At 64.9% G+C, this 55237-nt stretch carries 57 protein-coding genes and 2 pseudogenes (2 of these 59 only partly in view); 39 read left to right on the forward strand and 20 right to left on the reverse strand.

Annotated features, from left to right (window positions below):
• Window positions 1-293, forward strand: the final stretch of a protein-coding gene (locus IEC33019_RS08235) for an SCO family protein (protein ID WP_070092966.1). The gene continues 688 nt to the left of window position 1, outside the view; the window shows 293 of its 981 coding nt (coding positions 689-981); its start codon lies beyond the left edge, outside the window; its stop codon occupies window positions 291-293.
• Between the two features lie 6 nt (window positions 294-299).
• Here IEC33019_RS08235 and IEC33019_RS08240 read toward each other — a convergent pair whose 3' ends face one another.
• Window positions 300-1205 carry a helix-turn-helix domain-containing protein gene (locus IEC33019_RS08240; protein ID WP_070092965.1) on the reverse strand — a complete coding sequence of 302 codons (906 nt, stop codon included), beginning with the start codon at window positions 1203-1205 and terminating at the stop codon, window positions 300-302.
• Between the two features lie 151 nt (window positions 1206-1356).
• On the opposite strand from IEC33019_RS08240, the gene IEC33019_RS08245 reads away from it, so the two are divergent.
• The 4 genes from IEC33019_RS08245 to IEC33019_RS08260 all read left to right on the forward strand — a co-directional run bounded on the left by IEC33019_RS08245 (window position 1357) and on the right by IEC33019_RS08260 (window position 7023).
• Entirely contained in the window at window positions 1357-2715 is a 1359-nt protein-coding gene (locus tag IEC33019_RS08245) for a glutamine synthetase family protein (protein ID WP_099593306.1), read from the forward strand.
• 161 nt (window positions 2716-2876) lie between these two features.
• Entirely contained in the window at window positions 2877-3965 is a 1089-nt protein-coding gene (locus tag IEC33019_RS08250) for a polyamine ABC transporter substrate-binding protein (RefSeq protein ID WP_070092983.1), read from the forward strand.
• A gap of 14 nt (window positions 3966-3979) precedes the next feature.
• Entirely contained in the window at window positions 3980-5272 is a 1293-nt protein-coding gene (locus IEC33019_RS08255; protein WP_070092963.1) for an NAD(P)/FAD-dependent oxidoreductase, read from the forward strand.
• A 95-nt stretch (window positions 5273-5367) separates the two neighbouring features.
• Window positions 5368-7023: an alkaline phosphatase D family protein gene (locus tag IEC33019_RS08260; RefSeq protein ID WP_070092962.1), complete on the forward strand. Its 1656-nt coding sequence runs from the start codon at window positions 5368-5370 to the stop codon at window positions 7021-7023.
• Window positions 7024-7258: 235 nt separating this feature from the next.
• On the opposite strand, the gene IEC33019_RS08265 is transcribed toward IEC33019_RS08260, so the two are convergent.
• On the reverse strand, window positions 7259-8635 hold the full coding sequence (locus IEC33019_RS08265) for an L-serine ammonia-lyase (protein WP_070092961.1): 1377 nt from the start codon (window positions 8633-8635) through the stop codon (window positions 7259-7261).
• 146 nt (window positions 8636-8781) lie between these two features.
• Between IEC33019_RS08265 and IEC33019_RS08270 the strand changes: the two genes are divergently transcribed.
• From IEC33019_RS08270 to IEC33019_RS08295, 6 genes are all read left to right on the forward strand, one after another.
• Window positions 8782-9720 carry a LysR substrate-binding domain-containing protein gene (locus IEC33019_RS08270; protein ID WP_070092960.1) on the forward strand — a complete coding sequence of 313 codons (939 nt, stop codon included), beginning with the start codon at window positions 8782-8784 and terminating at the stop codon, window positions 9718-9720.
• Window positions 9721-9829: 109 nt separating this feature from the next.
• Window positions 9830-10747 carry a DUF72 domain-containing protein gene (locus IEC33019_RS08275; RefSeq protein WP_070092959.1) on the forward strand — a complete coding sequence of 306 codons (918 nt, stop codon included), beginning with the start codon at window positions 9830-9832 and terminating at the stop codon, window positions 10745-10747.
• Window positions 10744-11517, forward strand: a complete 774-nt coding sequence (locus tag IEC33019_RS08280; RefSeq protein WP_070092958.1) for an endonuclease/exonuclease/phosphatase family protein — start codon at window positions 10744-10746, stop codon at window positions 11515-11517. The genes IEC33019_RS08275 and IEC33019_RS08280 overlap by 4 nt, the downstream gene beginning before the upstream one ends.
• Window positions 11514-12716, forward strand: coding sequence for a cardiolipin synthase ClsB (gene clsB / locus IEC33019_RS08285; protein ID WP_070092957.1), 1203 nt, complete (start codon window positions 11514-11516; stop codon window positions 12714-12716). The genes IEC33019_RS08280 and clsB overlap by 4 nt, the downstream gene beginning before the upstream one ends.
• On the forward strand, window positions 12716-13675 hold the full coding sequence (locus tag IEC33019_RS08290) for a lysylphosphatidylglycerol synthase domain-containing protein (RefSeq protein WP_070092956.1): 960 nt from the start codon (window positions 12716-12718) through the stop codon (window positions 13673-13675). Before clsB ends, IEC33019_RS08290 begins: the two co-directional genes overlap by 1 nt.
• A 242-nt stretch (window positions 13676-13917) precedes the next feature.
• Complete coding sequence (locus tag IEC33019_RS08295) at window positions 13918-14295, forward strand: Rho termination factor N-terminal domain-containing protein (protein WP_070092955.1); 378 nt, start codon at window positions 13918-13920, stop codon at window positions 14293-14295.
• 32 nt (window positions 14296-14327) lie between these two features.
• Here IEC33019_RS08295 and IEC33019_RS08300 read toward each other — a convergent pair whose 3' ends face one another.
• Window positions 14328-14558 (reverse strand): metallothionein, encoded by a 231-nt coding sequence (locus IEC33019_RS08300; protein WP_070092954.1) that lies wholly within the window; start codon window positions 14556-14558, stop codon window positions 14328-14330.
• A gap of 2 nt (window positions 14559-14560) precedes the next feature.
• Window positions 14561-15031: a phosphotransferase system, HPr-related protein gene (locus IEC33019_RS08305; protein WP_070092953.1), complete on the reverse strand. Its 471-nt coding sequence runs from the start codon at window positions 15029-15031 to the stop codon at window positions 14561-14563.
• A gap of 159 nt (window positions 15032-15190) precedes the next feature.
• On the opposite strand from IEC33019_RS08305, the gene ligD reads away from it, so the two are divergent.
• Genes ligD through IEC33019_RS08335 form a run of 6 tightly spaced genes read left to right on the forward strand, consistent with a single transcriptional unit; the run spans window position 15191 to window position 21014 of the window.
• Window positions 15191-17695 (forward strand): DNA ligase D, encoded by a 2505-nt coding sequence (ligD, locus tag IEC33019_RS08310; RefSeq protein WP_099593309.1) that lies wholly within the window; start codon window positions 15191-15193, stop codon window positions 17693-17695.
• A gap of 35 nt (window positions 17696-17730) precedes the next feature.
• Window positions 17731-17943 (forward strand): hypothetical protein, encoded by a 213-nt coding sequence (locus IEC33019_RS08315; RefSeq protein WP_372340668.1) that lies wholly within the window; start codon window positions 17731-17733, stop codon window positions 17941-17943.
• Complete coding sequence (locus IEC33019_RS08320) at window positions 17940-18983, forward strand: acyl-CoA dehydrogenase family protein (RefSeq protein ID WP_070092950.1); 1044 nt, start codon at window positions 17940-17942, stop codon at window positions 18981-18983. Before IEC33019_RS08315 ends, IEC33019_RS08320 begins: the two co-directional genes overlap by 4 nt.
• The gene (locus IEC33019_RS08325) at window positions 18980-19735 is read left to right on the forward strand and encodes a PIG-L deacetylase family protein (protein WP_070092949.1); all 756 of its coding nucleotides are present in this window, start codon (window positions 18980-18982) and stop codon (window positions 19733-19735) included. The genes IEC33019_RS08320 and IEC33019_RS08325 overlap by 4 nt, the downstream gene beginning before the upstream one ends.
• Before the next feature lie 17 nt (window positions 19736-19752).
• Window positions 19753-20352: a class I SAM-dependent methyltransferase gene (locus tag IEC33019_RS08330; RefSeq protein ID WP_070092948.1), complete on the forward strand. Its 600-nt coding sequence runs from the start codon at window positions 19753-19755 to the stop codon at window positions 20350-20352.
• A complete protein-coding gene (locus IEC33019_RS08335) occupies window positions 20349-21014 on the forward strand; it encodes a glycosyltransferase (RefSeq protein WP_099593312.1) in 666 nt (221 codons plus the stop codon). The genes IEC33019_RS08330 and IEC33019_RS08335 overlap by 4 nt, the downstream gene beginning before the upstream one ends.
• Window positions 21015-21039: 25 nt before the next feature.
• Here IEC33019_RS08335 and IEC33019_RS08340 read toward each other — a convergent pair whose 3' ends face one another.
• The 3 genes from IEC33019_RS08340 to IEC33019_RS08345 form a co-directional block, all read right to left on the reverse strand.
• A complete protein-coding gene (locus IEC33019_RS08340; RefSeq protein ID WP_070092946.1) occupies window positions 21040-21882 on the reverse strand; it encodes a Ku protein in 843 nt (280 codons plus the stop codon).
• Between the two features lie 10 nt (window positions 21883-21892).
• Window positions 21893-22036 carry a PSPA7_2676 family Cys-rich small protein gene (locus IEC33019_RS27540; RefSeq protein WP_170831785.1) on the reverse strand — a complete coding sequence of 48 codons (144 nt, stop codon included), beginning with the start codon at window positions 22034-22036 and terminating at the stop codon, window positions 21893-21895.
• Between the two features lie 82 nt (window positions 22037-22118).
• On the reverse strand, window positions 22119-23024 hold the full coding sequence (locus IEC33019_RS08345) for an SDR family oxidoreductase (RefSeq protein ID WP_070092945.1): 906 nt from the start codon (window positions 23022-23024) through the stop codon (window positions 22119-22121).
• Window positions 23025-23194: 170 nt separating this feature from the next.
• Between IEC33019_RS08345 and IEC33019_RS08350 the strand changes: the two genes are divergently transcribed.
• Together IEC33019_RS08350 and IEC33019_RS28160 are read left to right on the forward strand one after the other, a co-directional pair.
• A complete protein-coding gene (locus IEC33019_RS08350; RefSeq protein ID WP_070092944.1) occupies window positions 23195-23698 on the forward strand; it encodes a CinA family protein in 504 nt (167 codons plus the stop codon).
• A 17-nt stretch (window positions 23699-23715) separates the two neighbouring features.
• Window positions 23716-23802 (forward strand): annotated as a pseudogene (locus IEC33019_RS28160) (DUF421 domain-containing protein); the annotation flags it as partial.
• A gap of 103 nt (window positions 23803-23905) precedes the next feature.
• On the opposite strand, the gene IEC33019_RS08360 reads toward IEC33019_RS28160, so the two are convergent.
• The 5 genes and pseudogenes from IEC33019_RS08360 to IEC33019_RS08380 all read right to left on the reverse strand — a co-directional run.
• Window positions 23906-25033: a carboxylate-amine ligase gene (locus IEC33019_RS08360; RefSeq protein WP_099594150.1), complete on the reverse strand. Its 1128-nt coding sequence runs from the start codon at window positions 25031-25033 to the stop codon at window positions 23906-23908.
• Window positions 25034-25037: 4 nt separating this feature from the next.
• The gene (locus IEC33019_RS08365; protein WP_070092942.1) at window positions 25038-25991 is read right to left on the reverse strand and encodes a methyltransferase; all 954 of its coding nucleotides are present in this window, start codon (window positions 25989-25991) and stop codon (window positions 25038-25040) included.
• Window positions 25991-27313 (reverse strand): iron-containing redox enzyme family protein, encoded by a 1323-nt coding sequence (locus IEC33019_RS08370; RefSeq protein WP_372340667.1) that lies wholly within the window; start codon window positions 27311-27313, stop codon window positions 25991-25993. The genes IEC33019_RS08365 and IEC33019_RS08370 overlap by 1 nt, the downstream gene beginning before the upstream one ends.
• 27 nt (window positions 27314-27340) lie before the next feature.
• Window positions 27341-27535, reverse strand: a complete 195-nt coding sequence (locus IEC33019_RS08375; protein ID WP_070092940.1) for a hypothetical protein — start codon at window positions 27533-27535, stop codon at window positions 27341-27343.
• 63 nt (window positions 27536-27598) lie between these two features.
• A pseudogene (locus tag IEC33019_RS08380) lies at window positions 27599-27718 on the reverse strand (KGG domain-containing protein); the annotation flags it as partial.
• A gap of 258 nt (window positions 27719-27976) precedes the next feature.
• Between IEC33019_RS08380 and IEC33019_RS08385 the strand changes: the two are divergent.
• Window positions 27977-28573: a TetR/AcrR family transcriptional regulator gene (locus IEC33019_RS08385; protein WP_244509766.1), complete on the forward strand. Its 597-nt coding sequence runs from the start codon at window positions 27977-27979 to the stop codon at window positions 28571-28573.
• Window positions 28574-28584: 11 nt separating this feature from the next.
• Here the strand turns inward: IEC33019_RS08385 and hpaR are convergent, their stop codons facing one another.
• Complete coding sequence (gene hpaR, locus IEC33019_RS08390; protein ID WP_070092981.1) at window positions 28585-29007, reverse strand: homoprotocatechuate degradation operon regulator HpaR; 423 nt, start codon at window positions 29005-29007, stop codon at window positions 28585-28587.
• A gap of 136 nt (window positions 29008-29143) precedes the next feature.
• On the reverse strand, window positions 29144-30040 hold the full coding sequence (gene hpaA, locus IEC33019_RS08395; RefSeq protein WP_070092938.1) for a 4-hydroxyphenylacetate catabolism regulatory protein HpaA: 897 nt from the start codon (window positions 30038-30040) through the stop codon (window positions 29144-29146).
• A 177-nt stretch (window positions 30041-30217) separates the two neighbouring features.
• Between hpaA and IEC33019_RS08400 the strand changes: the two genes are divergently transcribed.
• From IEC33019_RS08400 to IEC33019_RS08465, 13 genes are all read left to right on the forward strand, one after another.
• Window positions 30218-30877, forward strand: coding sequence for a fumarylacetoacetate hydrolase family protein (locus IEC33019_RS08400; protein ID WP_070092937.1), 660 nt, complete (start codon window positions 30218-30220; stop codon window positions 30875-30877).
• A 10-nt stretch (window positions 30878-30887) separates the two neighbouring features.
• Complete coding sequence (locus tag IEC33019_RS08405; protein WP_099593315.1) at window positions 30888-31661, forward strand: fumarylacetoacetate hydrolase family protein; 774 nt, start codon at window positions 30888-30890, stop codon at window positions 31659-31661.
• 2 nt (window positions 31662-31663) lie between these two features.
• Entirely contained in the window at window positions 31664-33124 is a 1461-nt protein-coding gene (gene hpaE, locus IEC33019_RS08410) for a 5-carboxymethyl-2-hydroxymuconate semialdehyde dehydrogenase (RefSeq protein WP_070092935.1), read from the forward strand.
• Window positions 33125-33208: 84 nt separating this feature from the next.
• A complete protein-coding gene (hpaD, locus tag IEC33019_RS08415; RefSeq protein WP_070092934.1) occupies window positions 33209-34132 on the forward strand; it encodes a 3,4-dihydroxyphenylacetate 2,3-dioxygenase in 924 nt (307 codons plus the stop codon).
• Window positions 34133-34143: 11 nt separating this feature from the next.
• Window positions 34144-34551: a 5-carboxymethyl-2-hydroxymuconate Delta-isomerase gene (locus IEC33019_RS08420; RefSeq protein ID WP_070092933.1), complete on the forward strand. Its 408-nt coding sequence runs from the start codon at window positions 34144-34146 to the stop codon at window positions 34549-34551.
• A gap of 7 nt (window positions 34552-34558) precedes the next feature.
• The gene (gene hpaH / locus IEC33019_RS08425; RefSeq protein ID WP_070092932.1) at window positions 34559-35362 is read left to right on the forward strand and encodes a 2-oxo-hept-4-ene-1,7-dioate hydratase; all 804 of its coding nucleotides are present in this window, start codon (window positions 34559-34561) and stop codon (window positions 35360-35362) included.
• 9 nt (window positions 35363-35371) lie between these two features.
• Entirely contained in the window at window positions 35372-36172 is an 801-nt protein-coding gene (gene hpaI, locus IEC33019_RS08430) for a 4-hydroxy-2-oxoheptanedioate aldolase (protein ID WP_070092931.1), read from the forward strand.
• 146 nt (window positions 36173-36318) lie between these two features.
• The gene (locus IEC33019_RS08435) at window positions 36319-37617 is read left to right on the forward strand and encodes an NAD(P)/FAD-dependent oxidoreductase (protein WP_070092930.1); all 1299 of its coding nucleotides are present in this window, start codon (window positions 36319-36321) and stop codon (window positions 37615-37617) included.
• Window positions 37618-37648: 31 nt separating this feature from the next.
• The gene (locus IEC33019_RS08440) at window positions 37649-38014 is read left to right on the forward strand and encodes a cupin domain-containing protein (protein WP_070092929.1); all 366 of its coding nucleotides are present in this window, start codon (window positions 37649-37651) and stop codon (window positions 38012-38014) included.
• Window positions 38015-38397: 383 nt separating this feature from the next.
• Window positions 38398-39381, forward strand: a complete 984-nt coding sequence (locus IEC33019_RS08450; protein ID WP_099593319.1) for a helix-turn-helix transcriptional regulator — start codon at window positions 38398-38400, stop codon at window positions 39379-39381.
• 96 nt (window positions 39382-39477) lie between these two features.
• A complete protein-coding gene (locus IEC33019_RS08455; protein ID WP_070092927.1) occupies window positions 39478-40347 on the forward strand; it encodes a transporter in 870 nt (289 codons plus the stop codon).
• Between the two features lie 10 nt (window positions 40348-40357).
• Window positions 40358-41527 (forward strand): MFS transporter, encoded by a 1170-nt coding sequence (locus IEC33019_RS08460; RefSeq protein ID WP_070092926.1) that lies wholly within the window; start codon window positions 40358-40360, stop codon window positions 41525-41527.
• Entirely contained in the window at window positions 41524-42633 is a 1110-nt protein-coding gene (locus tag IEC33019_RS08465) for a class II histone deacetylase (RefSeq protein ID WP_070092925.1), read from the forward strand. The genes IEC33019_RS08460 and IEC33019_RS08465 overlap by 4 nt, the downstream gene beginning before the upstream one ends.
• An 83-nt stretch (window positions 42634-42716) precedes the next feature.
• Here the strand turns inward: IEC33019_RS08465 and feaR are convergent, their stop codons facing one another.
• The 5 genes from feaR to IEC33019_RS08490 form a co-directional block, all read right to left on the reverse strand.
• A complete protein-coding gene (gene feaR / locus IEC33019_RS08470; RefSeq protein WP_099593322.1) occupies window positions 42717-43682 on the reverse strand; it encodes a transcriptional regulator FeaR in 966 nt (321 codons plus the stop codon).
• Window positions 43683-43798: 116 nt separating this feature from the next.
• Window positions 43799-44383: a DUF3156 family protein gene (locus IEC33019_RS08475; RefSeq protein WP_070092924.1), complete on the reverse strand. Its 585-nt coding sequence runs from the start codon at window positions 44381-44383 to the stop codon at window positions 43799-43801.
• Window positions 44364-45863, reverse strand: a complete 1500-nt coding sequence (locus tag IEC33019_RS08480) for an APC family permease (RefSeq protein ID WP_070092923.1) — start codon at window positions 45861-45863, stop codon at window positions 44364-44366. The genes IEC33019_RS08475 and IEC33019_RS08480 overlap by 20 nt, the downstream gene beginning before the upstream one ends.
• Before the next feature lie 180 nt (window positions 45864-46043).
• On the reverse strand, window positions 46044-46970 hold the full coding sequence (locus tag IEC33019_RS08485) for a p-hydroxyphenylacetate 3-hydroxylase reductase component (protein ID WP_070092922.1): 927 nt from the start codon (window positions 46968-46970) through the stop codon (window positions 46044-46046).
• Window positions 46971-47108: 138 nt separating this feature from the next.
• Entirely contained in the window at window positions 47109-48278 is a 1170-nt protein-coding gene (locus tag IEC33019_RS08490) for a p-hydroxyphenylacetate 3-hydroxylase oxygenase component (RefSeq protein WP_070092921.1), read from the reverse strand.
• Window positions 48279-48596: 318 nt separating this feature from the next.
• On the opposite strand from IEC33019_RS08490, the gene IEC33019_RS08495 reads away from it, so the two are divergent.
• The 6 genes from IEC33019_RS08495 (at window position 48597) to IEC33019_RS08520 (ending at window position 54679) form a co-directional block, all read left to right on the forward strand.
• On the forward strand, window positions 48597-50084 hold the full coding sequence (locus IEC33019_RS08495; RefSeq protein ID WP_070092920.1) for an aldehyde dehydrogenase family protein: 1488 nt from the start codon (window positions 48597-48599) through the stop codon (window positions 50082-50084).
• Between the two features lie 11 nt (window positions 50085-50095).
• Window positions 50096-50773 carry a helix-turn-helix transcriptional regulator gene (locus IEC33019_RS08500; protein ID WP_070092919.1) on the forward strand — a complete coding sequence of 226 codons (678 nt, stop codon included), beginning with the start codon at window positions 50096-50098 and terminating at the stop codon, window positions 50771-50773.
• Between the two features lie 76 nt (window positions 50774-50849).
• The gene (locus IEC33019_RS08505; protein WP_070092918.1) at window positions 50850-51668 is read left to right on the forward strand and encodes a molybdenum cofactor biosynthesis F family protein; all 819 of its coding nucleotides are present in this window, start codon (window positions 50850-50852) and stop codon (window positions 51666-51668) included.
• Window positions 51665-52456, forward strand: coding sequence for an SDR family NAD(P)-dependent oxidoreductase (locus tag IEC33019_RS08510; protein WP_070092917.1), 792 nt, complete (start codon window positions 51665-51667; stop codon window positions 52454-52456). Before IEC33019_RS08505 ends, IEC33019_RS08510 begins: the two co-directional genes overlap by 4 nt.
• On the forward strand, window positions 52453-53211 hold the full coding sequence (locus IEC33019_RS08515; protein WP_099593324.1) for an SDR family oxidoreductase: 759 nt from the start codon (window positions 52453-52455) through the stop codon (window positions 53209-53211). Before IEC33019_RS08510 ends, IEC33019_RS08515 begins: the two co-directional genes overlap by 4 nt.
• Before the next feature lie 145 nt (window positions 53212-53356).
• A complete protein-coding gene (locus IEC33019_RS08520; protein ID WP_070092915.1) occupies window positions 53357-54679 on the forward strand; it encodes a hypothetical protein in 1323 nt (440 codons plus the stop codon).
• A 46-nt stretch (window positions 54680-54725) separates the two neighbouring features.
• Here the strand turns inward: IEC33019_RS08520 and IEC33019_RS08525 are convergent, their stop codons facing one another.
• Window positions 54726-55237, reverse strand: the 3' portion of a protein-coding gene (locus tag IEC33019_RS08525) for a Dyp-type peroxidase (protein ID WP_070092914.1). It continues 367 nt past the right edge of the window; 512 of the gene's 879 nt are visible here — the last part of the coding sequence; its start codon lies off the right edge, out of view; its stop codon occupies window positions 54726-54728.

The raw sequence follows: 55237 nt of genomic DNA on the forward strand, positions 1-55237 counted from the left end.
CTTCTTGCCACAGCCTTGGCGATGCCGGCCCCAACGGCGCGGGCGGAATCGGCCCGGACCTGCTGGGCGTGACCCGCCAACGCGACCCTCGCTGGTTGGTGCGCTGGTTGAAAGAGCCCGACCAGATGCTGGCCGAGAAAGACCCGCTGGCCATGCTGCTGTACACGCAATACAACGGCCTGGCGATGCCCAACCTGCGCCTGGGCGACACCGAAGTCACCGCGTTGCTGACCTACATCGAAGAGGAAACCCGCCGGCTGCAGACGCCTGCCACGGCCAAGAAGGGCGACTGAAGGAAACTACCCGCGTCCGCGCTTGAGCGTCTCGCTCGGCAACTCCTTGAACAACTGCCGATAGCTCTCGGAAAACCGCCCCAAGTGCCAGAACGACCAGCGCATCGCCACCTCGGCCACGGTGATACTCCCTGCCCCATGGCGCAGCAGGTCGCGCCGCGCGCCATTGAGCCTGCGCAGGCGCAGCCACTGCCCTGGCGGCATGTCGGTAAACGCCTTGAAAGCCTGCTGCAGTTGGCGCAGGGACACCCCGGCCACTTCGGCCAACTCCATCAGGTTGAGGGTTTCCTCCGGGCAGTCGGCGGCCCATTCGCTGACCCGGCGCATGATCGCACGCTCCTCGTCGCGCCGCCCCAAGGCATCGCCTTGCAGGCGTTGGCAGGCATTGTCGAGGATGAACAGGCAGTCTTCGAGCAGTTGCTCGGCCAGGGCCTGGCCTTCGAGTGGGCTATCGGCATCGGCCAGCCGCGTGAGAGTGGCGCTCAGCCAACTGCCGAACAGCGCGTTCTGGCCGCTGCCCAGCGGCACCATGAACAGCCCTTCCAGACGCGTCACGTCCAGGCCATGACGGGCCATGAACGCCTGGTCGAACACCACGGCCACTTCCTGGTAGTTCTCCGGCGTGATCCAAATGTTGCGACTGTCCTCGTTGAGCAAGTAGAGGCTGTTCTCGCTGCGGTCGAAACAAAACGCCAGCGACCCGCTCGGTGCGCGGAAGAACTGCTCCACCCGGGTATTGAGCCGTTCTTCGTAGACCTCCACGCCATCGAGCCCCAGGCAGCGCAACTGACCATTGAAATGCCCAGGGGACATTTGCCGGTATTGCTGCTGCCAGCCAGGGGTGGCGCGCACCTGTTCGGTCACGTCGGTGGTGTGGAAAGCCTGGACCTGCAAGGCGTTGGGCGTTGTCACGCTTGAGTCCCTTATGCACTCTTTTGGTGCATTTGTTGCCGAAGAAAATGGATAGATCGCCCCGGGGGGCAGCGACCAAGATAGTCCTCAGCGCGTCGCCTGGGAAGATTCCAACGCGGACTCGCCCATAAAACCCAACTAAGAGGTCTGTATGAACGCCCCCTTCGATCAGCTGTCCACCTGGCTGAAAGAACACCGGATCACCGAAGTCGAATGTGTGATCAGCGACCTGACCGGCATTGCCCGCGGCAAGATCGCACCGACTGCCAAGTTCCTCCACGAGCGCGGCATGCGCCTGCCGGAGAGCGTGCTGTTGCAGACGGTCACTGGCGACTACGTCGACGACGACATCTACTACGACCTGCTCGATGCGGCCGACATCGACATGGTCTGCCGCCCTGACCCTGCGGCGGTCTACCAGATTCCATGGGCCATCGAACCTACCGCCATCGTCATCCACGATACCTTCGACAAGCACGGCAATCCGATCGAGCTGTCGCCGCGCAACGTGCTCAAGAAGGTCCTCAAGCTCTATGCCGACAAAGGCTGGCAGCCGATCGTGGCGCCTGAGATGGAGTTCTACCTGACCCAGCGCTGCGAAGACCCGGACCTGCCGCTGCAGGTCCCGCTGGGGCGTTCGGGCCGTGCCGAAAGCGGCCGCCAGTCGTTCTCCATCGATGCGGCCAACGAATTCGACCCGCTGTTCGAAGACGTCTATGACTGGTGCGAGGTCCAGGGCCTGGACCTGGACACGCTGATCCACGAAGACGGCCCGGCGCAGATGGAAATCAACTTCCGTCACGGCGACGCCCTGGATCTGGCGGACCAGATCACCGTGTTCAAGCGCACCATGCGTGAGGCCGCGCTCAAGCACAATGTCACCGCTACCTTCATGGCCAAGCCGATCACCGACGAGCCGGGCAGTGCCATGCACCTGCACCAGAGCGTGGTCGACATCGCCACCGGCAAGCCGATCTTCGCCAATGAAGACGGCAGCATGAGCGAGCTGTTCCTGCACCACATCGGTGGCCTGCAGAAGTACATCCCCAAAGTGCTGCCGATGTTCGCGCCGAACGTCAACTCATTCCGCCGTTTCCTGCCGGACACCTCGGCACCGGTGAACGTCGAATGGGGTGAGGAGAACCGCACCGCGGGCCTGCGCGTACCGACCTCAAGCCCCAAGGCCATGCGCGTGGAAAACCGCCTGCCGGGCGCCGACGCCAACCCGTACCTGGCGATCGCCGCGAGCCTGCTGTGCGGCTACCTGGGCATGGTCGAGAAGATCGAGCCGAGTGCGCCGGTCCAGGGCCGCGCCTACGAGCGCCGCAACCTGCGCCTGCCGATCACCATCGAAGACGCCCTGCAGCACATGGAAGACTGCCAGACCCTGCATGAATACCTGGGGCGCCAGTTCGTTCAGGGCTACGTGGCGGTCAAACGCGCCGAGCACGAGAACTTCAAGCGGGTGATCAGTTCCTGGGAGCGTGAGTTCCTGCTGCTGAGCGTCTGATCCCCGAGACGCCTGAGGGCGCGGGTACACCCGCGAAGGCATCGGTGAATGCGCCATCGCATTCGCGGATGAACCCGCTCCCACAGGGCAACGCGCTGCCCATGGGCCAGTGCAACCTTTGTTACACCGAACTCGAAGAACAAGACCAACGAGGTGTCGACATGCGTCATTTGCAAACCCTGATTCCCGCTGCATTCACCCTGTTGTTCGGCGCCGCCGCCCAGGCCCAGCCGAGCGTCAGCGTGTACAACTGGACCGACTACATCGGTGACACCACCCTGGCCGACTTCCAGGCCAGCAGTGGGATCAAGGTGGTCTATGACGTGTTCGACTCCAACGAAACCCTGGAAGGCAAGCTGTTGGCCGGACGCACCGGCTATGACGTGGTCGTGCCGTCCAACCACTTCCTGGCACGCCAGGCCCAGGCTGGCGCCTTCATGCCGCTGGACCGCGACAAGCTGCCCAACTGGAAACACCTGGACCCGGTGCTGCTCAAGCAACTGGAGCAGAACGATCCCGGTAACCGGTATGCGGTGCCCTACCTGTGGGGCACCAACGGCATCGGCTACAACGTCGAGAAGGTCAAGGCGGTGCTGGGCATCGACAAGGTCGATTCCTGGGCGGTGCTGTTCGAGCCGGAGAACCTCAAGAAGCTCAAGCAGTGCGGCGTGGCCTTCATGGATTCGCCTGACGAACTGTTCCCGGCGGTACTCAACTACCTGGGGATGGACCCACGCAGCGAAAGCGCCGCCGACTATGCCAAGGCCGAGGCACGCCTGATGGAGCTGCGCCCCTATGTCACCTACTTCCATTCCTCCAAGTACGTGTCGGATCTGGCCAATGGCGATGTCTGCGTGGCCTTCGGCTACTCCGGCGACGTGTTCCAGGCCGCCAACCGTGCGGTGGAGGCCAACAACGGCGTGAAGATCGCCTACAGCATTCCCAAAGAAGGCAGCAACCTGTGGTTCGACCTGCTGGCCATTCCCAAGGACAGCAGCAACCCGGAGCAGGCCCTGGCCTTCATCAACTACCTGCTCGACCCACAGGTGATCGCCAAGGTCAGCGCCACCGTGGGTTACGCCAACGCCAACCCCGACGCCAAGGCCTACATGGATGAGTCCCTGGTGCACAACCCCGAGATCTATCCGTCCCAGGCGGTGCTGGACAAGCTATATGTCTCCAACACCCCGAGCCCCAAGATCATGCGCGTCATGACCCGCTCCTGGAGCAAGATCAAGTCCAACCGCTGAGCCGAGCACCAGCCATGCCTATTACCCAACACACCGCGTCCTACTACGCCGCCACGGCGCGCAGTTCGACGCCCTACCCCTCGCTGGAAGGCGAGCTGACCGCCGATGTCTGTGTGGTCGGCGGCGGCCTGACCGGGGTCAATACCGCTCTGGAACTCGCCGAGCGCGGCCTGTCGGTGATACTGCTCGAAGCCCGGCGCATCGGCTGGGGTGCCAGCGGACGCAACGGCGGGCAATTGATCCGCGGCATCGGCCATGACGTCAGCGGCTTCGCCCGCTACGTTGGCCAGGATGGCGTGCGCTACCTCAAGCAGGCCGGCATCGACTCGGTGGAACTGGTGGCCGAGCGCATCGCCCGCTACGGCATCGAGTGCGACCTGCGCTGGGGCTTCTGCGAACTGGCCAACACCCCCGCGCAGTTCGCCGCCTTCAAGGACGAGCAAGACGAGCTGGCCGCGCTGGGCTACCGCCACGAAACCCGCCTGGTCGGCCCCGAGCGGATTCGCGATGTGGTCGCCAGCGACCAGTACGCCGGGGGGCTGGTGGACATGGGCTCGGGCCACCTGCACCCGCTCGACCTGGTCCAGGGCGAAGCCCGCGCGGCGCAGCAGCTGGGCGTGCGGATTTTCGAGCAGAGCCCGGTGCAACGCATCGAGCACGGCCCCACCGTGACCCTGCACTGTGCGCGCGGCAAGGTCCGGGCCAAGAGCCTGGTACTTGGCTGCAACGCCCATTTGGACGAGCTGGAGCCGCGTCTGAGCGGCAAGGTGCTGCCGGCCGGCAGCTATGTGGTGGCCACCGAGCCCCTGCCCGAGCACGTCGCCAAGGCGCTGATCCCGCAGAACATGGCCCTGTGCGACCAGAAAGTCGGCCTGGACTACTACCGCCTTACGGCAGACCGCCGCCTGTTGTTCGGCGGCGCCTGCCACTACTCCGGGCGTGACCCCAAGGACATCGCCGCCTACATGCGGCCTAAAGTCCTCAAGGTGTTCCCACAGCTGAGCGATGTGCGCATCGACTACCAGTGGGGTGGCATGATCGGCATCACCGCCAACCGCTTCCCCCAGGTGGGCCGGTTAAGCCAGCACCCCAACGTCTACTACGCCCAGGGATACTCCGGCCATGGCCTGAACGTCACCCACTGGACTGCCAAACTGCTGGCCGAATCCATCGCGGTGGGCCACAGCCAGGGGCTGGACGTGTTCAGCGCCGTGCCGCACCTGACCTTCCCCGGCGGCAAGGCCCTACGCTCGCCGCTGCTGGCACTGGGGATGCTGTGGTACCGGGTGCGAGAAGTGCTGGGCTGATAAATCCCTGCAGGGCATGGGGCATCTGAGCAAGCGAAACGGCTAAACCCGGTCTTTACTGGCCGATATCACCGTGACGCACCAAGGATGACCCCATGCCACTGCTCGACCCTACCTCCAACGAAAGCAAATACCCCAAACTCTCCAGCGCCGCCGTGATTGGCGCCACCACGCCCAATAGCACCCGGCTGTGGGTGCGTCTCTACCGGCCAGGCACCTGGTACCTGGCGGTCACCACCGAGCCGCTGCGCGGCGACATGGTCCGCCTCGGTGAGCTGCCCGTCAGCCAATACTTCCAAGGCCAAGGCATCAAGCCTGTGTACCTGCAGGCCAAGACGCTGGACTTCGACACCGATGTCACTGGCGTCTTCGATGTCACAGGCCTGAAGCCTGCCACCACCTATTACTACGCGCTGATCAGCGACGAAACCGACGCCGGCAAGGTGGGTCGGCGCACCGAGATCGGTGGCGATCGCCCGCGCTTCTTCGTGACTCCGCCCAAGGCCTCCAGCACCCTCACCTTCGGCTTCTACAGCTGTCACGACCCGATCAGCGCCGACGGCAGTGCCGGTGCCTGGCCGTTGATGCACCAGCAGTTGGCCGACCAACGCGCCACTTTCGTCATCGGCGGTGGCGACCAGGTGTACGTGGACACCAATAAGAAGAACGGTTTTCTGGATATCTGGGAGTGGCTCAAGGACAACAAGGACGAGCTGCTGCAGACCTACAGCAAAGGCAAGGGCTACGACAAAGCGGGGATCGAGCGCTACCTGTGCAACCTCTACCGCTGGTTCTACCGGGTCTACTGGAACGTGCCGGCCCAGCGGGAGATCTATGAACGCCTGCCCCAGTACATGATCTGGGACGACCACGAAATCATGGACGGTTGGGGCTCACTGACCAAAGTCGAGCGGCGCAAGCGCATCTCCCTGTTGTTCGAACGCAGCAACAACACCACGACCAACCAGATGCTGGTGGATCTCATGTGGCGCGCCGCCTGCCGGGTGTACTACGAGTACGAGCACAGCCACAACCCGCCCACGCCGATCGATCTGGACAACCCCGATGCCTGCCAATGGGACTATGCCTTCGAACAAGGCAATTCGGCGTTCTACGTACTGGACATGCGCGGCCACCACGACATCGAGGCCAAAGACCCCTGCAAGTTGCTTGGCAGCGAGCAGATGGCGCGTTTTGCCGCCTGGCTCAAGAGCGCGCCGGTACAGAAGGCCGAGGCGGTGTTCGTGGTGTCGCCGGTGCCGGTCATGCACTGGCGCAACGCCGTGACCAATTACGCCGACATCGGATCGTTCAAGGACGATTGCATGGACGAATGGGACCACGAGAGCAACCAGGCCGAACGCAAACGCCTGCTGGATCTGGTGTTCGATGCCTTGGGCAACAGCGCCAAGCCAGTGGTGTTTCTCAGTGGCGACGTGCACTGTGCGGCGGTGTTCCGCTTGCTGCACAAGCGGTATCCGGCTGCCAAGGTATTTCAGGTCACCTCCAGTGCCATCTCCCGCATGCCGGCACCCGGCGTGCTTAAGCTCGCGATCAGCGCGGGCGGGAGCATGCCGGGCGTCAAGGATGTTGTCTGCGAACGCTGGTACGCCATGGCCGGCTCGAAGAACTTCGCCATGCTCCAGGTGCGTCCATCATTGGACGGCACCCAGACCGAGGTCCTGGTCGAACTGCACTGGCCGGGCGGAGATGACGGGGAGCTGACCAAGCGTCGCGTGCTGCTCAAGTAAGCCCTTGGGGAGCGAACGGTCGCAGGTAAATCCACGCCACAGGGTTTGCGCTGACCTCTCTGTGGGAGCGGCGGTTCGGCGCTCCGATTCACCCGCGAACACCGGCAGAGCCGGTGCCAGGCACTGCGTCGCCTGCTTCGCGGCTAAAGCCACACAAAGACCGCAACACCGTTCGGCCTCCCTCTACAGCCCTATCCTCGGAAATGGGGGGCTATAGCCAGCGGCTACATCTGCCTCAGCACTCGACAAACGCCACGGCCAGCCCGCCGCGAGAGGTTTCCTTGTAGTTGGCATGCATATCGGCGCCGGTGTCACGCAGGGTGCGGATCACCCGATCCAGGGAGATGAAGTGTTCGCCATCGCCGCGCAGGGCCATCTGTACCGCGTTGATCGCCTTGACCGCGGCAATGGCATTGCGCTCGATGCATGGCACCTGTACCAGACCACCCACCGGGTCGCAGGTCAGCCCCAGATTGTGCTCCAAGGCAATTTCGGCGGCGTTCTCCAATTGAGCGGGCGTTGCACCCAGCACTTCGGCGAGCCCCGCCGCGGCCATGGAGCAGGCTGAACCGACTTCACCCTGGCAGCCGACTTCCGCGCCCGAGATCGATGCGTTCTTCTTGCACAGAATGCCTACCGCCGCAGCGGCCAGCAGGAAGGCGACCACATCGTCATCGCAGGCGCCGGGGTTGAACTTCATGTAGTAGTGCAGCACCGCCGGGATGATCCCCGCCGCGCCGTTGGTGGGCGCGGTGACCATGCGCCCGCCGGCGGCGTTTTCTTCGTTGACCGCCAGGGCATACAGATTGACCCACTCCATGGCGCTCAGGGTCGAGCCGATGACATTGGGCTTGCCCAGCTCCTGCAGGCTACGGTGCAGCTTGGCGGCACGGCGCTTGACCTGCAGGCCACCTGGCAAGATCCCTTCGTTGCGCAGGCCGTTGTTCACGCACTCGCCCATGGCCGCCCAGATCTTCAGCAGCCCCTCACGGACTTCGGCTTCGGGTCGCCAGGCGCACTCGTTGGCCATCATCAGTTGGCCGACGCTCATCTGATGAGTCTTGCACAGGGCCAGCAGCTCGGCTGCACTGTCGAATTCATAGGGCAGCTTGACCTGGTCGGCATCGGACTGTGGCGCATCGATTTCGGCCTGCTCGACGATGAAACCACCGCCAACCGAGTAATAGGTCTGGGAGAACAGGCTGCCCTGCGCGGTGAACGCCTCAAGGCTCATGGCATTGGGGTGGTAAGGCAGGCTCTCGTCGAGCAGCAGCATGTCGCGGTCATACTCGAATGCCACTGGTTGGCTGCCATCGAGGATCAGGCATTGCTCCTGCATCACCTGTGCGATGCGCGGCTCGATGCTCTGCGGGTCGATGCGATCTGGCCATTGGCCCATCAACCCGAGCAGGCAGGCGCGGTCAGTGGCATGGCCGACGCCGGTCGCCGACAGCGAGCCGTACAGGCGCACCTCCACCCGCGTCACCTGCGTCAACACCCCCTGCTCGCGAAGCGCCTGGGCGAAGGTCGCCGCCGCGCGCATCGGCCCTACGGTATGGGAACTGGATGGGCCGATGCCGATTTTGAAGAGGTCGAAAACACTGATAGCCATGCTAATACCTGGGCGAGACAGCCTGTGTAGCCGTCGACCGCCTCTCCGAGAAAATTGAACGGGACTGCGATATTGCGTGATACTGACTCGCCCTCCGGGTAATGACCAACGAAAGTTCCTAAGCAAGGCTTTAGCAAGGCTAAACGATGAAGCGACAACTCAATGGCCAGACCTTCGTCTGGCTGCACGTGTTCTCCTGTGCGGCGCGGCACCTGTCGTTCACCCGCTGTGCGCAGGAGCTGCACATTACCCCCGGCGCCGTGAGCCAGCAGATGCGCCAACTGGAAGAGCGCCTGGGCTATCGGTTGTTCCTGCGTCGTGCGCGGGGCGTTGAGCTGAGTGCCGAAGGCCAGCGTCTGGCACAGACGGTCGCCGAGGCCTATGGCAGCATCGAGGCGGAGCTGCTTCGCCTGGACGCCGGCGAGATCCGCGGCACCCTGCGCCTGCGTTCGATCCCCTCGTTCCTGGCCAAATGGCTGACCCCTCGCCTGCCCCGCTTCCAGCAGCGCTATCCAGACATCGAACTGCGCCTGGTGGCCGAGGACAGCAACCAAGCCCTGCACCCGGAGGACTTCGACCTGGCCATCGACCTCAACGATGGCAGCTACCCGGGCATGCTCTCCACGCCCTTGCTGGACGAGCAGATCTTCCCGGTCTGCTCCCCCGCCCTGCTTCGCGGCCGCCCGCCGCTGCATGGCCCGGCAGACCTGGTGCATTATCCGCTGCTGCACGACATCACCGCCTGGCGCGGCAGCTCGGAATACGCCGAATGGGAGTTCTACCTCGACGGTATCGGCGCCGGCAGCCTGGATGTGCGCCGTGGACACACCTTCAACCGCAACCACCTGACCATCGAGGCCGCCATCGCGGGGGTTGGTGTGGCCATTGCCCGACGCACCTTGCTCAACGACGAGCTTGAACGCGGCGCGCTGATCGTGCCTTTCGGCGTGCCGATCGCCAACCACAAACGCTACATGCTGCATTACCCGCCCGGCGGGCTGAACCAGCCGGGCGCACGCGCGGTGCATGACTGGCTGGTCGAAGAGGCCGAGGGGTTCCGCGCCTTGCATCCTTTGCTGAGCTAGCCTGCGCCACTCGTCAAACATCCTGAACCCTCGCCATAGCTTGCCGGTCGCACATCAAGAGTGAGGCGACACATGTCGCGCAAAACCACCCTGAGCGAAGGAAGGCACCGTGAGCGATATCCGTATCGGTATTTCCGGCTGGCGCTATGGCCCGTGGCGCAAGGACTTCTACCCAAAAGGTCTGCGCCAGGACGACGAACTGGCGTTCGCCTCGCGTGCAGTCAACAGCATCGAGATCAACGGCTCGTTCTACGCCCTGCAAACGCCCCAACGCTATTGCACCTGGCGCGACCAGACACCCGAAGGCTTCATCTTCTCGGTCAAGGCGCCGCGTTACATCACCCATGTGCGCAGGCTCAAGGAGATCGAAGAGCCGCTGGCCAACTTCTTTGCCTCAGGCCCTCTGCTGCTGGGCGACAAGCTCGGCCCGGTGCTGTGGCAGTTTCCGCCCAGCATGCAGTACGACCAAGCGCGCTTTGCCCAGTTTCTCGAACAACTGCCTCATGACCGCGCTGGCGCCCGGGACTGCGCCAAACACTGCGCCGAACGCCTGCGCGACAACGGCGGCACCGAGATCGACGGCAATGCACCGCTGCGCCATGCGGTGGAGATCCGTCATCCCAGTTTCGTCTGCGAAGGCTTCGTCAAATTGCTGCGCGCCCACAACGTGGCGCTGGTGGTGGCAGACAGTGCCGGCAAGTGGCCCTACGTCGAAGACGTCACCGCCGACTTTATCTACATGCGCCTGCACGGCGACGTGGAGCTCTACAGCAGCGGCTACACCGCCCGCGCCTTGCGGCGGTGGAAGACACGCATACAGGCCTGGAGCCAGGGCAGCCAGCCCGACGACGCCGAGCTGATCATCCAACGTGCGCCGCGCAAGCGGGCCGCGCGAGATATCTACTGCTATTTCGACAATGACCAGAAAGTCCATGCCCCCTACGACGCACGGCGTCTGCTGGAAAAGCTCGGCCTTGCCGGCGAACTGGTGACCGAGCCTGGGGTGGAACCGGAGGTCGAACTGTGAACAAGACCATGCCTGCTCCCCGCTGCGTTATCGACAAGGTCACCGCCGTGCGTCAGCTGAACGTGCTGACGATCAACGTGCACAAAGGTTTCACCCTGTTCAACCGGCGCTTCATCCTGCCTGAACTGCGCGAAGCGGTGCGCGCTACCGGTGCCGACCTGGTATTCCTCCAGGAAGTCCATGGCAGCCATCTTCATCACGCCCAGCGACACCCCGCCTGGCCGGTGACGCCGCAGTATGAATTTCTCGCCGACAGCATGTGGCCGCAGTTCGCCTATGGTCGCAATGCGGTGTACCCCCATGGCGATCACGGCAACGCGCTGCTGTCCAAGTTCCCCATCACCCGCTATCACAACCTGGACGTCTCGGTCGCCGGCAATGAACAACGCGGCCTGCTGCATTGCCAGCTGGAGGTGCCCGGGCACGAAGAGGTGCACGCGATCTGCGTGCACCTGGGGCTGCGTGAGGCCCACCGGCAGAACCAGGTGCGCCTGCTGCTCGAACTGCTCGACAGCCTGCCGCCCGAGGCGCCGGTGATCGTCGCCGGAGACTTCAACGACTGGCGGCGCAAGGCCGATGCGGTGCTCTCGGCGCACTTGGTGGAGGCGTTCGGCACCCCGGCACGCAGCTTCCCGGCGCGCCTGCCGCTGCTGCGCCTGGACCGCATCTACCTGCGCAATGCCACCTCGGGCAAAGCCCAAGTGCTGTCCAACTACCCGTGGTCGCACCTCTCCGACCACGCGCCCCTGGCCGCGCAGATCAGCCTATGAACCGGCCTTGGGTGGACGGCAATCAGGTCGAGCTGCTGATCAACGGCGAGGCCTACTACGAGCGGGTGTTCCAGGCCATGGCCGAGGCCCGGGAAGAGATCCTGCTGGAAACCTTCATCATCTACGACGACAAGGTCGGCCAACAGCTTCAGCAGGTGCTGATCGATGCCGCCCAACGCGGTGTCCGTGTGGAGGTGGCGGCCGATGGCTACGGCACGGCCGATCTGCCGGATGCCTTCATCTCGGCGATGACCCAAGCCGGTATCCGCTTCCATGCCTTCGACCCTCAACCACGCCTGGCGGGCATGCGCACCAACCTGTTCCGCCGCCTGCACCGCAAGATCGTGGTAATCGACGGTGAGCGGGCGTTCATTGGCGGCATCAACTACAGCGCCGACCACTTGGGCGACTTCGGCCCCATGGCCAAGCAGGACTATGCCGTGGAGGTAACCGGTCCGGTGGTGGCCCAGGTGCACGCCGCGAGCCGGCGCTTGCTGGCCCCGGTGCTGGAGCCGCCCAGCCAGGTGCGCCCGCTCATCGCGCCCAGTGGCCCCGCCAGCGCCGTGCTGGTTGAACGCGACAACGGCCGCCACCGCAACGACATCGAAGCTTACTACCTTGAGGGCTTTCGCCTGGCGCGCCAACGCATCGTGGTGGCCAATGCGTATTTCTTCCCCGGCTATCGGTTGATGCGCGAACTGCGCAATGCCGCACGGCGTGGCGTGGAGGTCAGGCTGATCCTGCAAGGCCAGCCCGACATGCGCTGGGTTCGGGCCCTGTCGCGCTTGCTGTACAACTACCTGCTGCGCGATGGCGTGCACATCCATGAATACTGCGAGCGCCCGCTGCACGGCAAGGTCGCGCTGGTAGACGAGCAATGGGCCACGGTGGGGTCGAGCAACCTCGATCCACTGAGCCTGTCGTTCAACCTGGAGGCGAACCTGCTGATTCGCGACCGCGATTTCAACCAGCGGCTTTACCAGCACCTGGACGAACTGGCCCACCAGCAATGCAAGGCGGTGACCCTGGAGCGCATGGTGCGCGGCTATTGGTGGCGCGCTCCGCTGATCTTCCTGTGTTTCCACGTGATCCGGCGTTTCCCGCAGATCGCCGGGTGGTTCCCTGCCCACCGCCAGAAACTGCAATCGCTGACGCCGGCTGCGCAGGACTCAGGTACCTACCACGAGGGCAATACCTGATGGAACGCAAAGCCTGGCAAACCTGGGGCAAACACCTGCTGACGCTGTTGTTCGTGATCCTGATACCGGTGCTGCTCTACAGCCTTGCGCGCAATCTGGACTGGAACGAAGTGCGTCAGTCGCTGCTGGCCTACAAACCCGGCGCCCTGGCCGTGGGCTTGCTACTGGCGTTCACCAGCTACCTGGTGTTTGCCAGCTACGACCTGCTGGGGCGTGCCTATACCGGCCACCAACTGCCGGCACGCCAGGTGCTGCCGGTGGCGTTCGTCTGCTACGCCTTCAACCTCAATTTCACCACCTGGGTTGGCGGTGTGGCGCTGCGCTATCGCCTGTACAGCCGGCTGGGTCTGGACACGCCGACCATCACCCGCATCCTCACCCTGAGCCTTCTGACCAACTGGGTCGGCTACATGCTGCTGGCCGGCACCGTGTTCACTTTGCGCCTGGTCAAGCTCCCGGAAAGCTGGGCCGTGGGCGCGACCGGCCTGCAATTGATCGGCATCGCGTTGCTGGCCCTGGCGCTGGGCTATCTGCTGGCCTGCGGCTTCGCCAAGCGCCGCACCTGGCGCCTGCGCGGGCACGAACTGACCCTGCCCTCGCTGCGCCTGGCGCTGTGCCAAGTGGTCTTGGGCATGAGCAACTGGGCCTTGATGGCGGCGTTGATTCACTGGCTGCTACCCCATGACCTGTTCTATCCGTCGATCCTCGGCATTCTGCTGATCAGTTGCGTTGCCGGCGTGGTCGCGCACATTCCTGCCGGGCTCGGTGTGCTGGAGGCGGTGTTCCTGGCGCTGCTCCATGGCCAGCTCGGCCAAGGCACCCTGGTGGCCGCGCTGCTGGGCTACCGCACCCTGTACTACCTGATCCCCTTGTTGTTGGCGCTGGTCATCTACCTGGTGCTGGAGAAGCGCGCCAAGACCCTTCGCCACCGTGGCAAGACCGCCTTGCGCAAGACCTGACGAAGGCCCTCGGGGCCGGGCGCGACCAACCGTCGACCCGCCCGGCCCTGTCCAAGGACGCCCGGGTGATCACGTACTACTACGACACGCCGAGCCTGGGCCAGGCACGCGCCGACTGCGAACGCAAGGACGGGATCTGGCAAACCCATTGACCGCTGGTCGCACCTGAGGAACGACGGGGCCTGGCGTGGGTTCAGCCGTAGTAATCGACAACGCTTTCCAACGCCAGGGAGATAGCCGCCATGCCACGTGGAGATAAAGACAAGTACACCGACAAACAGAAACGCAAGGCCGAGCATATCGAGGAAAGCTACGAAGCCAAGGGCGTGTCCAAGGACGAAGCCGAATCCCGCGCCTGGGCCACGGTCAACAAGCAGTCAGGCGGAGGCGAACGCAAAGGCGGCTCGGGGCAGAAGAAAAGCCCGCAGGCCAAGCAAAAGTCCCGCGAGTCCTCGGCCAAGCGCGCTGCTGCCACCCGCCATGGCGTGCCACGGCCTGGGCAACGCCTGGAGGATATGACCAAGACCGAGCTGATGGAGCGGGCGCGCAAACAACATATCGCCGGGCGCTCGACCATGCGCAAGGATGAGTTGATCGATGCCCTGCGCCATGCAGCCTGACCCTAGGGGCCGCGTAGCGGCCCCCTAAGAGTTCAAGGCGAGATCGGATCACTGGCTGGGAAGGTCTCATCCAGCGCATTGTCCACAGTGGTTTCCTTCGGCTGCACCCTCTCGGCACACTTGCAGTCGGCCATGCGGCACGGCTCGCCGTTGCGGTGGCCGGTGGCGCAGGCTTCGCAGCAATAAGCCTTGCCATCGTGCACCACGGCATTGGCATCCACAGTGCAGGAACAATGATTACAGGCACAACGTTGCTCGGTCATGATCAGCTCCTTTCATCGTCATCATCGGTCGGTGAAACCTCGTCGGTCCACGGCTCGCCATCCAAAGGGTTGGAACGGGCCAGTTCGGCCTCGTCCAGGCCTATGCCACCACCAATCTCATGCTCCTGCACCCTACGCAGCGTTTTGTCTGCCGGACCGCCGGCACCGCCCGGTTCATAAGGGTCGCGGGCGCCGGTCTGGTCGTAGAGGGTGTCCGGGCTCAGGTCATCGAAGGTGACGTTGTCTTCATGCAGGCTGTCGCTCAGGGCTTCGCCTCCGGTCATACCACTTTCGGCCACACGCCCTGGCGGGAACTGCTGTTCAACTTCCTGGGCGGGACGTTCGTCGCCTGCACGGCCTTCGCGCTCGTCATGGCGGTCGCTGAAATCCAGTTCGTGCACGCTGCCCATGCGGTCCTCGGTATCGTCGATCTCAGCCGGGGGCCTGGTTTTGGGATCGTCTGGCTGGGACATCACGGCTCTCCGTCGGGTGGGTTCATGCGGTCGACTGCCGGAGCCGGACAATGATTCAGAGTTTCTGCCCGGCGGCGCAGGCCGGGGAAAAATTCTGAACTCTCGAGCGCGACGCTCTCTCCCACGTCTAGAGACCCGCGAACCCTCCCGGAGCCCGCCATGGCCAAGCCCCTGCAGGAGTACCAGCGCAAGCGCGACTTCAATGCCACGCCCGAGCCTGCCGGCGCCCGCCGCGGCGGCCGAGCGGTGCATGCCTTGCAGTACTGCATCCAGAAACACGACGCCAGCCACCTGCATTACGACTTTCGCCTGGAACTGGACGGCACCCTCAAGAGCTGGGCCATTCCCAAGGGCCCATCGCTGGACCCGAAGGTGCGCCGCCTGGCCATCCACGTGGAAGACCATCCGCTCGATTACGCCAATTTCGAAGGCCATATCCCCGAGGGCCATTACGGCGCAGGCGATGTGATCGTCTGGGACCGTGGTGTGTGGGAGCCGGAGGGCGACCCGCACAGCGCCTATGCCAAGGGCAAGCTGCGCTTTCGCCTGCAAGGCGAAAAGCTCGCCGGGGTCTGGAACCTGTTCCGCACCCACCTGGCCGGCAAGAAGGAGCAGTGGATGCTGGTCAAGTCCGACGATGACCAGGCCCGCAGCGAAACCGACTACAGCATCGTCGACGCCCAACCCGACAGCGTGTTGAGCGAGCGCACCCTGGTGCCTCGCCGAGCCAAGCCCCCTGCGAAGCCCTCCCAACGAACGGCCAGCCCCCGAGCACGCGCCAGCAGCGCCAGAAACGCCAGAAACGCCGAGTTGCCCGAACGCCTGGAACCCCAGTTGGCCACCCTGGTCGACGCCCCGCCGACCGGTGACTGGCGCTATGAAGTCAAGTTCGACGGCTATCGCATCCTGGCCCGCATCGAGGGGGCGCAGGTGCGCCTGTTCACCCGCAACGGCCACGACTGGAGCGCCAAGATGCCCCACCAGGTGGCTGCCCTGCGCAAGCTCAAGCTCAAGTCCGCCTGGCTCGATGGCGAAGTGGTGGTGGCCGGCGAAAACGGTCTGGCTGACTTCCAGGCGCTACAGAACGCCTTCGATACCGAGCACGACGAGCGCATCACCTACTACCTGTTCGACCTGCCCTTTCTCGGCGGCCAAGACCTGCGCCAGGTGCCCTTGCAGGATCGTCGCGAGACCTTGCGGCAATTGTTGGAGGGCCGTGAGTCGGCGCAGGTCAAGTATTCGGCCGACTTCGACCAACCCGTCGATTCGCTGCTCGACAGCGCCTGTCGCCTGGAGCTCGAAGGGCTGATCGGCAAGCGCGCCGACAGCCCCTATAGCGGTCGGCGCAGCAGCGACTGGATCAAGCTCAAGTGCAAGCAGCGCCAGGAGTTCGTGATCATCGGCTATACCGACCCCAAGGGCAGTCGCAATGCCTTTGGCGCCCTGCTGTTGGCCCTGCATGACAACGACAGCGGTCAGTTGCGCTACGCCGGCAAGGTCGGCACCGGGTTCAGCGCCACCACGCTGGACAGCATCCATGCCCGGCTCAAGCCACTGGAGGTGGACAAGCCCGCCCTGGCCAAGCCGCCCACCGGTGCCGATGCCCGAGGCGTGCATTGGCTCAAGCCCCAGCTGCTGGCCGAGGTCGCCTATGCTCAGATGACCCGTGACGGCGTGGTGCGCCACTCGGTGTTTCATGGCCTGCGCGATGACAAACCCGCATCCGCCATCGACCTGGAGCGCGCCATGCCCAAGACACGCGTCGCCAAGCCCGCCTCCGAACCCCTGCTCGGTGATCTGCGCCTGACCCACCCGGAACGGGTGATCGATGCCACCAGCGGCGTGACCAAGCGCCAGGTCGCCGAGTATTACGCCCAGGTAGCGCCGTGGATCCTGCCCCAGCTCAAGGACCGCCCCGTGGCCTTGGTGCGGGCACCGGATGGCTTGGGCGGCGAGCTGTTCTTCCAAAAAAACGCAGGCCAACTGCATATCCCAGGCGTGGTGAGCTACAGCAAAACCCAGGCTGGCCAGGCTGCGATGATCCTCAACAGCGCCGAAAGCCTGTTGGGCGCGGTGCAGATGAACACGCTCGAACTGCACACCTGGAACGGCACCGACAAGGACTTCGGCAAGCCCGACCGCTTTGTCCTCGACCTGGACCCAGACCCGGCGCTGCCCTGGAAGGCCATGCTCGAAGCCACGCAACTGACCCTCACCCTGCTCGACGAGCTGGGCCTGAACGTGTTCCTCAAGACCAGCGGCGGCAAAGGCATGCACTTGGTGGTGCCGCTGACCCGCCGCGCAGGCTGGGACGAGGTGAAAGACTTCAGCCATGCCATCGTCGAGTACCTGGCCCGGCTCTTCCCCGAGCGCCTGAGCGCGGTGTCAGGGCCCAAGAACCGGGTCGGGCGGATCTTCATCGACTACCTGCGCAACGGCAAAGGTGCGACCACGGTCAGCGCCTACTCGCTGCGCGCCCGTGAGGGCCTGCCGGTGTCGGTGCCGATCTGGCCCGAGGAGCTGCCCCAGCTCAAGGGCGCCAACCAATGGCACATCGGCAACGTGGTCGAACGACTGGCCGAGGTCGATGACCCCTGGAAGGATCTGACCAAGACCCGGCAGTCGATCACCGCGCGCATGCGCAAGCAGCTGGGCCTGGACTGATGGCCGTGCTGCTCGACGTAGTGCAATGGCCGGCCATGCTGCTGACCGTGCTGGCTGCCTGGTGCATCGGTTCCCGCCAGCCGCGCCGCCGCCGTGTCGGCTTCTGCTGCTTCATCAGCAGCAACGTGCTGTGGGTGATCTGGGGCTGGCAGGTACAGGCCTGGGCCCTGATCGTCCTGCAGTTCTGCCTGTGCGCCATGAACTTGCGCGGTTGGAAGAAGAACACCACGGGGGAGCCGAGCACATGAGCATCATCCAGGACTTCGACCTGACCAACCTCGACCGCCTGCTGCGGGCATTCACCGAACGTCCCCAGGCACTGAATCTCGACACACAACTGCCCGTGCTGATGCAGGCTTTGCAGTCCGACCATCTGGACCTGCTGCCCCTGCCCGGCCAAGGGCACACCCTGCAGCGCTGGCAGACCCTCGCCCGCATCGCCGGTTGCGATCTCGCCCTGGCCAAGCTCTATGAAGGCCATACCGACGCCCTGGCTATCCTCGCCGAGTGCGGTGCACCGCATCTGGTGGGCGACGGTCTCTGGGGCGTATGGGCCGCCGAGCCGCCGGATGCCCGGGCGCGCATCCTCACCCGCCAGGGTGAGCAGGTACGCCTGGGTGGGCGCAAGGCCTGGTGCTCTGGCGCCTTGCAGATCGACCGAGCCTTGATCACTGCCTGGGACGATGACGACCAGCCCCAGCTGGTGGCCATCGAGTTGGCCCATCCCAGCCAGCATATCCAGGTGGAGCAATGGCAAGCCGTGGGCATGGCCACCACGACCAGTGTTCAGATCGCTTTCGACGATGCCCCCGGGATTGCCGTGGGCCGGCCTGGGCAATACCTCATGCGCCCAGGTTTCTGGCACGGCGGCGCGGGTATCGCCGCCTGTTGGTATGGTGCAGCCGAAGCCCTGGCGGACTACCTGCGCGAACATTGCCGCAAACCGGCGCCGGACGCCCATGCCCTGGCGCACCTGGGCGCGGTGGACGCTGCACTGTACGGCGCGCGCGCAGCACTGCGCGAATGCGCGGGATGGATCGACCGGCAGCCGAGCGCCGACGCCAGCTTCGAGGTACGCCGCACCCGCGCCCAGGTCGAGCATGCGGTGGAGCAAGTGATCCACCATGTGGGCCGAGCATTGGGCGCCACACCCTTTTGCCGCAGCAGCCACTTCGCCCGATTGAGTGCCGACTTGCCGGTCTATCTGCGCCAGAGCCACGCCGAACGCGATTTGGCGGCGCTCGGGCAACAACTGGCCCAGGTGCCAGCCGGGGCGTGGCAGCTATGAGCGACGATCCGATAAAAAACGGCAGAGGCACCCCCTGGAGCCAATGGCAGCAGTCTGCCCATCTGGCCCGGGCCACCTGGATCACCCCCGACCAGTTGTGCCCGCCCGGGCGACGCCTGGTAGTGGTGGCACCGCATCCGGACGACGAGATCCTCATGGCAGGTGGCCTGTTGGCGGGTTTCAGGGGGCGCGAGCAGGACCTGTTACTGATCTCGGTCACCGATGGCGAGGCCAGCCATCCCGGCTCCAGTCAGTGGACCGAACACCGCCTGCGCCGGCAACGGCCACTGGAAAGTCGCCAGGCCTTGCAGCAACTGGGCCTGGACCTTGCCCACCTCGACTGGCACCGGCTGCACCTCAAGGACGGCGCGGTCCCGCGCGACGAAGCCTTTCTGCTCAACCACCTTGGTCAACTGCTCAAGACCGATGACCTGCTGCTGACCACCTGGCGCGGCGACGGTCATGCCGATCATGAGGCCGTCGGCCGCGCTGCTGCCCAGGCCTGCCAGGCCCACAAGGTACAGCTGGCCGAGGTCCCTGTCTGGGCATGGCATTGGGCCGACCCGGACGATCCCCGCCTGCCCTGGCCAAGGGCACATCGCATCGCGCTGGATGAAACCCGCCTGGCCCGCAAGCGCCAGGCGCTGTCAGCGCATCTGAGCCAGCTGCAGGTCGATGGCGAGCGCCCACCGGTGTTGAAGCCCGCCCTGCTGGAGTGCCTGTTGCAGCCTTTCGAACTGGTTCTGCTTTGAATACCAACGGAGTCGCCATGAGCCTTGATGCGCAGTATTTCGCCGACCTGTACGCCTCCAGCGACGACCCCTGGGCGTTCCGCACTCGCTGGTATGAGCGGCGTAAACGCGAGCTGGTGCTCGCCAGCCTGCCGCAACAGTGCTATCGACGCATCTTCGAGCCCGCCTGCGCCAACGGTGAGCTCAGCGTCCTGCTGGCCGAGCGCTGCGCCACGCTGTTGTGCCAGGACATCGACGCCACTGCGGTGAGCCTCGCCCGCGAGCGCCTGGCCGCCGCGGGCCACGCACAGGTCGAGCAAGGCCGCCTGCCCGGCGATTGGCCCGGCGGCCAATTCGACCTGATCGTCTTGAGCGAGATTGGCTACTACCTGGACCCGACGGACTGGTTGCAGGTGATCGAGCAATCGGTGGCCAGCCTCAGCGATGACGGCGGCTTGCTGGCCTGCCACTGGCGCCACCCGATCGTCGGCTGCCCCCAGGATGGCCGCGATGTGCATGAGCTGTTGGCTCGGCACCTGCCGCTGTACCCGGTGCTGCGCCACGAAGAGGCGGATTTTTTACTTGAATACTGGTCGTGCCAGCCCAGCGTGGTGGACCTGGACGAGACCTGCCCATGATTGGCGTAGTCATCCCGGCGCACAACGAGGCCCGACACCTGGAGCATTGCCTGCGCGCGGTGAACCGCGCCGCCCACGAGGCCGAACAGGCAGGCCTGACGGTGCAGGTGCTGGTGGTGCTCGACCGCTGCAACGACGCCAGTGCCACCATTGCCGACCGCCATGGCGTAGCAACGCTTGCAGTGGATGCGGGCAATGTCGGCATTGCCCGCCGCACGGGCGCGGCATGGATGCTTGAACGTGGCGCGCAATGGCTGGCCTTCACCGACGCCGACAGCCGAGTGCCAGCGCACTGGCTGCTGTCCCAACTGCAGTTCGCGGCCGATGCGGTGTGCGGCACCGTGCATATCGAACGTTGGCAGCCATGGCAAGGCGCCGCGTTGCGTCAGCTTTACCGCAGCCGATACGACGCCAGCGATGGCCACCGGCATATCCATGGTGCGAACCTGGGCGTGTGTGCCCAGGCCTATGCGCGTGCGAGTGGATTCGCGCCCTTGCCGGCCCACGAAGATGTGCACCTGGTGCGGGCGCTGGAGGCCTGCGGTGCCCAGATCGTCTGGACGGCCCGACATAGCGTGGCCACCAGCAGCCGGCGAAACAGCCGAGCGCGGGAGGGGTTTGGGGACTACCTGGTGAGCTTGGAGGGGGCGGTCACAGAATGATGAGGGGCCGCGATGCGGCCCCCGTTCAGGACGCCTTGCGCGAGCGTTTGGCCGGCTTTTTCTCCGGTGTGGCTTTCTTGCCGCCACCCAGGCTGCGCTTGAGCAGTTCGGTAAGGTCGACGATATCTGCACCCTTGTGCGTCGCCGCGCCCTCGCCTTTTTCCACCACGCTGATCTTGCCCTTGGCCGCCTTTTCCTCGACCAGATCGAGGATGGTCTGGCGGAAGGCGTCGTGATAGTCCTCCGGCGTCCACGGTCCGCTCATGTCCTCGACCAAACGCTTGGCCATGTCCAGCTCACGCTTGTCGACCTTGGCGTCGGTCACGCTGTGGTCCAGCTCCAAGGTCTCTACGCCACGGACTTCCTCCGGCCAGCGCAAAGTGATCATCACCAAGGCCTCGTCCAGTGGGCGCAGCAGTGCCAAGTGCTGACGGGTATGCAGCACCACGGTGGCCAGGGCAACCTTGCCGGTACTTTCCAGGGTCTCGCGCAACAGGGCATAGACCTTGCCCCCCCGACGGTCGGGGCTCAGGTAGTACGGGGTATCGAAGTGCTGCAACGGGATATCGGCAGCATCGACGAACGAGAAGATATCGATGGTCTGGGTCGCCTCGGGACGGGCGTTGCGGATTTCTTCCTCGCTGATGATCACGTAGCGACCCTTTTCGTACTCCACGCCCTTGACGATGTGTGCCTTGTCGATGTCCTTGCCAGTGACCTTGTTCACCCGCTTGTAGCCAACCGGTTCCATGCTGCGTTTGTCCAGCCAGTCGAAATCGACGCGCTCGGTGCGCACTGCCGTGTTGAGGCTGACCGGGATATGCACCAGACCGAAACTGATTGCGCCTTTCCAGATTGCCCGGGCCATGGCGTAGCTCCTAGGTTTCAGGTTCAAACGGTTGGCCGGGCCGGCAGTAGCGCAAGGCGCCGCAGCGCTCGCAGCATTGGCACTGCAGCCCGGGGTATTCACAGCTCAGTGCGGCGCCCCACTGGCAACCGCGCAACAGGCAGATGAAGGTCATCAGCCACCTCCTTGGCCCGGCAAGCACAGGGGCCCTTACTTCCAAGGACTGCGCGGCGTCCTGAAGGTTTACTCGCGCCGCCCTATGGCAACGGGTTGCCGCCGGTGACACCGAACACCTCTCCGGTGATGTAGCTCGACTCCTGGGTGGCCAGCAGCACATACAGCGGTGCGCACTCGGCGGGTTGGCCGGGGCGCTTCATCGGCGACTGCGAACCGAATTCGGGGATTTTCTCCGGCGGTTGGCCGCCGCTGGGTTGCAACACGGTCCAGATCGGCCCCGGGGCGACGGCGTTGACCCGGATGCCCCGCTCGATCACCTGCTTGGCCAAGGCTTTGGTGAAGGCCACGATGGCCGCCTTGGTGGTGGCGTAGTCCAGCAGTGTCGCCGACGGCTGGTAGGACTGGATCGAGGCGGTATTGATGATGGTGGCGCCCGCCGGCATCAACGGCACTGCCGCCTGGCACAGCCAGAACAGTGCGTAGACATTGGTCTTGAGCGTGTGGTCGAACTGTTCGTGGCTGATCTGGCCGATGTCCTTGCGCGCCTCCTGCTTGCCGGCGACGTTGACCAGAATGTCGAGGCCGCCCAACTGCTCATGGGCCTGGTCGACCAGCTCACCGCAAAAGCGCTGGTCCTTCAGATCGCCTGGGAGCGCGATGGCTTTGCGGCCTTCAGCCTCGATCAGCTTGATCACTTCGCGCGCGTCGGCCTGTTCCATGGGCATGTAGTTGAGCGCGATGTCGGCGCCTTCTCGGGCAAAGGCGATGGCCACGGCGCGGCCGATCCCGGAATCGGCACCGGTGATCAGCGCCTTGCGCCCGGCCAGGCGACCGAACCCTTTGTAGGTGTCTTCACCGTGGTCGGGTTTGGGCTGCATGTTCGCATCCAGCCCTGGCGGGGCTTGGGTCTGCTCGGGAAATGGCGGATGCGGGTACTGGGTCAGTGGGTTCTGCATGCTGAACTGGTCATGGGGCTTGTTGGGCATGGTGCGCCTCCTTCTGACGAATCGATGGGTCGCTACAGGTTTCGAGGCAGTGCCAGGATTGAAGGTTTGTTCGGCCCATCACGCCCACCGACGGGTGGTCACGCGCAACAGGCTGAACCATTTGCCTGACACTGCCGTCCATCGCAAAAGACCCCAACGAGGCGCCCCCGATGCGCGAGGACCCTGTCCAGCACGTGCTGGATTACCTGAAGCGAAATGCCCTGGTGCTGACCACCGCCGAATCCTGCACCGCGGGGCGCATGGTCGCCCTGTTGGCGGAGCACCCGGGCGTGGGCGAGTCGCTGGAAAGCGGTTACGTCGTCTATTCACCCAAGGCCAAGCAGCGCCTGCTTGGGGTGAACCCTGTGACCATCGAGCGCTACGGCCTGACCAGCGAGGCAGTGGCCTGGGAGATGGCCCTCGGCGCGCTCAAGGACAGCACCGCCAACGTGGCCATCGCCACCACCGGCCTGGCCGGCCCGGACGGGAGCGACGGTATCGCACCGGGCACCTTGTGCTTTGCCTGGGCGTTTCAGGATGAATCGATTGCCGTGTTCACCCGCAGCCAGCGCTTTTTCGGCGATCGCCCTGAAGTGCTGCGCCAGGGCGCGCTGTATGGCCTGACGCGCCTGCAGCATTACCACGAGCGCTGGCTGCGCGGCGAACGCGCCTGAGCGGAGTCTTCGAACTCGATTGCCAGGGCATCGAGGCGGTGGAGCAGATCCCCTATGCCATCGTCGAACGCAACGGCAAGATCTCGATCATCAAGGAACAATGAGCCGCCCGCAGCGCTGTTGTAGAAAACACCGCAGAACCCTGTGGGGTTTACCCGCGAATAGGCCCGAGCAGACAACACGAGACAGTAGCTCGTACACACTCGCTCAACAACGCACGCCCAAGGCACCATCGGCCAGCACCTGATCGACCACCGCACGCAGGGCCTGGCGCGCATCCAGCCCGTCGCTGCGAGCCTGCGCCAGGCAGGCGAGCTGGCGATCGGCGCTGGTGCCATCACGCAGAATGCGTTGGGCCTGAAGCATCGCGCGCTGCGCATCCGCCGTGTCCGGCGGGCACAGCGCCTGCAACTGGGCCAACCAGCCCTCGGCAGTCACCGGCACGTGATCGTGGACACCCATGAACAGCCCATGACGACCCTGGCGCTTGGCCCGCCAGTAGTTTTCCTGGGTGATCCAGCGGACTTCACGGTTGACCGGCGTGGAGTCGTAGTGATCCACCGCCAGACTTTGCACCAGGTGACGGAACAGGCCCGCAATGCACAGCACATCCTCCAGGCGCGGACATCCGTCGCAGATGCGCAGCTCCACCGTGGGAAATCGCCGCGATGGGCGAATCGCCCACCAGAAATCGCCCTCCTTGCTCAGGGCGCCGGTGCGCTCCAGCAGGGCGCGATAGCGCAGGTAGGCCTCCCAGTCCGCCAGCGGCTCCGGCAGCTCCATGTGCGGCCACTCGGCGCAGATCACCCGTCGATAGCTCATGTAGCCGGTGGCTTGGCCGCACCACAAGGGCGACGAGGTGCTCAACACCAGAAACAGCGGCAACCAGTACAGCACGCGCTTGATCAACTGGATACGGTCACACCCGGGAGGCACTCCCACATGAACGTGCAACCCGGACAACAGGCTGCGCCGGGCCACGTGTTGATAGTCGTCGAACAACTGGCGATAGTGGGGCGTGGTCCGGGCGCGCTGGCGTAGCCACTGAGCGCTCGGATGGCTGGCGGCGCAGTACAGACCCACGCCCTCCTCGGCCAAAGCCTCACCCAGGCGTTGGCGGGTGCTCCGCAGGAACGCGTGGGCCTCGTGCAGGTGGCTGAATACCGGCGAGGCGACTTCGATCTGGCTACGAAACATCTCTTCGGCAAAATATCCGCCCATGATTTCCCGGCAACGCCTGGCCACTTTCAGCGAAGGGTTGGCCAGTACCTGCGCGCTGCGCAAATCCAGCAGCAGGTATTCCTCCTCGATGCCAAAGCTCAAGGGCCGGCGCATGCCCTCACGCATTGCGCGTCACGGTCAGGGTCACGGCAGCGATGCGCTCGACTCGCTCGTAACCCGGTTCCAGCAACTGCTCACCGAACACGTCCGGGTCGACTTCCCGGTACACCCAGCTCCATTGCGGCCCCGCCAGGCGCAGGCGGATGGCTTCGAGCAAGGCATCGCGCCCTTCGACGATGGCTACCCCCGTGTAGAGCAGCAAGGCGCCCCCGGCACTCAGGCGTTCACACGCCTGTTCGACGATACGCAGCGATAACTGTGCGCCCAACGTCCCGCCGCCATGGCGATATACGCGTTCGCTGGCATCGAGCATGTACGGCGGGTTGGCCACGATCAAATCGAAGGTGCCGCTGATGCCTTCGAGCAGGTCGCTCGGCTCCACCGACAGGTTGCCCACCCCGGCCAGGGCCGCATTGATCGCGGTGTAGCGCAAGGCCAGCGGGTTGATGTCCACGGCACTGACCTGCGCATGCTGCGCGGCACGGGCGATCAGCAACGCCCCCACGCCCGTGCCGCAGCCAATGTCCACGGCGTGCTGGACGGGTCGGGGTGTGCGCTGCAGGTGGTCATGGATGACTTGGGCAAAGCGGTAGCTGTCCGGGCCGAAGAACACCGCATCACTGGCCTCGGTGGGAAAGGCCGAATGCACCAGCAACAGGTCGTCCAGGCTGGACCAGCGCACGCTGCTGCGCAGCAATTGGCCCTGCGCCGTCAGCACCTTGGCAGCCTGCAGTTGCTGTAACTCATCGGCCGAGATCAGCGCAGGGTCGAAGGGCCGGCTCCAGCCGAACACATCGCGCAGCGTGCCCGCCCGTTCGCTGCCGGCCCGGGCGTTGTTGCAGGCATGGGTCGCGGGGGTCACGCAGGTGAAGCGATAACCGTCCGCACGCAAGCGCCGGCCCAGTTGCAGCAGCGCCTGGTCGGCCTGGATCTGTTCGGGGCTCAGTTGCATCAGTAGGGCTCCTCCTGGGCAAGGCCAGTGGCCTGGATATAGGCGCGGGTGGCGCGCAAGCCTTCAGGCGAGGCGTGGCGGTTGCCGGCCATCTGCGCGATCAGCGCCTGCACCGGCGCCTGATCAAGCGCCATGTCATCCGGTTCCAGATCGACTTGCCAACTGCCCGGCAGCACGCGGCGCACGCAGGCCCCTTCCCACCGCTGGGCGATCCAGTCGTGCCACAGCTGCTTCTCGTAGGCGCTGAACACCCCGAACATGGCGGCGTCTGGGCCTTCGATCAGCGTCCACAAGCGGCTGTGCGCCGGATCTTCGCCCCGACGTACCCAACCGTGCTGCTCGAACGCCTTGAGCAACCCGGGCATGGCGTCGGGAGCGCTCATCCATTGGTTGAGGGTGCGGCCCTGCAACCGACAATGGTCCGAATGCATGCGTTGGCCGAACAGGCGCTTGCGGTCCAGGGCATCGAGCAATTGGCCCTCGAGGTCGAAACTGGCGATCAGGCTGGGCGTGTCGATGCCCAGGTCATTCAGGCGATAGCCACGGCGTACCCGCCGGTAGAAATCCTCGCCGCCCTGCTCTGGCCAGAGCTGACGTAGCGCATGGATCGCTCTACGGGCATGACCGCTGGCGGCATTGTCGATGGTCACGTGCAGTTGGAAGTAATGGCCATCGATGCCCAGCTCCGCCAGTTCGTGGGTGGTGATCAACAGGTGCAGTGGCGGTTGCTCATAGCCCAGGTTGTAGCCGATCACTTCGGGCAGGAACTCATCGAAGTGCTGCCCCAGAGCCAGTTGCAGGGCGCCCTGTAGATAGCGCGCCGGGGCCAGGGGCAACAGCTCCTGACAGCCCAGGCGGGTGAGCAGGCGCTGGTAGATGAGCACGTGGTTGCAGCGTGGGTCGCCCTCGCCGAGCTCTTCGAGGTAGGTACGGATCAGGCCGTGGTAACGCGGGTCATGCCAATGGTGCAGGACGCCCTGCAACCAGGCCCCGTCAACCGCCTTGGTGGGCGCGACCTGTTGCAAGAACCACAGGGCTTGGGACCGATTGACGAAGTAGCGACGCGGTGCCCCCCGACGCCGCGCCTGCAGGTACAGCGCATAGTGCTCGGCCACGCTGGCGGCGCGGCAGGCAGACCACTGGTCCAGTTGTGCGGGAGAACCGGGCAAATCATCAGGCAGCGCATCGGCGCGGTTCAGTTGTTCATACAGCCACTGCAGGCCATCGCTGCAGCGGCCCTCCAGCAAGGCCCGGTAGCGGTGCTCCAGGCATTCACTCGAAGCTGGAGCCGGCGTTACCGGGACGTCGGTCTCGCAAGTCATCACCCTCATGCCTCACTCCTCGCGCGATCAGTTGTCGGGATCCTGGGATGGCATCGGTTGCGATGGGGAAGCAGGCGCAGTGGCCGGCGTGTCAGGCTGTTGCATTTGCAACGAAGGCTTGCTGGGATCGGCATCCTTGGCGGGATGGTCGTCATCGCGGTCGAAACAGCCGCCGAGCAGCGTCAGGCCGCCCAACAGGCAGAGCATTGGGGCTATTGGCATAGGGTGTGTCCTCCTCGCCCGTTGATCGCAGTGCCAGGACGCCCCGGCACTGCGCTACCTTGCTTACGAGCGGCCGCCCTTGCGGCTGGACTCGCTCGACCGGCCACCCCCGGACTGCTGCCCACCTTTGCGGCCGGCTTCGGAGGCTTTCTCGCGGTCGTTGGCGAAATTGCCTGGGTTCTTCGATCCACCCTGGCTGCCGCTTTTGCTGGTCTCTTTGTTAGCCATCATCTGTCACCTCGTGTGGCGTAAGGAATGCACGACAGCGGCCGTGCATAGTGTCGAGTGCACGGCGAACAAGGAGATTCGCTTTATCTGCGCAGACGCTGACCGACGGCAATAAAGAATCGGGCCCAGGCATTTGGCGCGCAGGGGTTTGACCCCGCCCTCAACGGACAACACAATCGCCGCACCAACCCGATGCAAGCCTGGAGTGCACCTGTGAAAGCCTTGAGCCCGTCCGCCCTGCGCGTCTGCGATGCCGCCGAGGGTCATTTTGCCGACTATGGCTATGATGGCTCGTCACTGAGCGAGATCGCCGCCCAGGCGGGTATGCGCAAGGCGTCGCTGTATGCCCACTTCGCCAACAAGGATGCGTTGTTCGCCAAGACCTTCGAGCGCGCATTGGCGCAAGAAACGGCTTACGTTCAGGACGCGTTCGCGCGGGAGTCGGCAGAAGGCCTGCCGCCAGGGCATAGACATCCCCTGGACCTCGCCGAACGCTATGCCAGCTCGCCCAGCCTGCGCTTCGTGCTGCGCGCAGCCTTTCTGCCGCCCGCTTCGCTCAAGCCGCTGGTCACCTCAGGGTTCGAAGCCTACCTGGAGCGAATCCGGGTGGACTTTTGCCAGGCCCTGCGCGAGCGCCATGCCTGGGCCCGCAGCGATGGCAACAAGCTGGAGCTCTACGGCGACGCCTACCTGGGGATCATCGACAGCCTGCATGTGGAGCTGATGTACGCCAACCCTGCGGTCTACGCGCGGCGGGCGGCGTCGCTGCTGAAGATTCTCGACGACTCGCTGGCCTTGACCAGTCGCTGAGGGGCAACGGCTCAGGGCTTGATGCGTTTGAGCTCGTTGAGCAGACCCATCAGTTGTTCGAGCTTGTCGCTGCCGAACTGACGCTGGATCTCTTGATAGTTGCGCTCCATCTGCTCGCTCATGGCCAGAAACAGCTGCTGCCCACGCACGGTGAGGCTGATGAAGATGCGACGCTGGTCCTCGGGCGACTTGCGCCGGCCCACCAGGCCGTCGCGCTCCAGGCGTTTGAGCACGCCACTCATGCTTGGTTTGAGGATACAGGCTTGGTCGGCGAGCTGATGGCTCTCCAGTTCACCCTGCTGACGCAGGATGCGGATCACCCGCCATTGCTGCTCGGTCAGCTCATGGGCGTTGAGGGCCGGGCGGAAGAACGCCATGGTTGCTTCGCGGGCCTGCAGGAGGGTCAGGGTCAGGGAGGGTCTTGGTAAGGTCATGCTCATCAGTTCAGGTTGCAAAGCCAGGAATCTAGGGGCTGTGGTGCTTGGGGGCAAGGCATGCGCACAGCATTTCATTAAGATACTAACAAAGTGAAATACATTTGCAGGGGATCTGTCCAGCGCCGCCGCACCATCACCGCATTTGCCGCTGACGGTACTCCCCTGGCGTCATCTGCGCATGACGCTGGAAAAACCGGCTGAAGTAGGCCGGGTCCTTGAAGCCCAACTGATAGCAGATCTCGTTGGCCGAGCCACCGGTGTACAACAGCAGGCGCCGGGCCTCCTGCATCAACCGCTCGAACACCAGTCGCTTGGACGGAAGATCCGCGATGCGCCGACAGACATCGTTCAGCCGTGCTTCGGTCACGCCCAGGGCGACGGCATAGGCTGGGAGTGTCCAGTGCTCCAGGTAATGCAACTCGATCAGTTCGTTGAAGCGGTTGAACAGCCGCAGATCCTCATGCCGTGCTGGCGTCGCCTCCAGGGAATTGGCGCACAGCCGTAACAGACCGATCATTACCAGCCTGGCCAGGTCCTGCACGGCGGTGCCCTGCCCTGGCCGATTGCTGCTGATCTCGGCGCCGAGCATGTCGAACAGCACTTCCAGTTGCCGCGCATCGACCGCTGCCTGGCCTTGCAGGCGCCCCATCGCGACACACGCCGGCGCCAGCCGCGGCCCGGCCATCAGCCCAGGCTCAGCCTGCAGCAGTTGCCATACCAGTTGCTGGCGGACGGTCAGCACATGGCCGTCGGCGTCGGGTTCGGTGACGAAGGCATGGGGAATGGTCGGCGGCGTCAGGAAGAACATCGGCCCCGCCTCGTGATAGCGCTGCTCATCCAGGTACACCCGCACACTGCCGGTCTTGACGTAGTGGACCTGAAAGAAGCGGTCGTGCCGGTGCACCGGCATGTTGCGCCCGAAGAAACCGGCCAGGTTGCCGAGCCGGTCATAGTGGACCTCGCTCTCGCTGTACCGTTGGTCGTACACCTGACCGATGTTGATGTTGGGGATCGGCTGTCGCTCTTTCATGTCGTGCTCGTGCGGGCTGGCGAGTCGGGCCGGCTTCCATGGTAGCACTGGCCGGTGGTCGCGAATCGTCCCGGGAGTGCCTTGACGATCGTTAACATATTAATTATAACGTTAACACATTAACAAAAATGCCAAGAAGCGCTTCCACATCGCTTCGCCTACCGCCAGGAGAAAAGCATGAGCCGTGCCTTGCACGAGGTTGCCAGCGGCACCCTGTTGGGCGTCGCCCTGAATTACCAGGGCCTGCTGCAGCAGCACCTCGCCGCCTTCAACGAACCGCCCTACAAGCAGCCGCCGGTCAAGCCGGTGCTGTTCATCAAGACCCCCAATACCCGCAACCAGCACGGCCAACCCGTCACCTACCCCTCGGCAGTCGAGCGCCTGCAACCGGGCCCGGCACTGGGCGTGGTGATCGGCAAGGACGCCAGCCGGGTCAGCGTGGAAAACGCCCTGGCGCATGTGGCCGGCTACACCATCGTCAACGAGTTCAGCCTGCCTGAGGAGAGCTACTACCGCCCGGCGGTCAAGGCCAAGTGCCGTGATGGCTTCTGTTCTTTCGGCCCTGAACTGGTGCCTGCGGCGCAGGTGCCCAACCCCCAGGCCCTGGGGATTCGCCTGCTGGTCAACGGCGAACTGCGCCAGCACAACAACACCGCCAACTGCGTGCGCAGCGTGGCCCAGCTGATCGCTGAGATCAGCGAATTCATGACCCTGCATGCCGGCGATGTGCTGATCACCGGCACGCCGGAAGGCCGCGTCGACGTATTGCCCGGTGACCGGGTGACCGTGGAGATCGACGGCCTCGGCCAGCTGATCAACACCATCGTCGCCGAATGAGGACCTGCCCATGAAACACGCCCGTATCCAGTTCGACGGCCAGGTCCACGCGGCCACCGTCGAGAATGACCAGCACCTGCGCCTGGCCGATGGCCGCCTGGTCGCCGCCGACCAGGTCACCTGGCTGCCGCCGGCCAACGGCACCATGTTCGCCCTGGGCCTGAACTACGCCGACCACGCCGCCGAGCTCGCCTTTACTCCGTCCACCGAGCCGCTGGCGTTCATCAAGTCTCCCGGCACCTACACCGGCCACAACCAGGTCACCTGGCGCCCGGACAACGTCGCCTACATGCACTACGAGTGCGAACTGGTGGCGGTGATCGGCAAGCCGGCGCGCAACGTCAAGCGCGAGGACGCCCTCGACTACCTGGCCGGCTACACGGTCTGCAATGACTACGCCATCCGCGACTATCTGGAAAACTACTACCGCCCCAACCTGAGGGTGAAAAACCGCGACGCCACCACCCCGGTCGGCCCGTGGATCGTCGACGCCGCCGATGTGCCGGACCCGTCCAACCTGACGCTGCGCACCTGGATCAACGGAGAGCTGAAACAGGAAGGCACCACCGCGGACATGATTTTCGACATCCCTTATCTGATCGAATACTTCTCAAGCTTCATGACCCTGCAGCCGGGCGACATGATCGCTACCGGCACGCCGGAGGGCCTGGCCGACGTGTTGCCAGGCGATGAAGTGGTGGTGGAAGTCCAAGGCGTGGGCCGTCTGGTCAACCGAATCGTCAGCGAAGCCGAGTTCTTCGCCCCGAAAACAAAAGAGGCATGAGCATGATCAAGCACTGGATCAACGGCCGCGAAGTCGAGAGCCGCGACACCTTCATCAACTACAACCCGGCCACTGGCGATGCCATCGGGGAAGTGGCCAGCGGCGGCGCCGAGGAAGTGGCCCAAGCCGTGGCCGCGGCCAAGGAGGCCTTCCCCAAGTGGGCCAACACCCCCGCCAAGGAGCGGGCGCGGTTGATGCGCCGCCTGGGCGAGCTGATCGACCAGAACGTGCCCAAGCTGGCCGAGCTGGAGACCCTGGACACAGGCCTGCCGATCCACCAGACCAAGAACGTGCTGATTCCACGGGCCTCGCACAACTTCGACTTCTTCGCCGAAGTCTGCACCCGCATGGACGGCCACACCTACCCGGTGGATGACCAGATGCTCAACTACACCCTGTACCAGCCGGTGGGTGTGTGCGGTCTGGTATCGCCCTGGAACGTGCCATTCATGACCGCCACTTGGAAGACCGCGCCCTGCCTGGCCCTGGGCAACACCGCGGTACTGAAGATGAGCGAGCTTTCGCCCCTGACCGCCAACGAACTGGGCCGCCTGGCAGTCGAAGCCGGCATCCCCAATGGCGTGCTCAACGTGATTCAAGGTTACGGCGCCACTGCCGGTGACGCCCTGGTCCGCCATCCAGACGTACGGGCAATCTCCTTCACCGGCGGCACCGCCACCGGCAAGAAGATCATGCAGAGCGCGGGCCTGAAGAAGTACTCCATGGAGCTGGGCGGCAAGTCGCCCGTGCTGATCTTCGAAGACGCCGACATCGAACGCGCCCTGGATGCTGCGCTGTTCACGATCTTTTCGCTCAACGGCGAGCGCTGCACCGCCGGTAGCCGTATCTTTATCCAGGAAAGCGTGTACCCGCAGTTCGTGGCGCAGTTCGCCGCTCGTGCCAAGCGGCTGATCGTCGGCGACCCGACCGATCCGAAGACTCAAGTCGGCTCGATGATCACCCAGCAGCACTACGACAAGGTCACAGGCTACATCCGCATCGGTATCGAGGAAGGCGCACGCTTGGTCGCAGGTGGCCTGGAGCGCCCGGCGGGCCTGCCGGCGCACCTGGCCAAGGGGCAGTTCATTCAGCCCACGGTGTTCGCCGACGTGGACAACCGCATGCGCATCGCCCAAGAGGAAATCTTTGGCCCGGTGGTCTGCCTGATTCCGTTCAAGGATGAAGCCGAGGCGCTGCGCCTGGCCAACGACACCGAGTACGGCCTGGCGTCCTACATCTGGACCCAGGACATCGGCAAGGCTCATCGCCTGGCCCGGGGCATCGAGGCCGGCATGGTGTTCATCAACAGCCAGAACGTGCGCGACCTGCGCCAACCGTTCGGCGGCGTGAAAGGCTCGGGGACCGGGCGCGAAGGCGGTCAATACAGCTTCGAGGTGTTCGCCGAGATCAAGAACGTGTGTATATCCATGGGTAGCCACCACATTCCGCGCTGGGGCATCTAGTGCTGCCAGCTCCCGCAGTGTTCTGCGGGAGCGGGCCTACCCCCTTCATGGGCACAGAACAACAACACTTCACCGGAGATTCCCATGGGCAAGCTCGCTCTGGCCGCCAAGATCACCCACGTGCCGTCCATGTACCTGTCCGAACTTCCTGGCCCGCGCCAAGGGTTCCGTCAGTCGGCCATCGATGGCCACCTGGAGATCAGCCGCCGCTGCCGCGAACTGGGCGTGGACACCATCGTGGTGTTCGACACCCACTGGCTGGTAAACGCCAACTACCACATCAATTGCGCGCCTCACTTCGAGGGGCTGTACACCAGTAACGAGTTGCCGCACTTCATCGCCAACATGCCCTATGCCTTCCCGGGCAACCCGGCATTGGGCCGGGTGCTGGCTGAAACCTGCAACCGCCTGGGCGTGGAAACCATGGCCCACGACGCCACCACCCTGGCACCGGAGTACGGCACCTTGGTGCCCATGCGCTACATGAACGCCGACCAGCACTTCAAGGTGGTCTCGGTTTCGGCGCTGTGCACCTCCCACTACCTCAACGACAGCGCCCGCCTCGGCTGGGCCATGCGCAAGGCGGTCGAAGACCATTACGACGGGACCGTGGCGTTCCTGGCCAGCGGCTCGCTGTCCCACCGTTTCGCCCAGAACGGCCAGGCGCCGGAGTTCGCCACCAAGGTCTGGAGCCCATTCCTGGAGACCCTCGACCACCGCGTGGTGCGCATGTGGGAAGACGGCGACTGGGCCGACTTCTGCACCATGCTCCCGGAATACGCGGTCAAGGGCCACGGCGAAGGCTTCATGCACGACACCGCCATGCTGCTCGGTGCCCTGGGCTGGTCGCAGTACGACGGCAAGGCCGAGGTGGTCACGCCCTACTTCGGCTCTTCGGGGACCGGCCAAATCAACGCCATCTTCCCGATCACGCCCCAGGACGGCTCGGCGATTCCGGCTGCCCAGGCCTCGAACCCGGCTGGCGTGATATCCGCCAGCCGCCTGTAAGGAGCCCTGCCATGCCTCATCTGGTCCTGCTCTACAGCCCGGACATCGAAGCCGATGCCGACATGGGTGGCCTGTGCCGCGCCTTGGCCGACTGCATGATCGAGCAACGCGACGAGACGGGCCGCCCGGTGTTTCCCACCGGGGGTACCCGCGTGCTGGCCTACCCCGCAGCCCATGCGGCGATCGCCGACGGCCAGGGCAACTACGGTTTTGTCTACGCCAACCTGCGCATGGGTGCCGGACGCAGCCGCGCCGTGCACCAGCAGGTCGGCGACAGCCTGCTGGCCGTGCTGCGCGGCCATCTGGACGCGCTGCTCGAACGCCGCCCGGTGGGCGTGACCCTGCAGATCGACGAGAGCCCAGGCCAGGTCTACGACGCCAAGCACAGCAGCCTGCACCCTCTGTTTTCCAAGCCTTGAGGTTCCCATGCTCGACGCCAGCATCATCCAAAACGCCGCCGCCCGCCTCGACCAGGCCGAACGTTCACGTGAACAGGTCGGTCAGTTCTCCCTGGAACACCCGGCCATCACCATCGAAGACGCCTACGCCATCCAACGCGCCTGGGTCGCCCGCAAGATCGCTGACGGGCGCAAGCTGGTCGGTCACAAGATCGGCCTGACCTCGCGCGCCATGCAGGTGTCATCGAACATCACCGAGCCGGACTACGGCGCGCTGCTCGACGACATGTTCTTCGACGAAGGCAGCGACATTCCCTTCGAACGCTTCATCGTGCCCCGGGTCGAGGTGGAACTGGCGTTCATCCTCGGCAAGCCGCTCAAGGGGCCGAACGTGACCCTGTTCGACGTGCTGGAGGCCACCGAGTGGGTGATCCCGGCGCTGGAGATCATCGACGCGCGCATCCAGCAGGTCGACCCACAGACCAACGCCACCCGCAAGGTCTTCGACACCATCTCCGACAACGCCGCCAACGCAGGCGTGGTCATGGGCGGGCGCGCCGTTCGCCCCACCGAGATCGACCTGCGCAAGGTGCCGGCGGTGCTCTACCGCAATGGTGTGATCGAGGAGTCCGGGGTGTCCGCCGCAGTGCTCAACCACCCGGCCAAAGGCGTGGCCTGGCTGGCCAACAAGCTGGCCCCCTACGACGTGGGGCTGGAAGCCGGCCAGGTGATCCTCGGCGGCTCCTTCACCCGCCCGGTGACCGCACGCCCCGGCGATACCTTCCATGTCGACTATGACCAGCTCGGCGCCATTGCCTGCCGTTTCGTCTGAGGATTTGCCATGGACATGCCCATCAACACCTTCAAGCAGCGCCTGCAACGCGGCGAAACGCAGATCGGCCTGTGGCTGGGGCTGGCTGACCCATATTGCGCGGAGCTGGCGGCCAATGCCGGCTTCGACTGGCTGCTGATCGACGGCGAGCACGCGCCCAATGACCTGCGCAGCCTGCTTGGCCAGTTGCAGGCCATCGCCCCCTACCCCAGCCAGGCGGTGGTGCGCCCGGTGATCGGCGAGACAGCGCTGATCAAGCAGCTACTCGATGTCGGAGCCCAGACCCTGCTGGTCCCGATGGTCGAAAGTGCCGATCAGGCCCGCCAACTGGTAAGCGCCATGCGCTATCCGCCGAGCGGCGTGCGCGGTGTGGGCAGCGCCCTGGCGCGGGCCTCGCGCTGGAACACGATTCCCGGTTACCTCGACCACGCCGACGCCCAGATGTGCCTGCTGGTGCAGATCGAGAACCGCGAAGGCCTGGCCAACCTGGATGCGATCTGCGCGGTGGAAGGTGTCGACGGGGTGTTCATCGGCCCGGCCGACCTCAGCGCGGCCATGGGCCATCGCGGCAATCCCGGGCACCCCGAGGTGCAGGCCGCGATCGAGGACGCCATCGTACGGATTCGCGACGCCGGCAAGGCCGCGGGGATTCTCAGCGCCGACCAGACGCTGGCTCGCCGCTACATCGAGCTGGGCGCCGCCTTCGTGGCCGTCGGCGTGGATACCACCGTCCTGATGCGCGGATTGCAGGCGCTGATGGGCGCGTTCAAGGAAGGGGCTGTCAGCCCCGCACCCAGCGGGGTCTATTGAACCCCGCTACCCAGCCCCCGGCAGCCAGCGTCAAAAGCGCGGCAGCCACAGGCAAGACACCTACCGGTCGTTAGGCGCTCAATACGTCTATCGCGCAACGGCTCAAGCAAGCCCACATCAATAATTCCAACTGTCCAGGCTGCGCCATGATCAACATCGAAACGCCGACCTATTACACGGCCACCAAGAAGTACAACCTCAGCTTCCCGACCCTGGAAAGCGACATCGACGCCGACGTGGTGGTGATCGGTGGCGGTTTCTCCGGCATCAACACGGCCCTGGAGCTCGCGGAAAAAGGCATCACCAACGTCGTGGTACTCGAAGCCCGCTATCTGGGCTTCGGCGGTACCGGGCGCAACGGCGGGCAGATCATGGCCGGCATCGGTCATGACCTGGAGAAGATCAAGGCCAGCGTCGGCGAGCAAGGCCTGCGCGAGATCTTCGAGATCAGCGAGCTGGGCGCCGGCATCATCAAGGAGCGCATCGCCCGTTACGCCATCGATGCCGACTTCTGCCACGGTTATGGCTACATGGGCTTCAATGCCCGCCAGGAAAAGACCCTGCGCGCCTGGGAAAAAGACTTCAAGGCCATCAACCAGAAGGACGAGATCCGTTTCCTGGGCGGCTCGGAGGTCAAGCAGATCATCGGCTCGGACGCCTACAGCAGCGCCCTGCTGCACATGGGTGGCGGTCACGTGCATTCGCTCAACCTGCTGCTCGGCGAAGCTAAGGCGCTGGTCGGCCATGGCGCGCGTATCTTCGAACACAGCCCGGCACTGGAAGTGCAGTACGGCGAGCGCATCACCGTGCGTACCGGGCGAGGCTCGGTCAAGGCCAGCAAGTTGCTATGGGCCTGCGACAGCTTCCTCAACAAGCTCGAGCCTGAACTGCACGCCAAGACCATCAACACCTATGCCTTCCAGATGATGACCGAGCCGTTGTCGGATGAGCTCATCCAACGCATCAGCCCGATCCGCGGCGCCTACAGCGATATCCGCCCGGTGATCGACTACTACCGCGTGACCCGTGAGAACCGCTTGCTGTTCGGCGCCGCCACGCCCTTCGTCGAGCACATTCCCCAGGACCTCAAAGCCTGGAACCGCAACCTCATGCTCAAGATCTTCCCGTACCTCAAGGACGTGCGCATCGACCTGGCCTGGGGCGGCCCGATGGCCACCAGTGCCAACCTGTTCCCGCAGATCGGCACCTTGAGCAACCGCCCCAATGCCTTCTACGTGCAGGGCTATTCGGGCTTTGGCGTCACCCCCAGCCACATCATTTGCAAGATTCTCGCCGAAGGCATGCACGAAGGCTCGTCGCGCTACGACCTGATCAGCTCGGTCAAGCACGCGCGCATCCTCGGCAAGGACCATATCCGCCCATTGCTGCTGACCGCCGGCAAGACCGTGCATCAGCTGTCGGGCTTCTTCAACGGCCGTCGTTGACCACTGACTCTCAACCACTGGAGATCCTCTCATGACCCTTACCGCTGTCCGCCAGGGCGTGCAATTGTCCGAACTCGACGCCTGGGGCACCGTTGCCGACCTGGGCTCGACCATTCTCGAAGGCGAGGTCAAGTGCTACGGCAAGATGACCCACGGCGCCCCGACCGACCCGGTCAGCAGCGCTTACTTCGGCACCACCCGCGGCAAGTTCCGCATGGTCTATCCGTTCAGCGAGCAGGCAGTGATCGTCACCGGCGAGATCCAGCTCACCGACGAGTCCACTGGCCAGGTCACCCGCTACAAAGCCGGCGATGCCTGGTTCGTTACCAAGGGCACCCCTGTGCTCTGGGAAGTGCTCAGCGAGACCTTCGTCAAGCACTACCTGGCGGTAGCCTGACCCCTACGACGCCTCTCCCGTGGGGGCGGATTTACCCGCGAAAGCGTTAGTGCCCTCACCGACGCATTCGCGGGTGAACCCGCTCCCACAGTTTTGTACGCGACAACACCTGGGGCAGCGTCATCCCGTATCGCAATCCCCGCTGCTCATCATCAGCAACAGCCTCCACGCCTCCCCTGTGGGAGCGGGTTTACCCGCGAAAGCGTCAGTGCCTTCACCGACGCATTCGCGGGTGAACCCGCTCCCACAGCTTCGTGCATGACAGCCTTGGGAACGCGGCGTCACTGCATCCTGCATTTGCAGGATGGCCCTGACCTGCCGAGCTGGCGATACTTCTTCACAGGCCCTGACAACAACAAGAACGTCCCAGCCAGGTACCGCCTATGTGCAGCTCCAATACCGACTTTCTCGCCTCTCCCGGCTTCACGCTGTTCAACGCCCTGGTGCTGGAAGTGCAGCGCCTGGCCCAGGAGCAGCCGTTGTCGCGTTTCCATGACCAGATCCTGCATCGGGTTCGGGCGCTGATCCCGTTCGACACGGCCTGGTGGGGCCGCGCCGCGCTGATCGATGGTCTGCCCGATGAGCACAGCAGCCATGTCTTTGGCCTGCCGCCTGAATACCTGCAGGATTGGCAGTCGATCCGTGACCAAGACCCCACCGTTGGACTGGTCCACGCCTGCCCCGGACGCACGGTGATCGTCGACAGCCAAGCCAGGGAAACACCTGCCGGCCTGCGCTGGCTGGGTGCCAAACACGGGTTCGGCGAATTCCTGTGCATCATCCACATCGACCCGCAGACCCAGCTCAGCGTGCACCTGACGCTCTATCGGGCCATGGGCGCCACTGCGTTCACCGCTCATGAGTGTTTTCTGCTGGATCATCTGATGCCGCATCTGGTGGCCGCCGAGGGCGCCAACCAGATTCGCGCCCTGGTCGCGCTGCGCGAGGCACTCGACGGTGCCAACACCCTGGCCTTGGCCGTGTGCGACCGCCAGGGCACGCTGCACTGCGCCGAGCGCGGCTTCGTCGAGCGCCTGCTGCTGGAGTGGCCGGACTGGAGCGGACCGCACCTGCCTGAGCAGGTCAGCCCAGACAGCTACCGCGGCCGCCAGTTGCAACTGGACTCCACCGCCGTAGGCGATCTGTTCCTGCTGACCGCCCGCCCCCGTTCGGTCCTGAGCCTGCTCAGTGCCCGCGAAGCCGATGTGGCCGAGCGCTTCGGCGCCGGCGACACCTACAAAGAAATCGCCCGCCAGCTCGGCGTCGCCCCCAACACCGTGCGCCACCACATCCGCAGCATCTACACCAAGCTGGGCGTCAACAGCAAAGCCGGTATCACCCAACGGCTCCACCACCCACCCAGCTGACCCAACCCTGACCCACCTCACCCCGCTATGTCACATGGCGGGTATGGGGATGCTTTGCCTGCCGTTCACCTATCACAACAACAAAGGAACAGCCCCATGCATCACCGCCGTACCTACGCGCTACTGCTTCCCCTGGCCCTGGCCTGGCCAGACACCCACGCCGCCGACCTCAACGCCCGCGACTTCGTCACAGCGCCGGTGGGGACCAGCCTCGGGGTTGCGTACCTGCCGCTGACCCGCTCCGGCGACTATCACGGGGCGGGTGACGACAGCGGCAAGGCGGACCTCTCGGTCAACGCCTTCGCCTACCGCCAGCTGTGGTTCAGCGACATCTGCGGCACCCTCTGCACGCCTCAGTTCATCGTGCCCTACGTCGACACCGAAGCGCGCCTGCCCGGCACCAGCGAACATCAGCGCGAGCGCGGCGTGGGCGACCCGCAGGTCGGCGGCACGTTGTTTTTCATCAACGACCCGCAGTCCCGCACCTACAGCGGTCTGTTGGCCCTGCTCAGCGTGCCGGTGGGCGAGTACCACAGCCAGCATCCAGGCGTGTCGCCCGGTGCCAACCGCTGGGCACTGCACCTGAACTACAACTACACCCAAGGCGTCGGCGAGCGCTGGCTGCTCGAAGCCAACCTTGAAGCCCAGCTGTACGACAAGAACGACGACTATCTCGGCGCCGATCTGCAGCAGAAGCCGCTGTACCGCCTGCAGGCATTCGCCTCCTACGACTTCACCCCCACCACCTACGGCGCCCTGCGCCTGATCCATGCCGATGGCGGCGAGTTGGAACTCGACGGCCAACGTCTGGACGACACTCATCAGCGCTACACCCAGGCCGGTTTCGAACTCGGCCACTGGCTCGACTCACGCAACCAGGTGCTACTGGGCCTGACCCGCAACGTATCGACCGACAACGCCTACGCGCAGGACAACCTGCTGCTGCGTTTCGTCCACGTCTTCTGAGGAATGCGCCATGACCCTGTTTCCTGCAATCGGCCTCGCCCCCTTGCGCCTGCTGGCCATCGTACTGTTTGCAGCCGTGGTGCCGTGCGTGCTGATGACCGCACCTGCCGTCGCCACCCAATACGCCGCGCAACTTGGCCTGGGCCCGGCCCGGATCGGCCAGTTGTTTTCCGTCGAACTGGCCGCCATGAGCCTGGCCACGCTGCCCGCCTACTACTGGCAATCACGCTGGGATTGGCGCCAGGTGGTCCGTGGCGCCGCCTTGCTGTTCATCGGCGCCAACCTGGCGTGCGCCTTCACCGACCAGTACGCCACGCTGATGGCCTTGCGCGCGCTGAGCGCCCTGGCCGGCGGCAGCCTGATGGTGGTGTGCATCGCCAGTGCAGCACAAAGCCCGCAGGCAGACCGCGTCTACGGGCTGTGGGTCGGCGGGCAACTGATTCTCGGCGCGGTAGGGCTGTGGGTGCTCCCGCCCTTATTCACCAGCTTCGGGCTCAAAGCCCTTTACCTCGGGCTGGCCATGCTGATGCTGCTGTGTCTGCCGCTGGCCGGCGCGTTCAGTACCGGCCATGCGGGCACCACCCGGCATGCACCGCCCCACCCCATCGGCCAAGGTTGGCTAGCCGGTCTGTGCGGGCTGTTCGCGGTTTTGGTGTTCTACACCGGCCTCAGTGCGGTGTGGACATTCATCGGCAGTGTCGCCGCCACTTCGGCCATCGAACCTGCCGACAGCGGTCGGATCCTGTCGATCGCCACCTTGCTCGGTATCGCCGGCGCCCTGTGCGCCACGCTGATCGGTCCGCGCTGGCCGCGCAACCTGCTGCTGGGGCTGGGCCTTGGGCTGATGAGCACTGCGCTGTGCCTGCTGCTGGACACCCCGAGCCTGCTGCGTTTCGCCGGCGCTGCCCTGCTGTTCAAGTTCTGCTGGACCTTCGTGTTGCCTTTCATCCTGGCCTGCCTGGCCGACCTCGACCGGCATGGCCGGCTGATGAACAGCGCCAACCTGGTCATCGGCGGTGGTCTGGCCCTGGGCCCGGCCATCGCCGGCCCTGCGCTGGAGGCGGGCCTGGGCATGCGCAGTGTCCTGATCGGTAGCGCCTGCTGCCTGTTGCTGGCCTTCATCGCCCTGATGATCACCCGCCGTTCCCGCTTTCTCGTCACCACTGGAGTACACCCATGACCCGTCGTACCGCGTTCTTCTTCGATGAGCTGTGCTTCTGGCACAGCGCCGGCATGCATGCCTTGACCCTGCCCGTGGGCGGCTGGGTGCAGCCCCCTGCCGCAGCTGGCTTCGCCGAGTCGCCGGAAACCAAGCGCCGCCTGAAGAACCTGCTGGATGTCTCTGGTCTGAGCCAATCCTTGCTCCAACAAAGCGCACCGGCCGCCGACGAAGCGGACCTGCTGCGGGTTCATCCGCAGGCCTACCTGCAACGCTTCAAGGCACTGAGCGATGCCGGCGGTGGCGAGCTTGGGCCGCAGGCCCCGGTCGGCCCCGGCAGCTATGAAATCGCCAAGCGCTCGGCAGGCCTTGCCATCGCTGCAGTGGACGCCGTGCTACGCGGTGAGGCCGACAATGCCTACTCGCTATCGCGCCCGCCTGGGCACCACTGCCTGGCCGATCAGGCCATGGGCTTTTGCTTTTTGGCCAACATTCCCATTGCCATCGAAGCGGCCAAGGCACGGCATGGTTTGGGCAAGGTGGCGGTGATCGACTGGGACGTGCATCACGGCAACGGAACCCAGTCGATCTACGAAACACGCAGCGACGTGCTGACCATTTCGCTGCACCAGGAGCACTGCTACCCGCCAGGCTACAGCGGCGCCGAGGACCGCGGCCAGGCAGCGGGCGAAGGCTTCAACCTGAACATTGCGCTGCCGGCTGGCAGTGGTCACGATGCCTATCTGCAAGCGATGCGACAGATCGTGCTGCCGGCACTGGAGCGTTTCGCCCCCGAGCTGATCGTGGTCGCCTGCGGCTACGATGCCAACGCGGTAGACCCTTTGGCCCGCATGCTGCTGCACAGCGATTCGTTCCGTGCCATGACTGCCTTGCTGCGCGAGGCGGCCGAACGGCATTGCGCCGGGCGCCTGGTGCTGGTGCATGAAGGAGGCTATTCGGAAGCCTATGTGCCGTTCTGTGGGCTGGCGGCGATCGAGGAACTGGTGGGCGTGCGCACGGCGGTGCAAGACCCGATGCTGGGGTTCATCCAGTCGCAGCAGCCAGGGGCGGCCCATGGACGGTTCCTGGCGGAGTATGTGGAGGCTTTGGCCGGGCGTTTGCGCTGAAGAGCGTTGGGGCTGCCAGGCAGCCCTCTCGCGGCGCAAGGCCGCTCCTACAAGGTGTGCATGAACCCTGTGGGAGCGACCACCTACCGCCCGGCAAACAGGGCCATGGCCCGGTAGTCCTTGGGCGACTGCTCGAACTGTTTCTTGAACGAACGGCTGAAGTGCGCCGAGTCGGTGAACCCCCATTTGTAGGCGATCGAGGTGATCGACTCGCTCCTGAGGAACGGGTTGGACAGGTCATCGGCGCTGCGCCGCAGGCGTGAGCGCTGAATGTAGCGGCAGACGCTGTCGCCCTCTTCTTCGAACAATCGGTACAGGTGGCGCACCGAAATGCTCAGGCGGCTGGCAAGGCTCGACGGCGTAAGCCCCGGCTCGCCAAGGGACTCGTCGATGACCTTCTGTACATAGCTGCGAAGGTTCGCGCCGCTCAGGCCGGCCAGGTCGCAAGGCCCGCCCTCGTTGCGCTCGAAGCCCGGTTCGAGCAATGCGATGAATGCCGCTTGCAAGGCATCACCCTGGGTACTGGGCACGGCCCCCTCGTCGCCTTCGCGGCACAACTGGTCCATCAACAGGTGCAGCATGCGCCCGCAGGCGTTGGTCGAGGAGATCTTGCCGAACAATGCGTCCTGGCCTTGCAGGTGACGGCGTACCTGCTCCCGGGACAACGACAGGGAGACGTGCTCGATCAACCCGAACGGCGTGATTTCACACGGCCCCACCGAATCCATCAGCAGCAACTCGCCTGGCGCGAGCTGGATGCTGACGCCATCCTGCGTCACCTGGGAGTACCCGGTACGCTGGCTGACCAAAAAGCAGTGCTGATCGTCATCGCAGTCGGCGTTATCGCCCAGACGTCGGATGTTGCCGGCGTTGGTGCGCAGGTTGGCCAAGGGCAGGCCAGCGCGGGAACAGGTCGAGATCTCGCCGATGAACAGCGAGCGATTGAACGCAAGCTCCGTCTCGAAGCGGCCACAGACCTGCTGCATGGCCGTGGTCCAACGATCCAGTCCGTCGTTGCTGAGTGCAGGGGTGGGTTGAGCATTGGGCATGGAGGCCTCCACACGCGAAGCATTTGTAGTTATGCGCCAATTGTTAACATGTTATCAATGAGCGCACAACTGTCATCGTTCACGTGTAGAGGAATGGTTGGCGAGCGCAGCAGCCCTCAGCTTTCGCGCAAGGCCTGCTCCAGCGCGTCGAAGGCTCGCCAGAGGTGGCTGCGCTGATCGGCGCCGAGGGGGATGTAGCGCCGGAACGCAGGCATGCGGTTGACCACTTCACTGCCGCCCATGTGCTCCAGGGTGACGTGCCACTGGCCGTTACGGCACTCCAGCAGCAGGCGCTTGAAGTCCAGCGGCATCAGCGCCGAGCGCAGTGCTTCGTCGGTGCTGATGCGGCGCTGGAAGGTCTCGAAGCGTGCCCGATCCCCTTCGCGCAGCCGACACACCAGGCCGGTCCGCCGCACCACGCCGCTGTGCCGCACTTCCAGGCACAGCGCTCCCGGTTGCCTGGCCGGCACACGCAGGCTGAACTCGCACATCACCAGGTGCATCAGCAGGTGGCTTTCGGTGCGTTCGCTGACCGCCACAGCGGGGCCATCCTTGCGGTAGGTCAACTGCGCAAGGCCAGGCTCCAGGCACCTGAAATCATCCAGGCCCAGGTTGCGCTGCAGATGACCCAGGGTCACCCCGGGTCGGTAGCCGGCCGGCGCACGCGGGCCGGTGAGGCGTTCAAGCCAGCTCGCTGACATGGCGCACCTGTTGGGATGGGGTGTGGCCGGGCTCGGCGTTGAACTCTTTCTCCAGTACATCCTCGACCCGCGCCGGCTTGAACGGATTGACCTTCTGCACGCACAGGGTCCAGAACAGCGCGTAGGCCGCAGTGCCGCCCAGCATCACCGCGAAGGGTACGTAGACATCGGCCGGGTCCATGCCTGGCGGGGTGATGAACCACATGCCCAGCACGATACCGATGCTCGAAACGATCTGCGGCAGCGGGAACAGTGGCGAGCGATAGGCCCGTGGCAGGTCGGGCCTGCGGATACGCAGGATCACCACTGACAGGGTCACCAGCAGGTAGGCCGTGCTCCAGGCGCATACGGCGGCCAGTACCAGGTGCAGGATGTTGTCGGTGTTGCCGCCCAGATACCAGGCATGCAGGCACGGGATGAGCGCTACCACCAGGATGCACACCAAGGGTGTCTTGAAGCGCGGGTGCAGGTAGGTGAAGACCTTGGGCAGCGCGCCATCCACGGCCATGCCATAGAGGATGCGCGGCACGCCGGCCATCAGGGTGTTGATGGTGGCGGCACCGGCAAACAGGAAGCCGATGCCCAGCCAGATGGGGCCGATGTCGCCCATCACCTGCTCAGCGAAACGCGGAATCGCCATGGGCGTATCGAGCAGGTGCAGGCCACTGGCGGCGTCGAGCACCACGTTTTCCACCTGGCGTTTCATGGCCGCGCCATAGATGAACATGCAGCTGGCCACACCGAACAGGCCCAGGGCCATCGCCTTGGGCATCACCCAGGCCGAACGACGCAGCTCAGGCGCCAGTGGGGTGACGAATTCACAGCCAACGAACATGAACATGGCCATGCCCACCAGTGACAGCACCGTGAGCAGGTCGGTACCGACCATCGATACGCCGAACGGCCCGTCCAGCTCCACGGCTGGAGCGGCCACCAAGCCAAGCACGCCAAACACCATCAGGGTGGTCCACATGCCGAAGGTCAGCACCACCTCGGCGCGGCCGAAGGCGCTCACCCCGAATGCGTTGAGCACCCCGAACACCACCACGAAGCCCACCCCCAGCAGCCAGGAACCACCCGCCGATTCGGCCAAGGTGTTCAGGTGCTCGAAGTTCACCAGGGCCATCACGCCCGAAAGGATGGTCTCGGCGGTGCCGGCGAAGACATGCACGATCAGGTAGGCCGACAGGGTCCCGGTGATGGCGAAGAAACGCCCCAGGCCGCAGTTGATGTAGTCGTAGACGGAGCCGGTGGTCGGCAGAATCGCCGCCGCCTCGGCGAAGGTGGTGGATTGCGCGAGCATCATCAGCGCAGCGATCACCATGGCCACGGCGAAGGCGCTGCCGCCGATGCCGAAGCCCATGGTCGCGGTGAGAATGACCGGGCTGGCCATGATCAGGCCGACGGTACTGGCCAACGCGGTTGGGAAACCGACGCTGCCACGGTTGAGGTGCTCAGTGAGCTTATTGTTGATTGTCATGGGAAGTGCCCTGGCTAGACGAGGGAGAAAATGCCCGCAAGCCAGGCGTATCGCAAGTGCCCGCGATCGCCCAGCCTGCCTTGGCACTGTGCGCCAGTGGCCGGCGCCGGTCTTGACGCTGGCTGCCGTGGGGTTTGTTGCTGGCTGCCAGCACCCTCGCCGGGGCTGCGCTGCAGCCCATTAGCCTTGTATTACGGCCTTGAGCACCGTCTTGAACGTTGCCAACTGCTCAGCGCTGAACTGCCCGAACACCCGGTCCTGCTGAGCCTGGGCGAGGCTCCACAGCCCTTCGGTCTCGTCACGGCCTTTGTCGGTCAGGCACACCCGGCCGTTGTCATCGGTGACCAACCCCTTGCGCGACAGGTTGGCGATGGCCTCGACGATTTCCCGCTCGGGCATCGCCACCTCACGCAGCAATTCAGGCAATGCCAGGCCTGCGTCGTGCTCCAGCACCATGAGCATGCGCGCCTCGCTGGTGCGCAGCCCGGTGGCCAGTTGCTGTGGCTGGTAGCCGGCCTGATAGGCGCGCAGCGCCTGGGTCATCAGGTAGTACAGGTTGTGCTGCAAGCGTCCCTGGAAGTGACTGCTCGGCGGCTGCCCCTCGCTTCGACGGGTCATGCGGGTGTGCGGCAACACCATGGAGTAAGCGCCCTGGTGATACAGCAACGGCGAGCGCCCAAGGTCGTCGAAGGCCAGCACCTTGCCGATCATGATCCAATGATCGCCCCCATCCAGTTGCTGGTACTTCTGGCAACGCAGGCGCGCCGCGCAGTCGGGCAGCAAGGGCGCACCGCCCTCACCCAGTTCATGCTCGATACCGGCAAAGCGGTCTTCGCTGGGGCGGGCGAAGGTGTTGGACAGGTCGATCTGATCGGCAGCCAGCACGTTCACGGCAAAATGGCCGGCGGCCTCGAACACGGCATGGCTGCTGGAGCGTTTGTCCAGGCTCCAGAGGATCAAAGGCGGGTCCAGGGATACCGAGTTGAAACTGTTGGCGGTGACGCCAACCTTGCGACCGCTGGCATCGGCGGCGGTGATCACGGTGACGCCAGTGGCGAAGTTGCCCAAAGCACGACGAAAGGCGCGGGCATCGAACGGAGTGGACATGCAAGGCTCCTGTTGTTGTTTTGAGAGGGGCGTCGGCCCATGCACGGATAAACCCGCTTCCACAGGGGCCTGTGATGAGTTGTGGGAGCGGGTTTACCCGCGAATGGGTCGCATCCGTCACTGCGTGGGCATGGCCCCTCAGGTCATCGCCGGATCCGGCTCCAGGCCCATCAACTCGCGGCCAAGGATCTGCGCACAGACGTCGTAGTCGGTGTAGGCGTGGGCACCGGTCAGGTGCGCATCGCGGAACAGCCGTTGCATCTCATTGCTCTCAAACCAGGCGCCGCCGCCGGCGGCTTCCATCAGGCGATCCACCGCCTGAATGCACAGCTTGGTGGCGTAGCCCTGATTGGTTCGCCAGAACGCCAGTTGCGTGCGAGTCGGGTACTGATGACGGGCGCTGAAGTCGGCGATTTCCTCCCAGCTCTTTTCCAGCAAGGCACGCGCCGCCGCCACTTGATGGGTGGACTCGGCCAGGCGCATCAGCGCTGGTGTCGCCGCACCGACCGCGGCTCCGGTATAGGCGCGTACGCGGTTGCGGGTTTTGTCGCGGAACACCTCGAGCATGCGCTCGGCAATTCCCAGGCTGACCGTGGAGAACCCGCTGGCGAAATACGGACGATACGGGTTGAAGTAGATCTGGCTGTCCGGGTACAGGCCAAAACCTGCGGACTTGCCTTCCATCATGTCCTTGGCCTTCTGGATACGATGCTCGGGCACGAAGGCGCGTTCCACCACCAGGGTGCGACTGCCGCTGGCGCGCATGCCCACGGCATACCAATCGTCGCGGATCTGGTAGTCGCTGCGTGGCAACACGGCGAAGCAGTAGTCCTGCCCGCCTTCGTCATTGGCCCGGCGAAAGCCCATGATCGCCCATTCGGCGTGGTCGCAGCCGCTGCTCCAGCCCATCTCGCCGCTGAACAGCACGCCACCGTCGATCTCTTCGGTACGGCCGAACGGAGCGATGCTGCTGCTGGCGGTTGCATCCGGGTCGGTGCCCCAGATTTCTTCCTGCAACTGGGCCGAGAACATCGCCAACTGATGGCTGTGGGTGCACAGCAGGCTCATGGCCCAGGCGGTGCTGGCGCAGGCGCCGGCCAAGGTCGCGATGCACTCGGCGAACGCGGGCAGGCTGATCTCCAGGCCTCCATAGGGCTTGGGCAGAAACGCCCGGTGCAGGCCAATGCCCTTGAGCAACGCGATGTTTTCAGCAGGCACAGTGCGCTCACGCTCGGCCTGGGCAGCATTGGCGGCGATGGCGGGCAGCAGCGGCTTAAGGTCTTCCAGCAGGGAGTTTGGCTTTTTCATGGTCTGGCTCATTGTTATTGGACCTTGGCGAGCAGTGGCGTCTCGCTGATGAATGCCGGGCCAGTATGGGAGCCATCCGCAGGCGCTGAAAATGCACCTTCCGCAGCTCGAATTGTACTTTTCATGGACGATCCCAGGCTGGCAGCCTGGGTCATGGACGCTGGCACAGGCAGACAAGAACCGCTGCGACTGCGGCCTTTAAGCTCGGCCTGACGCATCTATTCCTAGGGGCTCGCGCCTTGTCGCCCCGCACGGCCGCTTCCACAGGGCAAGCGATGGGCCGCGCCACACCCCGCTGACCCTACCCGGAGCCCGCCCATGAGCGACATCTCTCTGCTGCCTTCGGTCACTGCCTTCCTGGCACGTGACCATGGCCTGTACATCCATGGCGAAACGGTCGCCAGCCAATCGGCCACGCGGATCGCCGTGGTCAACCCGGCCAACGGCGAAACCCTCGCCCAGGTGGCCGACGCCAACCAGGCCGATGTCGAGCGCGCCGTCGCATCATCGCGCGATGGCTTCCACGCCTGGTCGCGCACCAGCCCCGCAGCACGTGCCGCAGTCTTGTTGCGCCTGGCCGACCTGCTGGAGGCCAACCGTGAGGAACTGGCACAGCTGGAGACCTTGCAGTCCGGCAAGCTGATCGGCATCGCGCGCGCCTTCGAGGTGGAACAGGCCGCGCACTTCTTGCGCTATTACGCCGGCTGGGCGACCAAGATCACCGGCCAGACCATCACCCCGTCCCTGCCCTCCTTCGCGGGCGAACGTTACAGCGCCTACACCCTGCGCGAGCCGATCGGTGTGGTGGTGGGCATCGTGCCGTGGAATTTCGCCACCATGATCGCCATCTGGAAGCTCGCCTCCGCCCTGACCACCGGTTGCAGCATCATCCTCAAGCCCAGCGAGTTCACGCCATTGACCCTGCTGCGGATCGCCGAGCTTGCCAGCGATGCCGGGTTGCCAGCGGGCGCGCTGAACGTACTGACCGGCGGTGGCTCGGTGGGCAAGGCCTTGGTGGAGCACCCCGGTACCGACAAGGTGTCGTTCACAGGCTCCGTGCCCACCGGCATTGCCGTGGGCCAGACGGCCATGGGCGCCAAGCTGACCCGGGCGACCCTGGAGTTGGGCGGCAAGAATGCCGTGGCGTTCCTGCCCGATGTCGCGCTCGACAAGGCGGTGGAAGGGGTGATCGAGGCCGGCTTCCTGCATTCTGGGCAGATCTGCGCCGCCGGCGAGCGCTTCTACGTCCACCGCTCGCGAATCGACCCCTTGCTTGAGGCGCTGTCCCAACGCCTGGGTCAATTGAAAATTGGCTCGCCACTGGACGAAAGCACCCAGTTCGGCCCCGTGGCCAACAAGCCACACCAGCGCAAGTTGGGCGAGCTGTTCGCCACCGCCCGCGCCGAGGGCAGCCAGATCATCCATGGCGGCCAGATTGGCGACGGCCCGGGCTGCTTCGTCGAGCCCACGGTGATTCTGGCCCGCTCACCCAGCGACACCCTGCTCAACCAGGAAACCTTCGGCCCGGTGGCTACCTTCCTGCCCTACGACACCGAGGACGAACTCCTGCACCTGATGAACGCCACCCCCTACGGGCTCAGCGCCAGCCTGTGGACCAACGACCTGGCCAAGGCCATGCGTATGATCCCCGAGATCCAGGCCGGCACCCTATGGGTGAACATGCATACCCTCCTCGACCCCGCCGTGCCGTTCGGCGGCATCAAGGCCTCGGGTATTGGCCGGGAGTTCGGCTCGGCCTTCATCGACGACTTCACCGAACTCAAATCCGTGATGATCCGCTACTGAGGGCCGCGACCATGAGCGCACGGGCCGCGGTCTGCGACGATGCCCTGGGCCGCTATTGCCTGCAGGCGTTCAGCCAGCAGGTACCGGCGTCCCTGGCAGCGTTCTATCGCATCGACAGCCAGCAGCAGGCCTGCGACTTCCTGCTGCAGGACATGCAACTGCCGATGCACCGACGCTATCTGGAGCACTACCGGGAGTACGACCCGCTGCAGCCCGGGCGCTGCCTGGCGCTGGGGCGCCCGGTGGTGTCCCTGCGCCAGGGGCTTGCGCATTTGCCTCCGGCCCAGGGCCAGGCCTACCGGGGATTCTTGCAACGCCATCAGGTCGTCGACGTGGTGGAGATCATTGCCCAGGTCGGTGGCCGCCCCCTGGCCGGGGTGTCGTTGCTACGCTGTGCAGGCCTGGGCGAATTCCGCGGCGAGGAACTCGACCGCCTGCTCCCTTTGCACGGCCTGATGCAACTGGCCGTGGCCAGCCAGCCCTCGACGGCGCCCAAGCCGCTCGCCAACCAGGAGCTGACCCCCCGCGAACGGCAGATCGCCGAACTGCTGCGCGACGGGGCCAGCAACAAGGACATCGCCCGCGCCCTGGCCATCGGCCTGCCCACCATCAAGACGCACCTGATCAACCTGTTCCGCAAGTTGGGCGTGAGCAATCGCACCGAGCTGGTCAGTACGTTGTACCTGTGACTCAACCATCCGGTTGATACCGCGCCCCGGCGCATCCCGGCACCCTGTGGACTCCACAATCACAGGAGTTACCGACATGCCGAACCCAACCGACTGGATCACCGTGGGCGCCCTTGCCGAAGGTTTCGCCCCCGAGGCATTCATTCTGCCTCAGCTGGCGGACCTGGCCGGGCGCACCTTGACCCTGCATTTCGCCAATGGCTGGATCATCGAGCACCGTTTCGAGGCCGAAGCCCTGCACTGGCAGGCTGCCGATGGACACAGCGCCGGCAGCGCGCCGTACCGGGCGACCTCGGTGCGCCCGGGCATCTACCTGGTCGATTTCATCAAACACGAGGCCGGCAAGGCCTGGTCGATTTCCCTGGTGCTGGACACCCTCAGCCAATCGTTCACCGCCGTGCTCGGCCGCCTGCCCGAGGCCTCCCAGGTCGAGCGGGGGCTGTTTGCCCGCGCCTTGGCCGGCGAGCCACTGACCGATGTGCAGGCGCACTTCCATCACGGCAGCCTGAACCGCCCCTGGCAGGACGGCGCCTGCCCTCACGCACCGACCCAGGAGCTGGTGGGTTTGCGCAACCGCTACCGCTACAGCCCCACCGAAGAGTACGAGCACATTTATCTGAACGAGCGCTACTACAGCTGGCAGTGCCTCAAAGGCGTCGAACAGGGCCTGTGCGATACCGACCGCGCCCACTACTACAAGATCGCCGAACAGCTGTACCTGTTCGTCTGGCGCGAGAAGATCGTGCCGACCCTGGGCCTGGTGATGATCGACCTGCAACAGCACCGCAGCGACGGCAAGATCTTCGGCTACCAAGGCGCGGACTTCGATGGGCTGTCTAACTTCCCGGTGTCGTCCCACTGCAGCGTGCTCAACCGCACGGAGTACGACCTGTGACCGGCAGCGTACTCATCACCGGGGCCGGCAGCGGCATCGGCGAGGCCTGCGCGCGGCTGCTGGCCGCCCAAGGCTGGCGCACCGTGCTGGTGGGCCGCCGCCGGGCTGCCCTGGAACGTGTGGCACAGGACACCGGCGGCCTGGTGCTGGCCGCCGATGTGGCCGACAGTGCCACCTGGCCGGGTCTGGTCGAACAGATCCGGGCCCATTGCGGTGGCTTGGACGGGGTGATCGCGAGCGCCGGCGGCCACGGCCTGGGCACCGCCTGCCAGACGTCCGATGAGAGCTGGCAGGCCGCCCTGCGCAGCAACCTGGACAGCGCCTTCCACACGGCCCGCGCCTGCCTGCCGCTGTTGCGCGAGCGCCGTGGCAGCCTGGTACTGCTCGGCTCCATCGCCGCCCTGGCAGCCGGGCCGGCGGTGTGCGGCTATACCACCGCCAAGCATGCCCTGATCGGCCTGACCCGCTCCCTGGCCCGCGACTACGGGCCAGAAGGGGTGCGCGTGAATTGCCTGTGCCCAGGCTGGGTGCGCACGCCCATGGCCGACCAGGAGATGCAAGTGCTGATGGACCATCACGGTGAGGATCTGGAAGCCGCCTACCGCCGCGTGACCGCCGACGTCCCCCTGCGGCGTCCGGCCAGCGCCGAGGAAATCGCGACGGTGTGCAGGTTCCTGCTCAGCGACGAGGCCAGCATCATCACCGGGGCAGTGATTGCCGCCGACGGGGGCTCGACCATCGTCGACGTGCCGACCCTCGCCTATGCGCAACTGGGAGACCAGCCATGACGGTCCGCCATGACTTCACTGGGCAACGCGTGCTGGTCACCGGCGGCGCACAAGGGATCGGCCAGGCCATCGTGGAGGCATTCGCAGCGAGCGGCGCCCAGGTCCTGATCCTCGACCAGGCACCTGCCGACGCGCTGGTCGACAGCCTGCGCGCCCGAGGCCGCGATGTGGGGGCCGTGGCCATCGACCTGGCCGATGCCCAGGCGATCCGGGCCCTGCTGGCCGGGCTGGATCGCCTCGATGTGCTGGTGCACAACGCAGCGTTCTTCCCGCTCACCGCCTTTGCCGACATCGACCCTGTGCTGTTGCAACGCACGTTGGCGGTCAACCTTGAGGCGCTGTTCTGGCTGACCCAGGGCGCGTTGCCGTTGTTTCGCCGCCAGGGTCAGGGCTGCGTGCTGGCGACCTCATCGGTCACCGGCCCCCGGGTGGCATACCCAGGGCTGTGCCACTACGCGGCGTCCAAGGCCGGAGTCAACGGCTTCATTCGCAACGCGGCGCTGGAGCTTGCGCCTTTGGGGGTGCGGGTCAACGGGGTCGAGCCGGGCATGATTCGCACACCCGCCATGGACAACCTCGGCGACCCCGCCCTCAACCAGCGCATCGCCCAGGGCGTACCCCTGGGCCGGCTGGGCGAGCCGGGTGATATCGCGGCGGCGATGGTGTTCCTGGCCAGCGACGCGGCCAGCTACATCACCGGCCAGACCTTGGTCGTGAACGGTGGTGCGACGCTGCCGGAAACCCAGGCGACCTAGGCGCCGTGAATTGGCTGCCAGGTGCAAGCGACCTGGCAGCCATGGGCAAGACCCGCACCTTGCATCCACGCACTAATACCGCGTTGTCGGCTCACACCGACCGCTTTGCCTCCACAACACCAAAAAAAAGAAACGAGGAACGCCAATGCTTTTCACCGCACATCGCTCCGCCCTCGCCGGCGCGCTGGTCCTTACCCTGCTGGGCACCAGCCAGGCGGCCGTCGCCTATGAGCTGTACGCCGACGAAGACACTCACTTCAACGCCGACATGCTGGCGGTGTGGGGCATGTTCAACAGCCACAAGAACTACGACGGCACGCCTGGGGGCTCCACCTGGCGCGAAGGGTTCATCAAGTATGGGGTCAGTGGCGACCAGGGGCTGGCCGGCAACGGCAGCCTGTATGGCGCGCTGAACTGGGTCAGCTCCGGGGCCTGGGGCGATGGCGATGCGGGCGGCAACCAGGACGGTTCCGAGCGCACCACCAAGATCGAGGATGCCTACCTGGGCTGGCGCTCAGGCGACCTGTTCCCGCTGTTGGGCAAAGATGGCGTGGATATTTCCGGCGGACGCCAGGTGATCCATCTGGGCAGTGGCTTTCTGATCAACGATGACGGCCCCAACCTGGGCAAAGGGCCGGCCGACGGTGCGCTCAATCGCGGCGGCGGCTTCTACCTCGGCGCTCGCCATGCCTTCGACCGCACCGCCATGCTGCGCCTGGGCGGCCAGGACGGCCTGCACGGCAGCGTGCTGTGGCTCAAGTCGGACAACCGCGCCCAGGCCGAGACCGAACTTGCCGCCGGCACCCTGGACTACACCCACGCCCTGGGCACCCTGGGGCTGACCTGGATCCACGGCATCGACGTCACCGACCAGTGGGCCAGTGAGTTCCAGAAGGCCCGTGAAGGCATGGACGTCTACAGCGTGCGTGGCGAAGGCGATGCCGGTGTCAAGAACGCCAGTTTCGCCTTCGAATACGCCTGGCAGGACAAACGCGGCGGGCCGGAACAGGCCTGGTACCTGGAAGCGGGCTACACCTTCGCCGACCTTGCCTGGGCGCCGAAGCTGACCTACCGCTACACCCGCTACTCCGACAACTGGGACCCGTTGTTCACCGGTTTTTCCAGCGGTTATGGCACGTGGGTGATGGGTGAGGTGGCCGGCAACTATGCCGGGCCGTTCAACAGCAACACCGGTGTCCATCACGTCGGGTTCAAGGCCACGCCCCGTGAGGACCTGACCGTTGGTGCGCTGTTCTTCGACTTCGATACCGTGCGCACGCGCGACACCCTGAACCTGGATGCCCAGGAGCTGGACCTGTACCTGGAATGGGCGGTCAATGACCATCTGATCATCAGCCCGCTGGTGGGCCTGTACAAGCCACGCAAGGATGAGAGCAACGGCGGCAACCAGGTGGGCGGCAACGGCACCAACGTCTACAGCCAATTGACTGTCGCGGTGCCGTTCTGAGGCAAGGAGCCAGAGGGCTGCAAAGCAGCCCCATCAACCAGCTCCATCAGCCCAGCAGCAGGCTCACATCCACGCCGGCTTCGCCCATTGGCGGGCACCAGTAATAGCCACCGGTCAGCGGGCGGCTGAAGCGGTACAGGCCATCGATGATGCCGTCCTCCAACCCGCTCATGCGCCGCAGTTGCACTTCGAAGGCATCCAGTGAATGGCCCAGGGCCACGAAGGCAAGGCCTGCGCCGCGCTCGTCGGCCCAGGCCACGGAGCGACGCACGACGAAGGCCTCGGGAGCGAAGCTTTCCTGGGCCGTGCGCTTGACGTGGGCCGAGGCTGGTGCGTCCTCCAGCTCTTCGTTGTCGCTCAGGCGACGGCCGATGATGTTGTCCTGCTCAACCTGAGGCAGCGACTTGAAGTAGTTCAGGTCGTGCTTCCACAGCTGGAATGCCGCGAAGCTGGAGCCAGCCAGGCCAGCCTGCTCGCCAGCGACGATGGCTGCCTCGATCGCGTCGTCGTCCACCGGGTTCTCGGTGCCGTCCTCATAGCCGCTCAGGTCGTGACCAC

Source organism: Pseudomonas putida (assembly GCF_002741075.1).
Taxonomy (GTDB): Bacteria; Pseudomonadota; Gammaproteobacteria; order Pseudomonadales; family Pseudomonadaceae; genus Aquipseudomonas; species Aquipseudomonas putida_T.

Bases quoted from the DNA above. Each gene is read 5' to 3' on its own strand.
- IEC33019_RS08245 (WP_099593306.1), top strand. From the start codon at position 1,357: ATGAACGCCCCCTTCGATCAGCTGTCCACCTGGCTGAAAGAACACCGG.
- IEC33019_RS08250 (WP_070092983.1), top strand. From the start codon at position 2,877: ATGCGTCATTTGCAAACCCTGATTCCCGCTGCATTCACCCTGTTGTTC.
- IEC33019_RS08255 (WP_070092963.1), top strand. From the start codon at position 3,980: ATGCCTATTACCCAACACACCGCGTCCTACTACGCCGCCACGGCGCGC.
- IEC33019_RS08260 (WP_070092962.1), top strand. From the start codon at position 5,368: ATGCCACTGCTCGACCCTACCTCCAACGAAAGCAAATACCCCAAACTC.
- IEC33019_RS08265 (WP_070092961.1), bottom strand. From the start codon at position 8,635: ATGGCTATCAGTGTTTTCGACCTCTTCAAAATCGGCATCGGCCCATCC.
- IEC33019_RS08270 (WP_070092960.1), top strand. From the start codon at position 8,782: ATGAAGCGACAACTCAATGGCCAGACCTTCGTCTGGCTGCACGTGTTC.
- clsB (WP_070092957.1), top strand. From the start codon at position 11,514: ATGAACCGGCCTTGGGTGGACGGCAATCAGGTCGAGCTGCTGATCAAC.
- IEC33019_RS08290 (WP_070092956.1), top strand. From the start codon at position 12,716: ATGGAACGCAAAGCCTGGCAAACCTGGGGCAAACACCTGCTGACGCTG.
- IEC33019_RS08295 (WP_070092955.1), top strand. From the start codon at position 13,918: ATGCCACGTGGAGATAAAGACAAGTACACCGACAAACAGAAACGCAAG.
- IEC33019_RS08300 (WP_070092954.1), bottom strand. From the start codon at position 14,558: ATGACCGAGCAACGTTGTGCCTGTAATCATTGTTCCTGCACTGTGGAT.
- IEC33019_RS08305 (WP_070092953.1), bottom strand. From the start codon at position 15,031: ATGTCCCAGCCAGACGATCCCAAAACCAGGCCCCCGGCTGAGATCGAC.
- ligD (WP_099593309.1), top strand. From the start codon at position 15,191: ATGGCCAAGCCCCTGCAGGAGTACCAGCGCAAGCGCGACTTCAATGCC.
- IEC33019_RS08315 (WP_372340668.1), top strand. From the start codon at position 17,731: ATGCTGCTGACCGTGCTGGCTGCCTGGTGCATCGGTTCCCGCCAGCCG.
- IEC33019_RS08320 (WP_070092950.1), top strand. From the start codon at position 17,940: ATGAGCATCATCCAGGACTTCGACCTGACCAACCTCGACCGCCTGCTG.
- IEC33019_RS08325 (WP_070092949.1), top strand. From the start codon at position 18,980: ATGAGCGACGATCCGATAAAAAACGGCAGAGGCACCCCCTGGAGCCAA.
- IEC33019_RS08330 (WP_070092948.1), top strand. From the start codon at position 19,753: ATGAGCCTTGATGCGCAGTATTTCGCCGACCTGTACGCCTCCAGCGAC.
- IEC33019_RS08335 (WP_099593312.1), top strand. From the start codon at position 20,349: ATGATTGGCGTAGTCATCCCGGCGCACAACGAGGCCCGACACCTGGAG.
- IEC33019_RS08340 (WP_070092946.1), bottom strand. From the start codon at position 21,882: ATGGCCCGGGCAATCTGGAAAGGCGCAATCAGTTTCGGTCTGGTGCAT.
- IEC33019_RS27540 (WP_170831785.1), bottom strand. From the start codon at position 22,036: ATGACCTTCATCTGCCTGTTGCGCGGTTGCCAGTGGGGCGCCGCACTG.
- IEC33019_RS08345 (WP_070092945.1), bottom strand. From the start codon at position 23,024: ATGCCCAACAAGCCCCATGACCAGTTCAGCATGCAGAACCCACTGACC.
- IEC33019_RS08350 (WP_070092944.1), top strand. From the start codon at position 23,195: ATGCGCGAGGACCCTGTCCAGCACGTGCTGGATTACCTGAAGCGAAAT.
- IEC33019_RS08360 (WP_099594150.1), bottom strand. From the start codon at position 25,033: ATGCGCCGGCCCTTGAGCTTTGGCATCGAGGAGGAATACCTGCTGCTG.
- IEC33019_RS08365 (WP_070092942.1), bottom strand. From the start codon at position 25,991: ATGCAACTGAGCCCCGAACAGATCCAGGCCGACCAGGCGCTGCTGCAA.
- IEC33019_RS08370 (WP_372340667.1), bottom strand. From the start codon at position 27,313: ATGACTTGCGAGACCGACGTCCCGGTAACGCCGGCTCCAGCTTCGAGT.
- IEC33019_RS08375 (WP_070092940.1), bottom strand. From the start codon at position 27,535: ATGCCAATAGCCCCAATGCTCTGCCTGTTGGGCGGCCTGACGCTGCTC.
- hpaR (WP_070092981.1), bottom strand. From the start codon at position 29,007: ATGACCTTACCAAGACCCTCCCTGACCCTGACCCTCCTGCAGGCCCGC.
- hpaA (WP_070092938.1), bottom strand. From the start codon at position 30,040: ATGAAAGAGCGACAGCCGATCCCCAACATCAACATCGGTCAGGTGTAC.
- IEC33019_RS08400 (WP_070092937.1), top strand. From the start codon at position 30,218: ATGAGCCGTGCCTTGCACGAGGTTGCCAGCGGCACCCTGTTGGGCGTC.
- IEC33019_RS08405 (WP_099593315.1), top strand. From the start codon at position 30,888: ATGAAACACGCCCGTATCCAGTTCGACGGCCAGGTCCACGCGGCCACC.
- hpaE (WP_070092935.1), top strand. From the start codon at position 31,664: ATGATCAAGCACTGGATCAACGGCCGCGAAGTCGAGAGCCGCGACACC.
- hpaD (WP_070092934.1), top strand. From the start codon at position 33,209: ATGGGCAAGCTCGCTCTGGCCGCCAAGATCACCCACGTGCCGTCCATG.
- IEC33019_RS08420 (WP_070092933.1), top strand. From the start codon at position 34,144: ATGCCTCATCTGGTCCTGCTCTACAGCCCGGACATCGAAGCCGATGCC.
- hpaH (WP_070092932.1), top strand. From the start codon at position 34,559: ATGCTCGACGCCAGCATCATCCAAAACGCCGCCGCCCGCCTCGACCAG.
- hpaI (WP_070092931.1), top strand. From the start codon at position 35,372: ATGGACATGCCCATCAACACCTTCAAGCAGCGCCTGCAACGCGGCGAA.
- IEC33019_RS08435 (WP_070092930.1), top strand. From the start codon at position 36,319: ATGATCAACATCGAAACGCCGACCTATTACACGGCCACCAAGAAGTAC.
- IEC33019_RS08440 (WP_070092929.1), top strand. From the start codon at position 37,649: ATGACCCTTACCGCTGTCCGCCAGGGCGTGCAATTGTCCGAACTCGAC.
- IEC33019_RS08450 (WP_099593319.1), top strand. From the start codon at position 38,398: ATGTGCAGCTCCAATACCGACTTTCTCGCCTCTCCCGGCTTCACGCTG.
- IEC33019_RS08455 (WP_070092927.1), top strand. From the start codon at position 39,478: ATGCATCACCGCCGTACCTACGCGCTACTGCTTCCCCTGGCCCTGGCC.
- IEC33019_RS08460 (WP_070092926.1), top strand. From the start codon at position 40,358: ATGACCCTGTTTCCTGCAATCGGCCTCGCCCCCTTGCGCCTGCTGGCC.
- IEC33019_RS08465 (WP_070092925.1), top strand. From the start codon at position 41,524: ATGACCCGTCGTACCGCGTTCTTCTTCGATGAGCTGTGCTTCTGGCAC.
- feaR (WP_099593322.1), bottom strand. From the start codon at position 43,682: ATGCCCAATGCTCAACCCACCCCTGCACTCAGCAACGACGGACTGGAT.
- IEC33019_RS08475 (WP_070092924.1), bottom strand. From the start codon at position 44,383: ATGTCAGCGAGCTGGCTTGAACGCCTCACCGGCCCGCGTGCGCCGGCC.
- IEC33019_RS08480 (WP_070092923.1), bottom strand. From the start codon at position 45,863: ATGACAATCAACAATAAGCTCACTGAGCACCTCAACCGTGGCAGCGTC.
- IEC33019_RS08485 (WP_070092922.1), bottom strand. From the start codon at position 46,970: ATGTCCACTCCGTTCGATGCCCGCGCCTTTCGTCGTGCTTTGGGCAAC.
- IEC33019_RS08490 (WP_070092921.1), bottom strand. From the start codon at position 48,278: ATGAAAAAGCCAAACTCCCTGCTGGAAGACCTTAAGCCGCTGCTGCCC.
- IEC33019_RS08495 (WP_070092920.1), top strand. From the start codon at position 48,597: ATGAGCGACATCTCTCTGCTGCCTTCGGTCACTGCCTTCCTGGCACGT.
- IEC33019_RS08500 (WP_070092919.1), top strand. From the start codon at position 50,096: ATGAGCGCACGGGCCGCGGTCTGCGACGATGCCCTGGGCCGCTATTGC.
- IEC33019_RS08505 (WP_070092918.1), top strand. From the start codon at position 50,850: ATGCCGAACCCAACCGACTGGATCACCGTGGGCGCCCTTGCCGAAGGT.
- IEC33019_RS08515 (WP_099593324.1), top strand. From the start codon at position 52,453: ATGACGGTCCGCCATGACTTCACTGGGCAACGCGTGCTGGTCACCGGC.
- IEC33019_RS08520 (WP_070092915.1), top strand. From the start codon at position 53,357: ATGCTTTTCACCGCACATCGCTCCGCCCTCGCCGGCGCGCTGGTCCTT.